General features: G+C 58.8%; 51 protein-coding genes (2 of these 51 only partly in view). 24 read left to right on the forward strand and 27 right to left on the reverse strand.

What is annotated here, in order from left to right:
- Together KQP88_RS18420 and KQP88_RS18425 are read right to left on the reverse strand one after the other, a co-directional pair.
- Positions 1-146, reverse strand: partial view of an FMN-dependent NADH-azoreductase gene (locus tag KQP88_RS18420; protein ID WP_200992698.1) — the 5' portion only. 454 nt of this gene lie to the left of the window's left edge; only the first 146 of its 600 coding nucleotides appear in the window; its start codon is at positions 144-146; its stop codon lies beyond the left edge, outside the window.
- A 139-nt stretch (positions 147-285) separates the two neighbouring features.
- The gene (locus tag KQP88_RS18425) at positions 286-600 is read right to left on the reverse strand and encodes a 3-phosphoglycerate kinase (RefSeq protein WP_198727433.1); all 315 of its coding nucleotides are present in this window, start codon (positions 598-600) and stop codon (positions 286-288) included.
- 64 nt (positions 601-664) lie between these two features.
- On the opposite strand from KQP88_RS18425, the gene KQP88_RS18430 reads away from it, so the two are divergent.
- From KQP88_RS18430 to KQP88_RS18445, 4 genes are all read left to right on the forward strand, one after another.
- The gene (locus KQP88_RS18430; protein ID WP_200992699.1) at positions 665-1,588 is read left to right on the forward strand and encodes a LysR family transcriptional regulator; all 924 of its coding nucleotides are present in this window, start codon (positions 665-667) and stop codon (positions 1,586-1,588) included.
- Between the two features lie 15 nt (positions 1,589-1,603).
- On the forward strand, positions 1,604-2,392 hold the full coding sequence (locus KQP88_RS18435) for an alpha/beta fold hydrolase (protein ID WP_216703845.1): 789 nt from the start codon (positions 1,604-1,606) through the stop codon (positions 2,390-2,392).
- 117 nt (positions 2,393-2,509) lie between these two features.
- Positions 2,510-3,079, forward strand: coding sequence for a peptidylprolyl isomerase (locus KQP88_RS18440; RefSeq protein ID WP_025261430.1), 570 nt, complete (start codon positions 2,510-2,512; stop codon positions 3,077-3,079).
- A 108-nt stretch (positions 3,080-3,187) separates the two neighbouring features.
- Positions 3,188-5,020 (forward strand): ABC transporter ATP-binding protein, encoded by a 1,833-nt coding sequence (locus tag KQP88_RS18445; RefSeq protein WP_216703846.1) that lies wholly within the window; start codon positions 3,188-3,190, stop codon positions 5,018-5,020.
- Between the two features lie 142 nt (positions 5,021-5,162).
- On the opposite strand, the gene KQP88_RS18450 is transcribed toward KQP88_RS18445, so the two are convergent.
- Entirely contained in the window at positions 5,163-6,284 is a 1,122-nt protein-coding gene (locus KQP88_RS18450; RefSeq protein WP_216703847.1) for a GNAT family N-acetyltransferase, read from the reverse strand.
- A 271-nt stretch (positions 6,285-6,555) separates the two neighbouring features.
- On the opposite strand from KQP88_RS18450, the gene KQP88_RS18455 reads away from it, so the two are divergent.
- Positions 6,556-7,821, forward strand: a complete 1,266-nt coding sequence (locus KQP88_RS18455) for a putative porin (protein WP_216703848.1) — start codon at positions 6,556-6,558, stop codon at positions 7,819-7,821.
- A 119-nt stretch (positions 7,822-7,940) separates the two neighbouring features.
- On the opposite strand, the gene KQP88_RS18460 is transcribed toward KQP88_RS18455, so the two are convergent.
- The 3 genes from KQP88_RS18460 to fadD1 form a co-directional block, all read right to left on the reverse strand.
- Positions 7,941-9,062, reverse strand: coding sequence for a beta-ketoacyl-ACP synthase III (locus KQP88_RS18460; protein WP_216703849.1), 1,122 nt, complete (start codon positions 9,060-9,062; stop codon positions 7,941-7,943).
- A 320-nt stretch (positions 9,063-9,382) separates the two neighbouring features.
- Entirely contained in the window at positions 9,383-13,294 is a 3,912-nt protein-coding gene (gene hrpA / locus KQP88_RS18465; RefSeq protein ID WP_216703850.1) for an ATP-dependent RNA helicase HrpA, read from the reverse strand.
- A 295-nt stretch (positions 13,295-13,589) separates the two neighbouring features.
- Positions 13,590-15,281 (reverse strand): long-chain-fatty-acid--CoA ligase FadD1, encoded by a 1,692-nt coding sequence (gene fadD1 / locus KQP88_RS18470; protein WP_200992706.1) that lies wholly within the window; start codon positions 15,279-15,281, stop codon positions 13,590-13,592.
- A gap of 447 nt (positions 15,282-15,728) precedes the next feature.
- On the opposite strand from fadD1, the gene KQP88_RS18475 reads away from it, so the two are divergent.
- Entirely contained in the window at positions 15,729-16,673 is a 945-nt protein-coding gene (locus KQP88_RS18475; protein WP_216705994.1) for an alpha/beta hydrolase, read from the forward strand.
- Between the two features lie 40 nt (positions 16,674-16,713).
- Positions 16,714-17,184, forward strand: a complete 471-nt coding sequence (locus KQP88_RS18480; RefSeq protein ID WP_025261438.1) for a MaoC family dehydratase — start codon at positions 16,714-16,716, stop codon at positions 17,182-17,184.
- Between the two features lie 135 nt (positions 17,185-17,319).
- Here the strand turns inward: KQP88_RS18480 and ccoM are convergent, their stop codons facing one another.
- The 3 genes from ccoM to KQP88_RS18490 form a co-directional block, all read right to left on the reverse strand.
- The gene (gene ccoM / locus KQP88_RS25460; protein ID WP_025261439.1) at positions 17,320-17,430 is read right to left on the reverse strand and encodes a cytochrome c oxidase subunit CcoM; all 111 of its coding nucleotides are present in this window, start codon (positions 17,428-17,430) and stop codon (positions 17,320-17,322) included.
- Positions 17,431-17,577: 147 nt separating this feature from the next.
- Complete coding sequence (locus KQP88_RS18485; protein WP_198727444.1) at positions 17,578-17,736, reverse strand: hypothetical protein; 159 nt, start codon at positions 17,734-17,736, stop codon at positions 17,578-17,580.
- Between the two features lie 81 nt (positions 17,737-17,817).
- Positions 17,818-18,156 (reverse strand): aspartate-semialdehyde dehydrogenase, encoded by a 339-nt coding sequence (locus tag KQP88_RS18490; protein ID WP_200992708.1) that lies wholly within the window; start codon positions 18,154-18,156, stop codon positions 17,818-17,820.
- A 215-nt stretch (positions 18,157-18,371) separates the two neighbouring features.
- On the opposite strand from KQP88_RS18490, the gene rapA reads away from it, so the two are divergent.
- Positions 18,372-21,218 carry an RNA polymerase-associated protein RapA gene (gene rapA, locus KQP88_RS18495; protein ID WP_216703851.1) on the forward strand — a complete coding sequence of 949 codons (2,847 nt, stop codon included), beginning with the start codon at positions 18,372-18,374 and terminating at the stop codon, positions 21,216-21,218.
- Between the two features lie 133 nt (positions 21,219-21,351).
- Here the strand turns inward: rapA and KQP88_RS18500 are convergent, their stop codons facing one another.
- Entirely contained in the window at positions 21,352-22,281 is a 930-nt protein-coding gene (locus KQP88_RS18500; RefSeq protein WP_216703852.1) for an IS110 family transposase, read from the reverse strand.
- 387 nt (positions 22,282-22,668) lie between these two features.
- Complete coding sequence (locus KQP88_RS18505) at positions 22,669-24,006, reverse strand: spinster family MFS transporter (RefSeq protein ID WP_216703853.1); 1,338 nt, start codon at positions 24,004-24,006, stop codon at positions 22,669-22,671.
- Positions 24,007-24,327: 321 nt separating this feature from the next.
- Here KQP88_RS18505 and KQP88_RS18510 point away from each other — a divergent pair, with 321 nt between their 5' ends.
- Positions 24,328-26,640 carry a putative bifunctional diguanylate cyclase/phosphodiesterase gene (locus KQP88_RS18510; RefSeq protein WP_216703854.1) on the forward strand — a complete coding sequence of 771 codons (2,313 nt, stop codon included), beginning with the start codon at positions 24,328-24,330 and terminating at the stop codon, positions 26,638-26,640.
- Positions 26,641-26,696: 56 nt separating this feature from the next.
- On the opposite strand, the gene KQP88_RS18515 is transcribed toward KQP88_RS18510, so the two are convergent.
- Positions 26,697-27,002, reverse strand: coding sequence for a DUF2288 domain-containing protein (locus KQP88_RS18515; RefSeq protein WP_216703855.1), 306 nt, complete (start codon positions 27,000-27,002; stop codon positions 26,697-26,699).
- 332 nt (positions 27,003-27,334) lie between these two features.
- On the opposite strand from KQP88_RS18515, the gene KQP88_RS18520 reads away from it, so the two are divergent.
- The 7 genes from KQP88_RS18520 to KQP88_RS18550 all read left to right on the forward strand — a co-directional run bounded on the left by KQP88_RS18520 (position 27,335) and on the right by KQP88_RS18550 (position 34,977).
- The gene (locus tag KQP88_RS18520) at positions 27,335-28,462 is read left to right on the forward strand and encodes a branched-chain amino acid ABC transporter substrate-binding protein (protein WP_216703856.1); all 1,128 of its coding nucleotides are present in this window, start codon (positions 27,335-27,337) and stop codon (positions 28,460-28,462) included.
- 263 nt (positions 28,463-28,725) lie between these two features.
- Complete coding sequence (gene livH / locus KQP88_RS18525; protein ID WP_025261446.1) at positions 28,726-29,655, forward strand: high-affinity branched-chain amino acid ABC transporter permease LivH; 930 nt, start codon at positions 28,726-28,728, stop codon at positions 29,653-29,655.
- Entirely contained in the window at positions 29,652-30,908 is a 1,257-nt protein-coding gene (locus tag KQP88_RS18530; protein ID WP_198727452.1) for a high-affinity branched-chain amino acid ABC transporter permease LivM, read from the forward strand. Before livH ends, KQP88_RS18530 begins: the two co-directional genes overlap by 4 nt.
- Complete coding sequence (livG, locus tag KQP88_RS18535) at positions 30,905-31,672, forward strand: high-affinity branched-chain amino acid ABC transporter ATP-binding protein LivG (protein ID WP_025261448.1); 768 nt, start codon at positions 30,905-30,907, stop codon at positions 31,670-31,672. The genes KQP88_RS18530 and livG overlap by 4 nt, the downstream gene beginning before the upstream one ends.
- The gene (locus tag KQP88_RS18540; RefSeq protein ID WP_200992715.1) at positions 31,673-32,374 is read left to right on the forward strand and encodes an ABC transporter ATP-binding protein; all 702 of its coding nucleotides are present in this window, start codon (positions 31,673-31,675) and stop codon (positions 32,372-32,374) included.
- Positions 32,375-32,580: 206 nt separating this feature from the next.
- Positions 32,581-33,273, forward strand: a complete 693-nt coding sequence (locus KQP88_RS18545; protein WP_198727454.1) for a COG3650 family protein — start codon at positions 32,581-32,583, stop codon at positions 33,271-33,273.
- Positions 33,274-33,369: 96 nt separating this feature from the next.
- Positions 33,370-34,977: an NAD(P)/FAD-dependent oxidoreductase gene (locus KQP88_RS18550; protein ID WP_200992717.1), complete on the forward strand. Its 1,608-nt coding sequence runs from the start codon at positions 33,370-33,372 to the stop codon at positions 34,975-34,977.
- 146 nt (positions 34,978-35,123) lie between these two features.
- On the opposite strand, the gene KQP88_RS18555 is transcribed toward KQP88_RS18550, so the two are convergent.
- Positions 35,124-36,218, reverse strand: a complete 1,095-nt coding sequence (locus KQP88_RS18555) for a PLP-dependent cysteine synthase family protein (protein WP_216703857.1) — start codon at positions 36,216-36,218, stop codon at positions 35,124-35,126.
- 252 nt (positions 36,219-36,470) lie between these two features.
- Between KQP88_RS18555 and nhaA the strand changes: the two genes are divergently transcribed.
- Entirely contained in the window at positions 36,471-37,643 is a 1,173-nt protein-coding gene (gene nhaA / locus KQP88_RS18560; RefSeq protein WP_216703858.1) for a Na+/H+ antiporter NhaA, read from the forward strand.
- A gap of 55 nt (positions 37,644-37,698) precedes the next feature.
- Here nhaA and KQP88_RS18565 read toward each other — a convergent pair whose 3' ends face one another.
- From KQP88_RS18565 to dinG, 5 genes are all read right to left on the reverse strand, one after another.
- On the reverse strand, positions 37,699-38,163 hold the full coding sequence (locus tag KQP88_RS18565) for an outer membrane lipoprotein (protein WP_025261454.1): 465 nt from the start codon (positions 38,161-38,163) through the stop codon (positions 37,699-37,701).
- A gap of 328 nt (positions 38,164-38,491) precedes the next feature.
- Positions 38,492-39,139 carry a pyridoxamine 5'-phosphate oxidase gene (pdxH, locus tag KQP88_RS18570; protein WP_200992720.1) on the reverse strand — a complete coding sequence of 216 codons (648 nt, stop codon included), beginning with the start codon at positions 39,137-39,139 and terminating at the stop codon, positions 38,492-38,494.
- A gap of 78 nt (positions 39,140-39,217) precedes the next feature.
- Positions 39,218-40,291 carry an OmpA family protein gene (locus tag KQP88_RS18575; protein ID WP_216703859.1) on the reverse strand — a complete coding sequence of 358 codons (1,074 nt, stop codon included), beginning with the start codon at positions 40,289-40,291 and terminating at the stop codon, positions 39,218-39,220.
- 157 nt (positions 40,292-40,448) lie between these two features.
- On the reverse strand, positions 40,449-41,597 hold the full coding sequence (locus KQP88_RS18580) for a serine hydrolase domain-containing protein (RefSeq protein ID WP_216703860.1): 1,149 nt from the start codon (positions 41,595-41,597) through the stop codon (positions 40,449-40,451).
- 90 nt (positions 41,598-41,687) lie between these two features.
- Positions 41,688-43,832, reverse strand: coding sequence for an ATP-dependent DNA helicase DinG (dinG, locus tag KQP88_RS18585; protein ID WP_216703861.1), 2,145 nt, complete (start codon positions 43,830-43,832; stop codon positions 41,688-41,690).
- A gap of 107 nt (positions 43,833-43,939) precedes the next feature.
- On the opposite strand from dinG, the gene KQP88_RS18590 reads away from it, so the two are divergent.
- Positions 43,940-44,404 (forward strand): CopD family protein, encoded by a 465-nt coding sequence (locus KQP88_RS18590; protein WP_216703862.1) that lies wholly within the window; start codon positions 43,940-43,942, stop codon positions 44,402-44,404.
- Between the two features lie 68 nt (positions 44,405-44,472).
- Here KQP88_RS18590 and KQP88_RS18595 read toward each other — a convergent pair whose 3' ends face one another.
- The 8 genes from KQP88_RS18595 to KQP88_RS18630 all read right to left on the reverse strand — a co-directional run bounded on the left by KQP88_RS18595 (position 44,473) and on the right by KQP88_RS18630 (position 51,689).
- The gene (locus tag KQP88_RS18595) at positions 44,473-45,231 is read right to left on the reverse strand and encodes a collagen-like protein (RefSeq protein ID WP_216703863.1); all 759 of its coding nucleotides are present in this window, start codon (positions 45,229-45,231) and stop codon (positions 44,473-44,475) included.
- Positions 45,224-45,499, reverse strand: coding sequence for a DUF1145 domain-containing protein (locus tag KQP88_RS18600; RefSeq protein WP_216703864.1), 276 nt, complete (start codon positions 45,497-45,499; stop codon positions 45,224-45,226). The genes KQP88_RS18595 and KQP88_RS18600 overlap by 8 nt, the downstream gene beginning before the upstream one ends.
- Before the next feature lie 124 nt (positions 45,500-45,623).
- The gene (locus KQP88_RS18605) at positions 45,624-46,571 is read right to left on the reverse strand and encodes a DMT family transporter (protein ID WP_216703865.1); all 948 of its coding nucleotides are present in this window, start codon (positions 46,569-46,571) and stop codon (positions 45,624-45,626) included.
- A gap of 27 nt (positions 46,572-46,598) precedes the next feature.
- Positions 46,599-47,696: an arginine deiminase family protein gene (locus KQP88_RS18610; RefSeq protein WP_216703866.1), complete on the reverse strand. Its 1,098-nt coding sequence runs from the start codon at positions 47,694-47,696 to the stop codon at positions 46,599-46,601.
- Entirely contained in the window at positions 47,696-48,877 is a 1,182-nt protein-coding gene (locus tag KQP88_RS18615; protein ID WP_216703867.1) for an ATP-grasp domain-containing protein, read from the reverse strand. Before KQP88_RS18615 ends, KQP88_RS18610 begins: the two co-directional genes overlap by 1 nt.
- Positions 48,874-50,085, reverse strand: coding sequence for an ATP-grasp domain-containing protein (locus tag KQP88_RS18620; RefSeq protein ID WP_216703868.1), 1,212 nt, complete (start codon positions 50,083-50,085; stop codon positions 48,874-48,876). Before KQP88_RS18620 ends, KQP88_RS18615 begins: the two co-directional genes overlap by 4 nt.
- Before the next feature lie 14 nt (positions 50,086-50,099).
- Complete coding sequence (locus tag KQP88_RS18625) at positions 50,100-50,987, reverse strand: FAD-binding oxidoreductase (protein WP_216703869.1); 888 nt, start codon at positions 50,985-50,987, stop codon at positions 50,100-50,102.
- Between the two features lie 24 nt (positions 50,988-51,011).
- On the reverse strand, positions 51,012-51,689 hold the full coding sequence (locus KQP88_RS18630; protein ID WP_117166065.1) for a hypothetical protein: 678 nt from the start codon (positions 51,687-51,689) through the stop codon (positions 51,012-51,014).
- A 729-nt stretch (positions 51,690-52,418) separates the two neighbouring features.
- Between KQP88_RS18630 and KQP88_RS18635 the strand changes: the two genes are divergently transcribed.
- Together KQP88_RS18635 and KQP88_RS18640 are read left to right on the forward strand one after the other, a co-directional pair.
- Positions 52,419-52,916: a DUF6231 family protein gene (locus KQP88_RS18635; RefSeq protein WP_198727468.1), complete on the forward strand. Its 498-nt coding sequence runs from the start codon at positions 52,419-52,421 to the stop codon at positions 52,914-52,916.
- A gap of 3 nt (positions 52,917-52,919) precedes the next feature.
- Positions 52,920-53,393, forward strand: a complete 474-nt coding sequence (locus KQP88_RS18640) for a YchJ family protein (RefSeq protein WP_200992736.1) — start codon at positions 52,920-52,922, stop codon at positions 53,391-53,393.
- Positions 53,394-53,476: 83 nt separating this feature from the next.
- On the opposite strand, the gene KQP88_RS18645 is transcribed toward KQP88_RS18640, so the two are convergent.
- Positions 53,477-53,995, reverse strand: a complete 519-nt coding sequence (locus tag KQP88_RS18645) for a hypothetical protein (RefSeq protein WP_216703870.1) — start codon at positions 53,993-53,995, stop codon at positions 53,477-53,479.
- A 101-nt stretch (positions 53,996-54,096) separates the two neighbouring features.
- Between KQP88_RS18645 and KQP88_RS18650 the strand changes: the two genes are divergently transcribed.
- The 4 genes from KQP88_RS18650 to KQP88_RS18665 all read left to right on the forward strand — a co-directional run.
- Entirely contained in the window at positions 54,097-54,594 is a 498-nt protein-coding gene (locus KQP88_RS18650; RefSeq protein WP_216703871.1) for an LEA type 2 family protein, read from the forward strand.
- A gap of 204 nt (positions 54,595-54,798) precedes the next feature.
- Positions 54,799-54,999 carry an SEC-C metal-binding domain-containing protein gene (locus tag KQP88_RS18655; protein ID WP_122315559.1) on the forward strand — a complete coding sequence of 67 codons (201 nt, stop codon included), beginning with the start codon at positions 54,799-54,801 and terminating at the stop codon, positions 54,997-54,999.
- A 108-nt stretch (positions 55,000-55,107) separates the two neighbouring features.
- Entirely contained in the window at positions 55,108-55,752 is a 645-nt protein-coding gene (locus KQP88_RS18660; RefSeq protein ID WP_216703872.1) for a glutathione binding-like protein, read from the forward strand.
- A gap of 178 nt (positions 55,753-55,930) precedes the next feature.
- On the forward strand, positions 55,931-57,671 hold the 5' portion of the coding sequence (locus KQP88_RS18665) for a penicillin acylase family protein (protein WP_216703873.1). Its footprint extends 737 nt past the window's final position; 1,741 of the gene's 2,478 nt are visible here — the first part of the coding sequence; it begins with the start codon at positions 55,931-55,933; its stop codon lies beyond the right edge, outside the window.

Raw genomic sequence — 57,671 nt, forward strand, 5'->3', positions numbered from 1 at the left:
GGAACGGGCTCGCTGCTCAGGTCACGTACTTTGATTTCATCGCCTGGATGAGCGCTCTTCCACTGACTGATGAATTGCTGCGTCAGTTGACGTGAAACCGAATCCTGTTGGCGGGCGCTGCTTTCGATAACCAGTACACGGGACATGACCTGTGATCTCCATCCAAGAATGTGTTGAGTTGATGGAGAGAAGGCTAAACGTGAACCTATCGATGAAAAAGCGCAAAAACCTGCTCCTATATATCTAATTATTTGTCTTATCCGCAGGAGCGCTCTACCCTCATTGCTATTCAGGCTCACAAGTGAGCGTGATCCGCAGCTTGATAATGCTGCGATTGAACTTGGAAGTGACATCGACGCTTTTCCCGGCGGCGACCTGAACGCGACGAGTGCGTGGCGCTTCGGGGCCGTTGCGGAACACAACCGAACACTTGGCATCGACACTGCCGTAGTTGTTCACGGTGATGGAGCCGGTGTCGTGGTAGGTGTCGTGGCTGTTGTAGTCGATCTGTACGCCCTCGTACTTCTTTTCCACCTCGATGGGGTAGGCAAAAGCACTCAAGGGCAGCATCGCCAGCAGTACGCAGCACAATCTGTTCATCCGACAGTCTCCAGAGAAAGGACTGTCAGATTAGGACAATAGGGATGGAAAGAGGAATAACAGAATGAAAGCCCCTCGCGTGACCCTCGATCAATGGCGCACTTTGCAGGCCGTTGTCGATCACGGTGGTTTTGCCCAGGCCGCCGAAGCGCTGCACCGTTCACAGTCGTCGGTCAGCTACACCGTGGCGCGGATGCAGGATCAGCTCGGCGTGCCGCTGTTGCGTATCGATGGCCGCAAGGCTGTATTGACCGAGGCCGGTGGCGTGTTGCTGCGCCGTTCGCGGCAACTGGTCAAACAGGCCAGCCAACTGGAAGACCTGGCTCATCATATGGAGCAAGGCTGGGAAGCCGAGGTGCGTCTGGTCGTCGATGCGGCTTACCCCACGGCGCGACTGGTGCGGGCCTTGACCGCGTTCATGCCCCAGAGCCGTGGCTGTCGCGTGCGCTTGCGTGAGGAAGTGCTGTCCGGGGTCGAAGAAGTCCTGCTTGAAGGCACGGCCGATCTGGCCATCAGTGGCTTCAACATTCCCGGCTACCTGGGCACCGAGATGAGCACAGTGGAGTTCATTGCCGTGGCCCACCCCGAACATCCCTTGCATCAGGCCAAGCGCGAACTGACGTTCCAGGATCTGGAAAGCCAGTTGCAAGTGGTGATCCGCGACTCCGGCCGCCAGCAACCTCGTGACATAGGCTGGCTCGGCGCCGAACAGCGCTGGACCGTCGGCAGCCTCGGCACGGCAACCACTTTCGTCAGCAGCGGCCTGGGCTTTGCCTGGCTGCCCAGACACATGATCGAACGAGAGCTCAAGGAAGGCGTGCTCAAGATCCTGCCGCTGGACAAGGGTGGCAGTCGCAACCCGTCGTTCTATCTTTACTCCAGCAAAGACAAGCCGCTGGGGCCGGCCACGCAGATTCTGATCGACTTGATCAGCACCTTCGACACGGCTCCGCTGACAGCGGCATTCGCGGCGCCTCAACAAGCGTGACAGGGGAAGGACCCTATGAATTTTTTCGAACACGACGGCTGTTCGCTGCACTACGAGGAATACGGCCAGGGCGAACCGGTATTGCTGCTGCATGGCCTGGGCTCCAGTTGCCAGGACTGGGAATACCAGATTCCGGCGCTGGCCGAGCATTATCGGGTCATCGTCATGGATGCCCGGGGCCATGGTCGCTCGGACAAACCCCATGAGCGCTACAGCATCAAGGGCTTCAGCGCCGATGTCGAAGCCCTGATCGAACATCTGCATCTGGGGCCGGTGCATATCGTCGGCCTGTCCATGGGCGGCATGATCGGCTTTCAGATAGCGGTCGATCAGCCCGGCCTGCTCAAGAGCCTGTGCATCGTCAACAGTGCGCCGCAGGTCAAGGTCCACAGCTTCAGCGACTTGATGCAACTGATCAGGCGCTGGACGCTGTCACGGGTGGTGAGCATGAAGACGCTGGGTCATGCCTTGGGCAAGCTGCTGTTCCCCAAACCGGAACAGGCTGAACTGCGTCAGAAAATGGCCGAGCGCTGGAGCAGGAATGACAAGCGCGCCTACCTGGCCAGTTTCGATGCAATTGTCGGCTGGGGCGTGGAGAAAAAACTGTCACGGATCACCTGCCCCACGCTGATCATCAGTGCCGACCGCGACTACACGCCGGTGGCCCTCAAGGAAGCCTACGTCAAACAGCTACCCAACGCCCGGCTGGTGGTCATCAAGGACTCCCGCCACGCCACACCGCTGGACCAGCCCGAGCAATTCAATCGGACCGTTCTGGAATTCATCGCGTCAACGAAGGTCTGAAAACCGCATGCACTTCATATGCGGGGTTTCAGGCTTCGATCACGCTGGGCAAAAAAAGCCAAACGTGGTTACCTTGCCAGCCACAGTCGACATCATCACTGAAGGACTCTCTGCCCCATGCTGAAAAAAATCGCCCTCGCCGCCTGCTCCGTGTTGTTCGCAGCCAACCTGATGGCAGCCCAGCCTCCCGCCAAGCCCACTCACGTGGTGCTCGACACCAGCTTCGGCCAGATCGAACTTGAGCTCGCTGACGAAAAAGCGCCGATCAGCACCCAGAACTTCCTGGGCTATGTCGACAGCGGTTTCTACAACAACACCATTTTCCATCGCGTGATCCCGGGCTTCATGGTGCAGGGCGGCGGCTTCACCCAGTATCTGGTGCAGAAGAACACCAAGGACCCGATCAAGAACGAAGCGCAGAACGGTCTGCACAACGTACGCGGCACCATCGCCATGGCCCGCACGTCGAACGTGAACTCGGCCACCAGCCAGTTCTTCATCAACACCAATGACAACGCCATGCTCGACAACGGCGTGCGTGACTACGGTTACGCGGTGTTCGGCAAAGTGGTCAAGGGCATGGATGTGGTGGACCAGATCGTCAACGCCCAGACCAGCAACCAGAAAGGCATGCAGAACGTGCCTGTCGACCCGATCCTGATCAAGTCGGCCAAGCGCGTCGAGTAAAGGGAATTCGGACGCATGCAGCCCAGGCTCAAGGCCGGCTGCATGCGCTCTGTCAGGGAGAGCCTCCAATCATCGAGGAGAACCCACATCGCGTGGGGATCATAGCCAATGCTTTATCGTCGTTTTGAAAAGCTGATCGATACCTTCCGAGACGCACCTACCGCCTCCCCACCCAATACCGTTCTAGCGTTCTACGTCTATTACCTGCGTCAGGTATGGCCTGTTTTCACAGCGCTGCTGGTGGTCGGGCTGATCGGCGCGCTGATCGAGGTCGCGCTGTTCAGTTACCTGAGCCGCATCATCGACCTGGCCCAGACCACGCCCGCCAAGGATTTCTTCACGGTCCATGGCAGCGAACTGATCTGGATGGCGATCGTGACCCTGCTGCTGCGCCCGGTCTTCGTCGGCCTGCATGACCTGCTGGTGCATCAGACTATCAGCCCCGGCATGACCAACATGATTCGCTGGCAGAACCACAGTTATGTGCTCAGGCAGAGCATCAACTTCTTCCAGAACGACTTCGCCGGACGCATCGCCCAGCGCATCATGCAGACCGGCAACTCCTTGCGCGACTCGGCCGTACAGGCTGTGGATGCCCTGTGGCATGTGCTGATCTATGCCATCAGCTCGCTGGTGCTGTTCGCCGAAGCGGACTGGCGCCTGATGATCCCGCTGATGCTCTGGATCGCGGCTTACATCCTGTCGCTGGTCTACTTCGTGCCAAGGGTCAAGGAACGCTCGGTGGTGTCCTCCGATGCGCGCTCGAAACTCATGGGCCGGATCGTCGATGGCTATACCAACATCACCACGCTCAAGCTGTTCGCCCACACCAATTTCGAGGAGCGCTATGCCCGCGAAGCCATAAGCGAACACACCCACAAGACCCAACTGGCTGCCCGGGTCGTCACCGCCATGGATACGGTCATCACCACCATGAACGGCCTGCTGATCGTGTCGACTACCGGCCTGGCCCTGTGGCTCTGGAGCCAGTCGCTGATCTCCATGGGCGCCATCGCCCTGGCGACGGGGCTGGTGATCCGGATCGTCAACATGTCCGGCTGGATCATGTGGGTGGTCAACGGAATCTTCGAGAACATCGGCACCGTGCAGGACGGGCTGGAAAGCATCTCGCAACCGGTCACGGTCAACGACAAGCCTGATGCGCCGCAGTTGAAGATCGATAAGGGCGGCGTGAAGTTCGAGGGTGTGGATTTCCACTACGGGAATGGCAACGGCATCATTCACAACCTCAACCTGGATATCCGGCCCGGTGAGAAAATCGGCCTGATCGGCCCTTCCGGTGCAGGCAAGTCGACGCTGGTCAACCTGCTGCTGCGCATGTACGACGTACAGGCGGGACGGATTCTGATTGATGGCCAGGATATTGCCGAGGTCACCCAGGAAAGCCTGCGGGCACAGATCGGCATGATCACTCAGGACACGTCGCTGCTGCACCGTTCGATCCGCGACAATCTGTTGTATGGCAACCCTGGCGCGACCGACGAGCAACTGTGGGACGCGGTGCACAAGGCCAGCGCCGAAGAGTTCATCCCGCTGCTGTCCGACTCCGAAGGCCGCACCGGTTTCGATGCCCACGTGGGTGAGCGTGGCGTGAAGCTGTCCGGTGGTCAGCGCCAACGTATCGCGATCACCCGTGTTCTGCTCAAGGACGCGCCGATCCTGATCATGGACGAAGCCACATCAGCGCTGGACTCGGAAGTCGAGGCGGCGATTCAGGAAAGCCTGGAAACCCTGATGCAAGGCAAGACCGTCATCGCCATCGCCCACCGCCTGTCCACCATTGCCCGCATGGATCGTCTGGTGGTACTGGAAAAAGGCCAGATCGCCGAAACCGGCACCCACGCCGAACTGCTGGCCCATGGCGGGCTGTATGCACGATTGTGGCAGCACCAGACCGGCGGTTTTGTAGGGGTTGATTGAGGGTGGCTGGGGCCACAATCCGTGGGAGGGGCCTTGGCCGCGACAGCCAGTTTCAGGCGCTGAAAATCTGTTGCCTGTAAGCAAGTCGTCGCGGCCAAGGCCCCTCCCACAAGGGACAGCCATGCCGCGAACAGCCCATCAATCAAACCTGCCGATACGGCAAAGCCCCTCGCGCATCCTCGGCATACGCCAGGATGCCGGCCCGCTCCTGCTCCAGAAAATCACTCACGGCGTCCTTCAAGCCTGGGTGCAGCAGGTAATGCCAGGAGTGGGTGATCTGTGGTTCAAAACCCCGAATCAGTTTGTGCTCGCCCTGGGCACCGGCATCGAAGCGCTGTAGCCCTTTTTCGATGGCGTAATCCATGCCCTGATAGAAACAGGTCTCGAAATGCAGCCGGTCGAATTCGGCCAGGCATCCCCAATAGCGGCCATAGAAACTGTCGCCCCCTGTCAGGCTGAAGGCCATGGCCACCGGTCGCTGGCCCTGGCGCGCCAGCACTACGCGAATCGCTTCAGGCATGCGTTCGGCCAGCAGGCTGAAGAATGTTCGCGTCAGGTAAGGCGCCTGCCCACGCACCTCATAGGTATTGGAATAGCAGGCGTACACGAAGTCCCACAGCACTTCGCTCATCTGCGCGCCTTCGAGCCACTCGAACTCGATCCCCTGCCCCGCCACCTGTTCGCGTTCCTTGCGCATCTGCTTGCGTTTGCGCGAACTCAAGGCGTCGAGGAAATCCTGAAAGTCCCGATAACCGCGGTTATGCCAGTGAAACTGACAACCATAGCGCTGCAACCAGCCAGGCTGAGCGGTCAGCAAGGCATCGGCGGCAGGGTCGGTGAAATTTACATGAGCACTCGACAGCCCCTCACCGAATAGATAGTCCGGCAGACCCGCGAGCAATTGCACACCCGCCTCAGGTGTTCGTGCCAAGACACGCGCACCACTCACCGGACTGAACGGCACAGCCGCAAGCAGCTTGGGGTAATAGGCAATGCCAGCACGACGACAGGCATCGGCCCAACCATGATCGAACACGTACTCGCCGTAGGAATGCCATTTGCGATAGGCCGGCAAGGCTGCGATCAGTTCGCCGTTCTCGTAATGCAGCAAATGCTCGGCTTTCCAGCCCGAACGTGGGCCAAGGCTGCCGCTGTCTTCCAGGGCACTGAGAAAGGCGTGTCGCAGAAAGGGCTGACCATCGGGAACCAGCGCATCCCAGTGGGCGGGCACGACATCACTGAGGCTGGCGGTCGGGACGAACATGGGGACGTTCCAGGCTGATCGGAGAACGCAGCAGTATCCCCCATCGAAACGCAATGTTCACGAATTGTTAGCCCGAAGGCTCTAGCCCGCACGTTTCAGACTCTGAATCGTCACCAACATGCCATCGTATTGCCACCTTTCTGAAATAACCAGTCGCAATACTGGCGCCTGTTTTTAGAACAGAGGGTACTAACCCTCACCGCGCCCTGCCTGTTGGGTGGTTTTTACAAGGATGGTTTTCCCCATCCGCTATTCAGTTATGGAGATTGACATGCGTCTTGTTTCTACACGTACTGCGGCCGCCCTTTCCGGCAGCCTGGCACTGGCCATGAGTGTTGGCGCCAATGCCGCAGTCGACGCCAAACTGCTGGACATGCTCAGGGCCAACGGCTCGATCAACCAGGCTCAATACGCGGAACTGCAGACCGAACTGGCAAAAGACCAGCAGGCTCAGAAACAGGCTCTGGCCGATGTCCAGCAGAGCAAATCCGCCTCTCAGGCCGAGTTCGAGAAAAAGATCGCCTGGGCCACCAAGACCCAGTTCAAGGGCGATGTGCGGGTTCGTCAGGAAACCATCAACATCGACGGCCAGACCAACGCTCAGGATAAAGACCGCCAGCGTATCCGTGCCCGTCTGGGTGCCTACACCGAAATCAACCCGCAGGTGAGCACCGGCATTCGTATCGCCACCGGTGGCAGCAGCGATGCACGCTCCACCAACCAGGATCTGGATGGCTACTTCGTCAAGAAAGACCTGTGGCTGGACCTGGGCTACATCGACTACGCCCCGACTGCAGTCAAGGATCTGCACGTGATCGGCGGCAAGATGAACCAGCCGTGGGTCAGCATGGGCGACGTCATCTGGGATAACGACATCAATCCGGAAGGTCTGGCTGCCACCTACAAACTGCCGCTGGGCGGCAAGACCGAGCTGTTCGGCAGCGCCGGTCATTACACCCTCAAGGACAACATCGACGGCGACGGCACCCAGTTCCGTCACGACCTGACCATGTACGCCGGCCAGTTGGGTGCCCGTTTCGCACCGACCGACGACCTGAAAGTCACCCTCGGCGGCAGCGTCTACGGTTTCCGTAACGACAAGGACAGTGCTGCACTGCGCGTCAACGGCAACACCACCAACCAGTTCCGTCTGTATGAAGGTTTCGGCCAGATCGACATCAGCGGCCTGGGCTTGCCTCTGGCGCTGTATGGTCAGTACGTCGTCAACAATGACAGCACTGACGATCAGGACACTGCCTGGCTGACCGGTGTGAAAACCAAGGTGTTCGGCTTCAACCTCGACTACAACTACCGCGATACTCAGCGTAACGCAGTGGTCGGTGCCTTCACCGATTCGGACTTCGCCAACGGCACCACAGGCTCACGTGGCCACAAGCTAAAAGTTGGTTACGAAATCGACAAGAATTTCTCTGTCGGCGCGACCTACTTCCTGACACAAGCCGACTACGCTACTTCAACCAGCCCACGTGATTCGGATGTCAAGACACTGCAGCTGGATGTAGAAGCCAAGTTCTAAAGGCGCCGAGTTTTCATATAGCTGCACGCTCTCGTTTTTACAGGCTGGCCTTGGCATATCGATCCCCATCATCCGTCGATCTGCCAATGCCGGCCTGTCTTTATTTTCAGGCCCTGTAATCAGCGCTTGCGCAGGATCACGCTGCCAATCGAATACCCCGCCCCGAAAGAACTGAGCACACCCAGCGCGCCTTTGGGCAAGTCGTCCTGATAAGAGTGAAAGGCGATGACCGAGCCGGCCGAGCTGGTGTTGGCGTAGGTGTCGAGAATCACCGGTGCCTCTTCCACCGAGGCTTCGCGCCCCAGCAGCTTCTTGACGATCAAGTGGTTCATGCTCAGGTTGGCCTGATGCAGCCAGAAGCGCTGTACATCGCTGGCGTTCAACCCGTTTTCATTCAGGTGAGTACCCACCAGCTCCGCCACCATCGGGCAGACATCGCGGAATACCTTGCGGCCTTCCTGGACGAACAGTTTGTCCGGCGCGCCTTCACCTTCATCCGAGGTGCGATTGAGAAAGCCGAAGTTGTTGCGGATGTTGTTGGAGAACGTGGTCAGCAGTTTGGTGCTGACGATATCGAACTGGTACGGGGAAGTGGCCAGATCGGCGCGCTCCACCACCACGGCCGTGGCACCGTCGCCAAAGATGAAATGGCTGTCGCGGTCGCGGAAATTCAGGTGCGCGGTGCAGATTTCCGGGCTGATGACCAACAGCGCGCGGGCCTGGCCCAGTTGCACGCTGTTGCAGGCTGCCTGAATACCAAAGGTGGCCGAGGAACAGGCGACGTTCATGTCGAAGCCATAGCCCTGGATGCCAAGGGCCGACTGGATTTCGATGGAAATGGCCGGGTAAGCGCGTTGCAGATTGGAACAGGCGACGATCACGCCATCGATATCGGCAGCCGTCTTGCCTGCGCGCTGCAGGGCCTGTTCGGCTGCCGCCACGCCCATCTGACAGAGAATCGACCATTCGTCATTGGAGCGCTCCGGCAGGTTCGGCTTCATGCGCTGCGGATCGAGGATGCCTTGCTTGTCCATCACAAAACGACTTTTGATACCCGAGGCCTTTTCGATGAACGCAACGCTGGACTCGCTCAGCGCCTCGACTTCACCCCGCTCGATGGCGGCAGCGTTATCGCTGTTGAATTGGGCGACATAGGTATTGAAAGACTGCACCAGCTCTTCGTTCGAGATGCTGTTGGCCGGGGTGTACAGGCCTGTGCCGCTGATGACGACGTTGTGCACGGTCGTTCCTCTCTTATGAGTGTTGCGGGTGGTAGTACGGTAAGTGGCGACCAACAACTTATTGGAACCAGCGTACCAATACGCATGTAAAAACTGGCTGCTGGGGCAAGGCAACACCCCGCGGCACACTTAAAGGCAAGGCGCGAAGTGTGCCATAACGGCTGGGGTTTGGCGCTAGTCAGGCGACCGGGAACGGTACGCAATCTATGTAGGACCGGATTTATCCGGGAAGAGGCCTGTGCGGGCAGAGCCTCTTCATTGTCAGAGAGAATGTCTTCCCGGATAAATCCGGTCCCACAGCTTGTACAGGAATCGTGCTCTCAGCCTTCCACCTGACTCCACTGCTTGCTCAGGCGCTTGTCCGAAACGGGCATTCGGGTGCCCAGTTGCTGGGCGAACAGAGACACACGATATTCCTCCAGCCACCAGCGGTAGACCGCCAGTTCCGGGTCGCGCTTGCCTTCCTGGGCATGTTTGGAAGCGCGGGCCTGGTATTGCGCCCACAGGCCGGACAGTTCGATGCTCCAGACCCGGTCCTTCTGCACCTGCCCCGGCAGCTTCTCCAGACGCATTTCGATGGCCTTCAGATAACGCGGCAGTTCCTTGAGCCATTGAGCCGGGGTTTCACGCACGAAGCCCGGATAGACCAACTGCCCCAACTGGGACTTGATGTCGTTGAGCGCCACGGCCTGGGACAGATCGATCTTGCCCTTGAAGCGCTTTTGCAGGCCGTGCCAGAGCTTGAGAATTTCCAGCGTCAGCTTCGCCAGACGTTCGGCATGCTCGCTCCAGTTGCCGCGCTTGCGCTCGGCCAGCGACAGCAGGCCTGCACCGTCACGCGGCAGCTCCGTTTCGCCTTCCAGAATGCAGGTGTCGAGACTGGCCAGCAGGATGTCTTCCACCAGCGCATCGATACGCCCCAGCTCGCGATGCAACAGAGCCAGCTCGGTCTGCCCCGGCAATTTGCTGCGCAGGAACTTGGCCGGTTCTGCCAGTTGCTGCAGGAGCAGGCGCTGCAAGGCACGGCGATGTTGATATTCAGCCTCGGCCTGGGTCGAGAAGCGTCCTTCCTTGACCGTGCCAGCCTCTTCAACCAGCGCCGGGTACACCGTCATGGACAGGCCCGCAATGTTCTGTTGAGTCTTCTGGGCTACCGGGGCGAAGACCTTCGCCTCCACCGGCTGCTGACTTTTCGCACTTTGCGGCACGGCCAATGCAGCCTGACTGGCCTCGGCAAAACGCGCCGTCAGTTCAGCCAGGTCGCGACCTTCACCCAGGAACTTGCCGCTGCCGTCGAGGATTTCCAGGTTCATTTTCAAGTGGTTTTCAAGCTGCTGAGCCGCTTCGGCCCAGGCTTCGTCCGCCACTCTGGCGCCGGTCATGCGCAGCAGTTCACGCCCCAATGCCTGAGGCAACGAGCCTTCGCCAAAAGTGATGCGTTGCAGAGCAGCCTTCACAAAGTCAGGCACCGGCACGAAGTTCTTGCGGATGGCCTTGGGCAGATTGCGGACCAGTGCAATGCACTTGGTTTCCAGCAAGCCCGGCACCAGCCATTCCAGACGCTCTACCGGCAACGAAAGCAGCAATGGCGCAGGCACGCGCAGGGTCACGCCGTCACGGGGATGGTTCGGCTCGAAGTGGTAGGTCAGCGCCAGACTCAGTTCTCCCAGACGCAAGGTGTCAGGATACTGAGCGGCCGTCACTTCACTGGCTTCACGGGCCAGCACGTCTTCCTCGCGCATGATCAACAACTGCGGGTTTTTCTGGCTGTTGACCTTGTACCAGCTGTCGAAGGTGGCGGTCTGGTGAATCTCGGCGGGGATCCGCGCCTCATAGAAGCTGTAGAGCGTGTCTTCGTCAGCCAGAATGTCGCGACGCCGGGCCTTGGCTTCCAGCTCGTCCAGTTGCTCCAGCAGGCGCGTGTTGGCGCTCAGGCACTTGGCGCGGGACTGAATATCACCACGCACCAGCCCTTCGCGGATAAACAGCTCGCGGGAAACCACGGGATCCACAGGGCCGTAATGCACCGGACGACGAGCGACCACGATCAGGCCGAACAGGGTGATCTGCTCGAAAGCCACCACCTGCCCGCGCTTCTTCTCCCAGTGCGGCTCGAAGTGGTTTTTCTTGACCAGATGCCCGGCCAGCGGCTCGATCCAGTCGGAATCGATTTTGGCCACCATCCGCGCATAGAGCTTGGTGGTTTCCACCAGTTCGGCAGTCATCAGCCATTGCGGGCGTTTCTTGCCCAGCCCCGAAGACGGATGAATCCAGAAACGCCGCTGCCGCGCGCCCAGGTAATCGCCCTCTTCCGCCTTCTGGCCGATCTGGCTCAGCAGGCCGGAGAGAATCGCCTTGTGGAATTTGGGGTAATCGGCCGGCTCCTTGTTGATTGTCAGTTGCAGATCACGACAGATCAGGCTCAGTTGCCGGTGAGAATCGCGCCACTCCCGCAGGCGCAGATAATTGAGGAAGTTGCGACGACACCAATTGCGCAACGGGCTGGCCGTCAGCGCCTGACGCTGTTCCTCGAAACCGCGCCACAGATTGACCAGCCCGGCAAAGTCCGAATCAGCGTCCTTCCACTGGGCATGGGCCTGATCCGCAGCCTGCTGACGCTCGGGCGGACGTTCGCGCACATCCTGCACCGACATGGCGCTGGCCACGATCAGGACTTCCTGAAGGCTGCCCTGCTTCGCCGCTTCAAGCAGCATGCGGCCCATGCGCGGGTCAACCGGCAGCCGCGCCAACTGGCGACCCAGCGGCGTGAGCTGGTTTTCGCGGTTGACGGCGGACAGTTCCTGCAACAGGTTGAAGCCGTCGCTGATGGCCTTGCCGTCTGGTGGCTCGATAAACGGAAACGCCGTGATTTCACCCAGGCGCAGGTGCAGCATCTGCAGGATGACCGCCGCCAGGTTGGTGCGCAGAATCTCGGGGTCCGTGAATTCAGGACGCCCGTTGAAATCCTCTTCGCTGTACAGGCGCACACACAGGCCAGGCTCGACCCGGCCACAACGACCCTTGCGCTGATTGGCGCTGGCCTGGGAAATGGCTTCGATGGGCAGCCGCTGGACCTTGGCCCGATAGCTGTAGCGGCTGATACGCGCCGTACCGGTGTCGATCACATAACGGATGCCCGGCACCGTGAGTGACGTCTCGGCGACGTTGGTCGCCAGCACCACACGCCGCCCCGGATGCGACTGGAAGATGCGTTGCTGTTCGGCAGGCGACAGGCGCGCATACAGCGGCAGGATTTCCGTGTGCTTGAGCTGGGCCTTGCGCAGCACTTCCGCCGCATCACGGATTTCCCGCTCGCCGGGCAGGAACACCAACACATCACCAGGACTCTTGCGCTCGCTGCGCTCGAAAGCCGCCAGTTCATCCAGCGTGGCCAGAATCGCCTGATCCACGGTCAGGTCGTCTTCGACGCTGTTGCCTTCCTCGTCCTGCTCGCTGGTCAGCGGGCGATACCAGGTGTCCACCGGGAAGGTACGCCCGGAGACTTCGACGATGGGCGCCTTGTCGAAATGCTCGGAGAAACGCTGCAGGTCGATGGTGGCCGAGGTGATGATCACCTTGAGGTCCGGGCGACGCGGCAGCAGGGTTTTCAGGTAGCCGAGCAGGAAGTCGATGTTCAGGCTTCGTTCGTGAGCCTCGTCGACGATGATGGTGTCGTAGCGTTCCAGAAAGCGGTCATGCTGGGTTTCAGCCAGCAGGATACCGTCGGTCATCAGCTTGATGAGGGTATTGCTGTCGCTTTGATCCTCGAAGCGCACCTGATAACCGACCAGTGCGCCCAGAGGTGTGGACAACTCTTCCGCGACCCGGCTGGCCACGCTGCGCGCCGCGATCCGGCGTGGCTGGGTATGACCGATCAGACCGTGCTGGCCGCGACCGATCTCCAGGCAGATCTTGGGCAACTGGGTGGTTTTGCCCGAACCGGTTTCACCGGCAATGATCAGCACCTGATGCTTGAGCAGCGCAGCCTTGATTTCATCGCGCTTGGCGGCAATCGGCAGATTTTCGTCATAGCGAATCGGCGGCACGCTGTCGCGCCGGGAGGTCACCTGGGCAAAGGACGCCTGAACCTTCTCTACCCACTGGGCCAGCTTCGCGTCGTCAGGCTTCTTGCGCAGCTCGTGCAACTGACGACGAAAACGATGGCGATCGCTGATCATCGCGTGATCGAGGTTTTTCAGCAGTTGGTCGATGGAGAGGCTTTCTTCGGTCATCAGGCGCGCAGGGTCTTTTTGAAGATGCGGGGCGCGGATTGTCGCAGATTTGCAGGGGGGATGCTTTTAGCGAATGAAGTGGGAGATCAACCGCTGCCTCGACGCTGTCACGCAATCACAAGGAGTAATGCCGATCAGTCAAGGCACAGTGAATACGTGTGGGAGGCAGCTTGCTGGCGAAAAAGGCCTGAATCTGGCAGATATTCTGCGTCGTACGCTGAAGTCGCCAGCAAGCTGCCTCCCACAAAGTGATGTATTGACCTTACCTGACTGATCGGCATTACAAGGAGCGGGCTTACTTCTTGACGCCCAGCTTTTTCAGTTCTTCGTCACGCAGTTCACGGCGCAGGATCTTGCCGACGTTGGTGGTCGGCAGAACATCGCGGAACTCGACGCTGCGCGGCACCTTGTAGCCTGTAAGGTTGGCGCGCATGTGCTCCATGACCTGCTCTTTGGTGAGGGTAACGCCCGGTTTGGCGACCACGAAGACCTTGATCGACTCACCGGATTTCTCGTCCGGTATGCCGATGGCTGCGCACTGCAGAACACCCGGCAAACCTACCAGCACGTCTTCCAGCTCATTGGGGTAGACGTTGAAACCCGAGATCAGAATCATGTCCTTCTTGCGGTCCACGATACGCATGTAGCCATCGGGCTGGATGATGGCGATGTCACCGGTCTTGAGCCAGCCTTCGGCATCGAGCATTTCGTCAGTGGCTTCCTGGCGCTGCCAGTAGCCCTTCATGACCTGAGGACCCTTGACGCACAGTTCGCCCACTTCACCCAGTGGCAATTCGTTGCCCGCATCGTCGATGACTTTGCACAGGGTCGATGGCACTGGAATACCGATGGTGCCTACCTGGATGTTGCTGATGGGGTTGACCGTCGCCACCGGGCTGGTTTCGGTCATGCCGTAACCTTCACAGATCGAGCAATTGGTGACTTCCTTCCAGCGCTCGGCCACTGCCAGTTGCAACGCCATGCCGCCAGACAGAGTGACCTTGAGGCTGGAGAAATCCAGATTGCGGAATTCCTGGTTGTTGCACAGCGCGACGAACAGGGTGTTGAGCCCCACGAAACCGCTGAACTTCCACTTCGACAACTCCTTGACCATCGCTGGCAGATCGCGAGGGTTGCTGATCAGGATGTTGTGGTTGCCGATGAGCATCATCGACATGCAGTGAAAGGTGAAGGCGTAGATGTGATACAGCGGCAGCGGCGTGATGAGGATTTCGCAACCTTCGTGCAGGTTGGAACCCATCAGGGCCTTGCATTGCAGCATGTTGGCGATCAGGTTGCGGTGGGTGAGCATCGCGCCCTTGGCCACACCTGTGGTGCCGCCGGTGTATTGCAGCACCGCGACATCGGAGTTCGCAGGCGAGGCTTCCTTGACAGGCTGGCCACGGCCCTTGCTCAGCACGTCATTGAACTTGATGGCGTGGGGCAGGTGATAAGCCGGCACCATCTTTTTCACGTATTTGATGACGCTGTTGATCAGCAGTCGCTTGAGCGGCGGCAGCAGGTCGGCCACTTCGGTGACAATGACATGCTTGACCTGGGTCTTGGGCACGACCTTCTCGGCCAGATGCGCCATGTTCGCCAGACAGACCAGCGCCTTGGCACCGGAGTCATTGAACTGGTGTTCCATTTCCCGCACGGTGTAAAGCGGGTTGGTGTTGACCACGATCAGACCGGCACGCATGGCGCCAAATACTGCTACAGGATATTGCAGGACGTTGGGCAACTGGACCGCGATGCGATCGCCCGGCTGCAGGTCGGTATGCTGTTGAAGCCAGGCAGCGAAAGCACCCGAGAGTTCGTACAGCTCACCGTAGGTGATGGTCTTGCCCAGATTGCTGAAAGCCGGTTTATTGGCGAAGCGCTCACAAGACTGCTTCAATACGGCCTGGATGTTGGGGTACTCATCAGGATCGATGTCGGTAGCGATACCGGACGGGTATTTATCCTTCCAGAAGTTCTCGATCATGCAAGCCAGCTCCGTAGCGATAGCGAATTCTTCACATCGCTGTACGCGATGATTTTTTTTGTGTTTTGGAATTATGCAGTTCCCGCTTTTTCCGCTGAATGACTGGCAGAAAGCGGGCCGAGATTAGCAGCTTTGCCAGAGGCCGCCTAGAGGCAAAAAAGCCCTCACCAGTCACATTCATGACTCTTGAATAGCAAAACGTCACTTTTAGAGCAATGATTCTATTTGTTACGAATGTAACTGAAAACACGGGACCAAACGCCCCGCCCCACATCCTTCAATGGCTTCTTCTAAACGCTCCGTCCATGCATGGGCAACCACTATTCCCCTCTCCAATACCCACTGCTGGCGACCATGAATCTTGCAGTCGGGCAACCTGAAGTCGTCATCGGCGATACACTCAATGAACACCTCATTCGGGCATCGATCCAGACTCGGGAAACAAACATGAACCACGAAGCCTTCTGGCTCGATGCCAGTGATAACACCCGCCTGCATGTCAATGCCTGGCTGCCGACCGATACGCCAAAAGCCGTCGTGATGCTCTCGCACGGCATGGCAGAACACGGTGGTCGTTATGAAAGGCTGGGCATGGCCCTGAATGCGGCTGGCATCGCGTTGTATGCCCATGATCAGCGCGGACACGGGCTGACGGCCGCCCACGGGGAGCTGGGTCACTTCGCAGACGAGGACGGCTGGAGCAAAGTGGTGGGCGACCTGGCAACCCTGAGCCAGACCATCGGCCAGAAACATCCCGGCCTGCCGCTGTTCCTGCTGGGCCACAGCATGGGCAGCTACATTGCCCAGGCGTATCTGATGCACCACGGCGCCAGCCTGCAAGGCGCGATTCTCAGTGGTTCGAATTTCCAGCCGGTTTCGCTCTATCGCAGCGCTCGCCAGATTGCACGCCTGGAGCGCTGGCGCCAGGGTCCCAGAGGGCGTAGCGCCCTGATCGAATGGCTGTCGTTCGGCTCGTTCAACAAGGCATTCAAACCGGCACGCACACGCTTCGACTGGCTCAGCCGCGACCAGGAGGAAGTCGACAAGTACCTCTTCGATCCTCTTTGCGGTTTTCGTTGCACCAATCAGTTATGGTTCGATCTGCTCGGCGGGCTGCAGAAAATCAGCAAGCCGTCCAACCTGAAACAGATCGACCCGGGCCTGCCGTTGCTGATAATTGGCGGCGAATGTGATCCGGTGAGCGATGGGAAGCGTCTGAAAGATCTTGCTCATGCATTGGGAAAGGCAGGTCATCAAGTCGTGCAACTTGAGATCTACCCCGAGGCGCGACATGAACTGCTCAATGAAACCAATCGCGATGACGTTACCCGTGATTTGATCGACTGGCTGCTGCGCTCACTCGAACAACCACGTCCGCACCGGGCCGAATGATTCCTCCCGGTTTAAAAATATCCATTTTCAGGACAGCCACATGACCCAGGTCACCAACACACCTTACGAAGCACTTGAAGTCGGCCAGACCGCCAGTTACAGCAAAACGGTGGAAGAACGTGATATTCAGCTGTTCGCCGCGATGTCGGGCGATCACAACCCGGTCCATCTGGACGCCGAATATGCTTCAAAGACCATGTTCAAGGAGCGTATCGCTCATGGCATGTTCAGTGGTGCGTTGATCAGTGCGGCAGTGGCCTGCGAGCTGCCTGGGCCGGGCACTATCTATATCGGTCAGCAGATGAGCTTCCAGAAGCCGGTGAAACTGGGCGACACCCTGACCGTACGCCTGGAGATCCTGGAAAAACTGCCGAAATTCCGCGTGCGCATCGCGACCCGCGTATTCAACCAGAACGATGAGCTGGTGGTGGATGGCGAAGCGGAAATCCTTGCACCTCGCAAGCAGCAGACCGTTGACCTGACCGTGCTGCCGGAAATCACTTTCGGTTGATTTGAGTGAATGGGGGCCTTTCGCGAATGAATTCGCTCCCACTTGGCCAGTGAGATTGCATAGGGCAGGCAAAAAAATGGGCGACCGAAGTCGCCCTAAATGCCTTGCGTGCTCTTGTGATGGAAGGCCTGAGCCTCACTTGCGCTTTTGCGAGTCCTTCCAGATGAAAAGTCCGAAGCCTGCGAAGAAAACAAGCATCAGGCCGACGGTGACGACACCTGCGACAACCACATTGTCCAGAAACATAACTTCGCCTCCTGCTCTGCCCGTTCGATGGAGCTAGATTAACCACAACGGCGCGCAAAAAAATTGACCCAGATCAGTTGTCCCGAAGAGCGTGGGAACAACCGATCCGGGTCAACGGATCTGAAACGGGGTGTGGAACAGCAGGTATCAGCGCTTTTTCGGTTTCTTGCCGGACTTTTTCTTGCCACTGAGTGGCATCGCCTGTTCAAAGGCATTGCGTACTTCATTAAGGCGCTTGTCGTTCAGATCGTGAACACGCCTGGCGCGCTCGGCGCCCAGATCGATCAGCTTTTCATCTTCGCTCATGACTGCAGCTCTCGGACACTCGATATCAGGAGCAATAATGCTCAATCGCAGCGGCGATGACCAGCGAGGATGCATCGCACATCACACCTCGACATCTACCCACAGGCCTTGACGCGGCTCATTGTCGATCAGCGGAACCACAGGCACGGTGTTGTCGGCATTCAGAGAAGTGCCGGGAACGGCAAACTGCTCGATGTGCTCGCCTTCTTCTTCATGATGCTGACGCTGTTGTTGCTGGCGCTGTTGCTCTTCACGCAGCATCAAGGCGCTTCGCTCGGTATCTTCATGGCGAAGATCGATATTGGTTTCACTGGAGCTCGGTTGCACCGGTGCGACAGGTGGTATGTCCGGCATGCGCTTGGCCGGGTCCAGTTGCGACGTCACGGGTACCACACTCAGCGGAAGCGTCGGTTGCAGCATGATTTTTGTCTCCTGTTATTGGGCTTTCGGCTGCCATTCCGTCGACTTGAACGCCTTTCGGGAAAACTTTTCGACTATGTTTGGCGTAATAAGTGCCCGAAAGGGCGTATTTGTCATGATTGATGCCGATAACAGGTGTTTTTTCACTACCGCCTTTGGCTTCAGGGCGTGTTCCGTTAACATAGTCGGCTTTTTCAAAGCGGGAGTCAGGCAGCATGGCGCAGCAGTATCAACCGGGGCAACGCTGGATTAGCGACAGCGAAGCCGAGCTGGGTTTGGGCACCGTTCTGGCACAGGATGGCCGCTTATTGACCGTGCTCTATCCGGCCACTGGCGACACGCGTCAATACGCACTGCGTAATGCCCCATTGACCCGGGTACGTTTTTCGCCGGGCGATGTGATCACGCACTTCGAGAACTGGAAGATGACCGTGCGCGAAGTCGAGGATGTCGACGGGCTGCTGGTCTACCACGGCCTCAACGCACAGAACGAAGCCGTCACCCTTCCGGAAACCCAGCTATCGAACTTCATTCAGTTCCGTCTGGCCACCGACCGCCTGTTCGCCGGTCAGATCGACCCGCTGGCGTGGTTCTCCCTGCGTTACAACACCCTTGAGCACACCAGCCGTCAGTTGCAGTCGTCTCTTTGGGGTCTGGGCGGCGTGCGTGCCCAGCCTATCGCTCACCAGTTGCACATTGCCCGTGAAGTCGCTGACCGCATCGCGCCACGGGTTCTGCTGGCAGACGAAGTAGGCCTGGGTAAAACCATCGAAGCAGGTCTGGTGATCCATCGCCAGCTGCTTTCCGGCCGCGCCAGCCGCATCCTGATCCTGGTCCCGGAAAACCTTCAGCACCAGTGGCTGGTTGAAATGCGTCGTCGCTTCAACCTGCAGGTCGCCCTGTTCGACTCCGAGCGTTTCATCGAGAGCGATGCCGGTAACCCGTTCGAGGACACTCAGCTGGCGCTGGTCGCCCTGGAGTGGCTGGTCGAGGACGAAAAAGCCCAGGATGCCCTGTTTGCCGCAGGCTGGGACCTGATGGTGGTCGACGAAGCCCACCACCTGGTCTGGCACGAAGAAAAGGTCAGCCCCGAATACTCGCTGGTCGAGCAACTGGCCGAAGTCATTCCCGGCGTCCTGCTGCTGACCGCAACCCCTGAGCAACTGGGCCAGGACAGCCACTTTGCCCGCCTGCGCCTGCTGGACCCGAACCGCTTCCACGATCTGCAGGCCTTCCGCGCCGAAAGCGAAAACTATCGTCCGGTCGCCGAAGCCGTTCAGGAACTGCTGGACAAGGGCAAGCTGTCGGACAAGGCACACCAGACCATTCATGGTTTCCTGGGCGCCGAAGGTGAAAGCCTGCTGAGCGCCGTGAACGCTGGCGATGAAGAAGCCAAGGCGCGCCTGATCCGCGAGCTGCTGGATCGCCATGGCACCGGCCGCGTGCTTTTCCGTAATACCCGCGCTGCCGTTCAGGGCTTCCCTGAGCGTAAGCTGCATCAGTATCCGCTGCCCTGCCCTGCCGAATACCTGGAACTGCCACTGGGCGAGCATGCCGACCTGTACCCGGAAGTCAGCTTCCAGTCGCAGCCGGAGATCACCGAAGAAGAACGCTGGTGGCGCTTCGATCCACGGGTCGACTGGCTGATCGACACCCTCAAGATGCTCAAGCGCGTCAAGGTGCTGGTCATCTGCGCCCATGCCGAAACCGCCATGGACCTGGAAGACGCGCTGCGCGTGCGTTCCGGTATCCCGGCCACCGTGTTCCACGAAGGCATGAACATTCTGGAGCGCGACCGCGCAGCGGCCTATTTTGCCGATGAAGAATTCGGCGCACAGGTTCTGATCTGTTCGGAAATCGGCAGTGAAGGCCGCAACTTCCAGTTCTCCCACCATCTGGTGCTGTTCGATCTGCCAGCGCACCCGGACCTGCTGGAGCAGCGTATCGGTCGTCTGGACCGTATCGGCCAGAAGCACACCATCGAACTGCACGTGCCGTTCCTGGAAACCAGCCCGCAAGCGCGTCTGTTCCAGTGGTATCACGAGGCGCTCAATGCGTTCCTCAATACCTGCCCGACCGGCAACGCCCTGCAACACCAGTTCGGCCCGCGCCTGCTACCGCTGCTGGAAAGCGGTGACGACGATGAATGGCAGAGCCTGATCGACGAAGCCCGCACCGAGCGCGAGCGTCTGGAAAGCGAACTGCATACCGGCCGTGACCGCCTGCTGGAACTCAACTCCGGCGGCGCTGGCGAAGGTGAAGCGCTGGTGGAAGCGATTCTGGAGCAGGACGATCAGTTCACCCTGCCGATCTACATGGAAACCCTGTTCGACGCCTTTGGCATCGACAGCGAAGACCATTCGGAAAACGCTCTGATCCTCAAGCCGAGCGAAAAAATGCTCGACGCCAGCTTCCCGCTGGGTGACGACGAAGGCGTGACCATCACTTACGACCGCAACCAGGCGCTGTCTCGCGAAGACATGCAGTTCATTACCTGGGAACACCCGATGGTTCAGGGCGGCATGGATCTGGTGCTGTCCGGCTCCATGGGCAACACCTCGGTGGCGCTGATCAAGAACAAGGCGCTCAAGCCGGGCACCGTGCTGCTGGAGCTGATCTACGTCAGCGAAGTGGTCGCGCCGCGCTCCCTGCAACTGGGCCGCTACCTGCCGCCTGCTGCACTGCGCTGCCTGCTGGATGCAAACGGCAATGATCTGGCCAGCCGGGTTTCGTTCAGCACCCTGAACGATCAACTGGAAAGCGTGCCACGCGCCAGCGCCAACAAGTTCATCCAGGCACAGCGCGATGTGCTGACGCCCAAGATCAATGCCGGTGAAGAACGAATTGCCCCGAAACACGCCGAGCGCGTGGCCGAGGCACAACGTCGTCTGGCAGCCGATACCGAAGAGGAACTTGCACGCCTGACTGCCCTGCAAGCCGTCAACCCGACCGTTCGCGACAGCGAACTGGTCGCCCTGCGCACCCAACGCGAACAAGGCCTGGCCATGCTCGAAAAAGCAGCGCTGCGCCTGGAAGCGATCCGGGTGCTGGTGGCTGGCTGATAACCTGTTCGCGAATAAATTCGCTCCCACCCCCGTGGGAGCCAACTGTCTTTCATCGCTCCCCGATGAACGGGCATTTTCATGATGTCATCGCGGATAGATTCCGCGATGGCGGGCAACGCCCGCCCCCCATTCAAACCACCTGATCACGCCATGGTGTTCCGTCGCGCGCCATGGCGTTCAGGCGAATCAGCAACACCCGCATGCAGGCCACCAGGGCCACTTTCGCGCACTTGCCTTTGGCACGCAGCCTCGCATAACGCTCCTTGAAATCGGAGTTGTAGCGCACCATCCCCAGCGCACACATGTAGGCCGCACGGCGTAGTTTCGACCGCCCACCGTAGATCTGCCGCTTACCGGTCTTGGTACCGCTGTCGTTGTTGTACGGCGCCACGCCGGCCAAGGCAGCGATTTGTCCACGGCTCAGGTCGCCCAGCTCGGGCAGGTAGCAGAAGAGGCTGGCGATTGTCACGGCCCCCACGCCCTTTACAGCCTCTAGCCGTTGCAGCAGTTCTGAGTCGACCCGGCGGGTTTGTGCAGCGACAAGCTGATCCACCGACTTGATCTGCACTTTAAGGCTGGCCTCCAACGCGAGGTAGATTTCCACCACGCAGGGCAGTACGGCCTGTTTGATACGGCGCCGGTTGTCATCGCGTTGTTGAAGCAGGTTGCTACGCAAGTTGACCAGTTCAAGCAGGACTTCGCGTTCCTCGTCAGGCTTGGCGAAACCCTTTTCCTCCAGGCTGGAGGCGAACATGGCCAGCATTTGCGCGTCGATCGGGTCCGTCTTGGCGCGCTTGCCCATGGCCAGCGCGAACTGGCGTGAGCGGACAGGGTTGATACGCTGGACCTTGAACCCGGCATTAGCCAGCAGCTTTACCGACAGTCTCTCGTAACCCCCGGTGGCCTCAACAAGAACACGTTCAACCTGATGGGCGCTGAGGTACTCAGCGATGCTGGCGAGACCTTCTTCGGTGTTAGGCACGCAGAGATCATCTGCTTTGGGAAACAGTGCAACCTGCAGCGTGGCCTTGGAAACATCAATTCCGGCATAGGCGGACATGAGTAAAACCTCTAGGATAAAGAGTGAGAGGCGCTTTGGCCTGGCTCACGCTTGTTGTTCGAGGTCGGACTCAGTCAACTGTTCGAGCTTTGAGCCAAAGCGGGAAGAGTGGATGGCAGCTTGGCTCCCACACGTGCTCTGGGCACCGCGAATGGTCAGCTTGCCATCCACCCCTCTCACCCCAGACATTACCCTGATCAAAGACACAAGCGAATTCATTCGCGAAGGTCACGGCCAATCAGTTAAGGCATGCCTGTCTCTTGTGGGAGGGGCCTTGGCCGCGACAGCCAGTTGAAAGTGCTGAAAAATGTGTAGCCTGTCAGCAGGTCGTCGCGGCCAAGGCCCCTCCCACGGATTGAGGCCCGACAACCTTCCTCGACGTTACACCTACCCAGGATTCAGCATCCTGTCCGTCATCCGCTTGGCATCTCTCGTGAAGCAACGCGAGGCCAGCAGCAGAAACGCCAGGGTCATGCCCAGAGTCACCGGGATCAGGTACATCGCATCATGCAAACCTGTAGCCTTGAAGCTTTCATCCATCTGCACCGCCCCCGCCAGCGTCATCGCTTCATGGGCATAGTGATCGGATAACCAGCCGACCACCACCGGCCCAAGCCCGCCGCCCAGCAGATACAACCCGGCAAAGAACAACGCCATGGCCGTCGCCCGCAGACGCGGCTCCACCACGTCCTGAATGGCGGTGTAGACGCAGGTATAAAAGTTATAGGCAAACAGCCAGCCGACGCTGAACACTGCCACAAACACCCCGATCTCCACCCTTCCCGCGTGCAAGGCATAACCCGTCGCCAGGGTGGCGACCAGCATGCTGAACGCCGCAAACCACAGCCGCCCATTGGGTGAGCGCTGGTGCAGCTTGTCCGCGATCAGGCCGCCCAGGGTCAGGCCGATCAGCCCGGTGAGCCCGACGATGACCCCGGTCGCCACAGCCGCTTCCTGCAGAGACACCTGAAAATAGCGTTGCAGCATCGGCACCATGAACGAGTTGCAGGCATAGGTTGCAAAGTTGAAGGTCAGCCCCGCCAGCACCAGCCAGCAAAAGGTCGGGATCGACAGCACCCGGCGAACCGGCTTTTCGATCTTCTCTTCGGACATCTGCACACTTTCGGCAGCGCCACGCTTGGGCTCACGGATAAAGAAGATGAACACCGCCAGAATCAGGCCGGGAACCGCCGCGATAAAGAACGGTGCCCGCCAGCTGTCGAACGCCTTGACCATCGCACCGATGGTGAAGAACGCCAGCAAAAGCCCCAGCGGCAGGCCCAGCATGAAAATGCCGATGGCTCGCGAGCGACGATGGGCCGGGAACAGATCACCGATCAATGAGTTGGCCGCCGGTGCATAACTGGCCTCACCGATCCCGACACCCATGCGCACCAGCAGGAATGTCCAGAAGCTGTTGGCCATGCCGTTGACCGCCGTCAGCCCGCTCCAGACGGCAAGCCCCCAGCCCATCAGTTTCTTGCGTGAGCCGGTATCGGCCATACGCCCGAGAGGCAAGCCTGCAATCGCATAGACAAGAGTAAATGCCGTGCCCAGAAGCCCGAGCTGAAAGTCGCTCAGGTGCCATTCCTTGCGAATGGGCTCGGTGATGATCGCCGGAATCGCTCGATCAAAGAAGTTGAACAGGTTGGCCAGAAACAGCAGAAACAAAACGCGCCAGGCATTGGAAGCCTGGACAGAGCTGTCGGTCGGGGGGTTGTTCATGAGGCATCCATCCCTTTTTTCTTCCTACTCTAGAGCCCTGCTGACAAACCGACTGTAAACATTCGTAAAAGACCTCAAATGCTGGAGCACAGGTTTTTATAACCATTGGTTATTGAGGCAATTCCATTTTTTTGAGTGTTGACCCTGGCAGGATTTTTTCAGCTTCTATACTCATGTCTATTCGCCAGGCTGAGACGTTGTGCGAAAAGTCGGAGAGCAATGCTCAGGCAAGGTGAAAACGCAGCATGAGCGATGCGCAGCCACTTTACGTACATAGCCTGAAGCCTTGGTGAACCCTGGCAGTGAACAATAGGGCTCGCTATGGAATGGCTCGGTTTGAATATGTTTGTCGGTTTTCCGGCAAACGGGCAATTACTGATCAACTGTAGTCATAACTTGTTTCTGGTAGCGCTGGCCTACGGGGTCGCCTGCGCAGCCTGTTTTGCAACGCTGGACATCACGGATAGGGTCATTCAGGTCGAGGCGAGCAAAAGCCGCCGCGTCTGGAAGGCCTTGGCCGCGCTATGTCTGGCGGGCGGCATCTGGGCCATGCATTTCATCAGCATGCTGGCTTTTCAGGCACCACTGAAAATCAGCTATGACCTGACCATTACCATCTCGTCCCTGCTGATCGTGCTGGCTGCCGGGCTGCTCGCCGTCAAGGCGCTGAGCATGGAAACCCTGACCATCAAGCGTTGCCTGATCACGTCCGTGATCATGGGGCTGGCCATCAGCATCATGCATTACGTCGGCATGGCGGCCATGCGCTCCGATGCCATCCAGTATTACGAGCCGAACATGTTTGCCCTGTCGATTCTGGTTGCCATCCTGGCCAGCGTGGCATTGCTGACCCTTTCCAGGCATTTGCGTCATCACAGCGGAATGTTTCACCAGATGTTCAAGTACGGCCTCAGCCTGCTGCTGGGCGCAGGCCTGCTGACCATGCACCTGATGGGAATGGAGGCCCTGCAACTGCTTCTGCCTCTGGAAGCGCAACTACAGATCCCCAACACCGAAAACAGCCAGCAACTGGGGCTGACCATCGCCATCATCACCTTGCTGATCATCGCCGGGAGCATCAGCGCGGCGATGGCCGACAAGAAGCTGCAAAGCAAGGAGCACGACCTGCAACGGGTCAACGCCTTGCTCAGCCAACTGGATCAGGCCCGTGTGTCCCTGCAGCAGGTTGCGCACTACGACCCGCTGACCAACCTGATCAACCGACGCGGTTTCAACCAGATATTCGGGGAGAAACTGCTGGAGCACAGCGTCAGCAAAGGCATGCTGGCGGTGATGTTTCTGGACATCGACCACTTCAAGCGCATCAACGACAGCCTGGGCCACGACGCCGGGGACGAGCTGCTCAAGGTGATTGCCGAACGAATCCGCAGCGCAACGCGGATTCAGGATGTGGTGGCCCGTTTCGGTGGCGACGAGTTCTGCATCCTGCTCAGCATTCCCGACTACGAAGAGGCGCGGCACCTGGCTTATCGGGTCATGCAGAAAATGAAGGAAACCATCGCCCTCGCGGGCCGGCGCATGGTGATGACCACCAGTATCGGCATCGCGGTCTTTCCCCGTGACGGTGCAACCTGCGACGAACTGCTCAAGCACGCGGATCTGGCGCTGTACCAATCCAAGGGCAACGGCCGCAACCGGGTCAACTTCTTCAGCCCGGCCCTCAAGACCAAGGCCAGCCTGGAGCTGCATCTGGAAGAAGAGCTGCGCAACGCCCTGCGCGAAGAAACGGGCCTGCAGGTCTACTACCAGCCCATCGTCGACCTGCGGACCGGTCATGTCGCCAAGCTAGAGGCACTGGTGCGCTGGCATCACCCGCAACATGGCCTGCTGATACCCGACCGTTTCATCGGCATCGCCGAAGCCAACGGGCTGATCGCCGAACTGGACAACTGGGTATTGCGCCGCGCCTGCAAGGATCTGGGCGCCCTGCGCCTGGACGGGTTCGACAAGATGATCATTGCGGTGAACTGCTCGGCGCTCAATCTGGCCAGGGATGAACTGGTCCATGAGGTCGAGCATGCATTGAGCGAGGCCAATGTGGCCCCGGGGCGTCTGGAACTGGAGGTGACCGAGAACGCCCTGATGGGGAATATCAGCAACACCATCGTGATGCTCAAGCAAATTCGCAGCCTGGGTGTCTCGCTTTCCATCGACGACTTCGGCACCGGCTATTCATCACTGGCCTATCTCAAGCGACTGCCGCTGGATACCCTGAAGATCGACCGTTCCTTCATCATCGACATTCCCAAGTCGCCACAGGACATGGAGATTGTTCAGGCGATTATCGTCATGGCTCACACCTTGCGCCTGAAGGTCGTGACAGAAGGCGTGGAAACGCCAGCGCAACTGGAGTTCCTCAGCCAGTACAGCTGCGATTATGTGCAAGGCTATCTGTTCAGCAAGCCGCAACCTCTGGAACGCCTGCTGCCATTGCTCAAACAGATGAACGAGCGCGACCCCGTCAGCCTGTTACCAAACTCCGGGATGCTTGACGGCAAGGATCTGGACACCGAAACCCCACGTTCACTCGATCTTTTCAGTGAACTCCCGGGCAGTGAACACCAGGCCATTCGCAGCGCCAGCCGCACCAAACGCTCCAGATGGTCGGATTGAAAGACAGGATGCCGGTGAAGACGCGCCCTTCGGGGCGCGCCATTACAGTGCAAATGTCAGGCTCGCGCCCTGTTCTGGATCAGGACCCAGGGCGAGACCACCACTGCCCACAGCAGCGGATCGCTTTCAACCAGCTCCATCGCCTTTGACTCAGACACCTTGCCGACCTGTCCGCTGGCCAGCCAGGCGGAAACCTTGCTGGCGTCATTTTCGGCCATGGCCTCGGCAACTTCGATCAGATCCAGCGGTTCCTCGACCCACAACAGGGCACCCTTGGCAAAGAATGGTTGCAATTCTTTCCAGGTAATCGAAGCGGTTTCGCCAAGCAGTTTGGCATAGAGGGTGCTAGGTTCTTGCGTCATGGGTTTCACCAAAAGAAAAATCGGCGCAATGATAACGCCGCCTTTTCCGCAGACAAACCCGAATGCGCCTCAATCGATCATCGGAAAGTTATTCAGGAGTCCATGAAATGGGGGTCGTATTCATGGGCTTAATTGGTTGAATTATGTAACTTTCTTTCGATTAAGCGACATCAATCGATTTCCCTCCCTGCGCCCAGCTTTTCAAGCCATCAACCAGCACTCTAAACTGTTCCGGTACAGTTGGCAGAGTGGGGAGGCGATCGGTTATCACATCCGATCCTGCAGCTTTAGCCATCAGGATTATAAAAACTACAACGCAAGAGTGGAGCATCATGACTAAGGGTACCAAGAAGCTTTCGAAGCTGTTTGCCGCATTGGTTATGGCGGGAGTTGCCAGCCATTCGTTCGCAGCAGATACCATCAAGATCGGCATCGCGGGTCCAAAGACCGGCGCAGTCGCCCAGTACGGCGACATGCAGTTCAGCGGTGCGAAAATGGCCATCGAACAGCTCAACGCCAAGGGCGGCGTTGATGGCAAGAAGCTCGAAGCTGTCGAATACGACGACGCCTGCGACCCGAAACAAGCCGTTGCCGTGGCCAACAAGATCGTCAACGACGGCGTGAAGTTCGTCATCGGCCACCTGTGCTCCAGCTCGGCTCAACCGGCTTCGGACGTCTACGAAGACGAAGGCATCATCATGGTGACCCCGGCAGCTACCAGCCCGGACATCACTTCCCGTGGCTACAAGCTGGTGTTCCGCACCATCGGCCTGGACAGCGCCCAGGGCCCGGCCGCAGGCGACTACATTGCCAAGCAGGTCAAACCAAAAGTCGTTGCCGTCATCCACGACAAGCAGCAGTACGGTGAAGGCATCGCCACTGCCGTCAAGCAGACCCTAGAAAAGGACGGCGTCAAGGTTGCCCTGTTCGAAGGTATCAATGCTGGCGACAAGGACTTCTCCTCGCTGATCGCCAAGATGAAGCAAGCCAACGTCGACTTCGTCTACTACGGCGGCTACCACCCTGAACTGGGCCTGATCCTGCGTCAGTCTCAGGAAAAAGGCCTGAAAGCCGGCTTCATGGGTCCAGAAGGCGTGGGTAACGCTTCGATCTCGCAGATTGCCCAGGATGCGTCCGAAGGCCTGCTGGTCACCCTGCCAGCTTCCTTCGACCAGGATCCGGCCAACAAGGCGCTGGTTGAAGCCTTCAAGGCGAAGAAAGAAGACCCGAGCGGTCCGTTCGTGTTCCCGTCCTACTCGGCCGTGACCGTGATTGCCGACGCAATCAAGATCGCCAAGAGCGAAGACACCGACAAGGTCGCTGCCGCCCTGCGTGCCAACACCTTCAAGACGCCGACCGGCGACCTGGCATTCGATGCCAAGGGCGACCTGAAGGACTTCAAGTTCGTGGTTTACACCTGGCACAAAGACGGCACCAAGACCGAGGCGCCCGTGAAGTAATCACGCGCCCTTGATCGACACCAGAGCCCACTGCTACCTCAGTGGGCTTTGTTTTGCGAGGCGCATGGACCCCACAGGATCCTGACGTCCCTGAATATCTTGAAACCGTTACCCGTGATTCACGAGGGTCTGCTGTCGCTTGCGCACGGCTCGTGCTGAAACGGCAACAGACCCAGCTGCATCAAACGAGGCCTCAGAGCACGACGAGCAGCCGGTAAAGACTCAACCAGTGAAACACAGAGCAGGTTTTTAGGAGCGCTGTAATGCCCGAGATAGACATCTATCACTTTTTCCAACAGCTGGTTAATGGCATGACCATTGGCAGCACCTATGCCTTGATTGCCATCGGTTACACCATGGTCTACGGCATCATCGGCATGATCAACTTCGCCCATGGCGAGGTATACATGATCGGTTCCTATGTGGCGTTCATCGCCATCGCGGGCCTGACGATGATGGGCCTTGGCAGCTTGCCACTGCTGATTACCGCAGCCTTCGCCGCCAGTATCGTCGTGACCAGTGCCTATGGTTATGCGATCGAACGTGTGGCCTACCGGCCATTGCGCGGCAGCAACCGACTGATCCCTCTGATTTCTGCCATCGGCATGTCTCTATTCCTGCAGAACACCGTGCTGCTTTCCCAGGATTCCAAGGACAAGTCGATCCCCAACCTGATTCCCGGCAACTTCGTGTTCGGCTCTGCCAGCACCCATGAAGTCGTGATCTCGTACATGCAGGTGCTGATCTTCATCGTGACCGTGGTTGCGATGCTCGGCCTGACCTGGTTCATCTCCCGCTCTCGCCTGGGCCGTGCGTGCCGCGCCTGTGCCGAAGACATCAAGATGGCCAACCTGCTGGGTATCAACACCAACAACATCATTGCCCTGACGTTCGTCATCGGTGCAGCCCTGGCCGCCATTGCTGCCGTGCTGCTGAGCATGCAATACGGCGTGATCAACCCCAACGCGGGCTTCCTGGTCGGTATCAAGGCGTTTACCGCGGCGGTACTTGGCGGTATCGGCAGTATCCCCGGCGCCATGCTGGGTGGTCTGGTACTGGGTATAGCCGAGGCATTCGGTGCCGACGTATTCGGCGACCAGTACAAGGATGTCGTTGCGTTCAGTCTTCTCGTATTGGTGCTGTTGTTCCGGCCGACCGGCCTGCTTGGCCGTCCGGAGGTTGAAAAAGTATGACCAAGAATCTCAAGTCGGCGTTTTTCAGCGCCTTGCTGGTGCTGGCTGTCGCCTATCCGGTGCTGGGCCTCAAGCTGGAAATCGTCGGGGTAAACCTGACGGTCATTGGCGCCAGCAGCACCACCGTTGCAATCATCCTGAGCTGCGCCGCACTGATGTTCGTGCGCGTACTGTTCCATGAGCAGATATCCGCTGCCTGGCGCGCGTCGCCGAGCCTGCCGAGCGTACCGTCCAGGGCCAGCAACTTCCTGACCCTGCCGAGCACCCAGCGCTGGTTCATCCTGGCACTGGTCATGGTTGCTCTGGTCTGGCCGTTCTTCGGCTCCCGTGGCGCGGTGGACATCGCGACACTGATCCTGATCTACGTGATGCTGGGCCTGGGCCTGAACATCGTGGTCGGTCTGGCCGGCCTGCTGGACCTGGGTTATGTCGGTTTCTATGCCGTCGGCGCCTACAGCTACGCCATGCTCTCCCACTACTTCGGCCTGGGTTTCTGGATCTGCCTGCCGATTGCCGGGTTGATGGCTGCGCTGTTCGGTTTCCTGCTGGGGTTCCCGGTATTGCGCCTGCGCGGTGACTATCTGGCCATCGTGACCCTGGGCTTCGGTGAAATCATTCGTCTGCTGCTGCGCAACATGACCGAGTTCACCGGTGGCCCGAACGGCATCAGCAACATCGAAAAACCGACGTTTTTCGGCCTGACGTTCGAGCGCAAGGCCGCTGAAGGCATGCAGACCTTCCACGAGTTCTTCGGCCTGACCTACAACTCGATCAACAAGGTGATCTTCCTCTATCTGGTCGCCCTGCTGCTGGCTCTGGCCGCGTTGTTCGTCATCAACCGCCTGCTGCGCATGCCTATCGGGCGTGCCTGGGAAGCGCTGCGTGAAGACGAAATCGCCTGTCGTGCACTGGGTCTGAATCCGACCATCATCAAGTTGTCGGCTTTCACCCTGGGCGCTGCGTTCGCAGGTTTCGCCGGTAGCTTCTTCGCCGCCCGCCAGGGTCTGGTGACGCCGGAGTCCTTCACCTTCATCGAGTCGGCAATCATCCTGGCCATCGTCGTCCTGGGCGGCATGGGCTCGCAGCTTGGTGTCATCCTCGCTGCCATCGTGATGATCCTGCTGCCCGAGTTGATGCGTGAATTCAGCGAATACCGCATGTTGATGTTCGGCGCCATGATGGTGCTGATGATGATCTGGCGTCCTCAAGGTTTCCTGCCTATGCAGCGCCCTCACATGGAGCTGCGTAAATGAGCCGTCCATTACTGCAAGCATCGGGTCTGAGCATGCGCTTTGGTGGCCTGCTGGCCGTCAACGGCGTTGGCCTGACCGTCAATGAGAAACAAGTCGTGTCGATGATCGGCCCCAACGGCGCCGGCAAGACCACGGTCTTCAACTGCCTGACCGGTTTCTACAAACCGACGGCGGGCACTATCCTGCTCGATGGCGAGCCGATCCAGGGCCTTGCCGGCCACGAGATCGCCCGCAAAGGCGTGGTCCGGACCTTCCAGAACGTGCGTCTGTTCAAGGAAATGACCGCCGTGGAAAACCTGCTGGTCGCCCAGCATCGGCACCTGAACACCAACTTCCTGTCCGGCCTGTTCAAGACCCCGGCGTTCCGCAGAAGCGAGCGCGAGGCCATGGACTATGCCGAGCACTGGCTGGAAGCCGTGAATCTCAAGGAGTTCGCCAACCGGGCGGCCGGCACCCTGGCCTACGGTCAGCAACGCCGCCTGGAAATCGCCCGCTGCATGATGACCCGTCCGCGCATCCTGATGCTCGACGAACCGGCAGCCGGCCTGAACCCCAAGGAAACAGAAGACCTCAAGGCGCTGATCGGCGTGCTGCGCAACGATCACAACGCCACGGTCCTGCTGATCGAGCACGACATGAAACTGGTCATGAGCATTTCCGACCATATCGTGGTGATCAACCAGGGCACGCCTCTGGCCGACGGCACACCGCAAGAGATCCGCGACAATCCTGAAGTGATCAAAGCCTACCTGGGGGAAGCGTAAATGCTGCAGTTTGAAAACGTTTCCACCTTCTACGGCAAGATCCAGGCGCTGCACGACGTCAACGTCGAAGTCCGCAAGGGCGAGATCGTCACCCTGATCGGTGCCAACGGCGCGGGCAAGTCCACGCTGTTGATGACGTTGTGCGGATCACCTCGCGCCCATAGCGGCAGCATTCGCTACATGGGCGAGGAACTGGTGGGTCTGGAGTCGTCGGTCATCATGCGCAAGAGCATCGCGGTCGTGCCGGAAGGCCGCCGCGTGTTCGCCCGCCTGACAGTCGAAGAGAACCTGGCCATGGGCGGCTTCTTCACTGAGAAAGGCGACTATCAGGAGCAGATGGACAAGGTCCTGCACCTGTTCCCTCGCCTCAAGGAACGCTTCACTCAGCGCGGCGGCACCATGTCCGGCGGCGAACAGCAGATGCTCGCCATCGGCCGTGCGCTGATGAGCAAGCCCAAGCTGCTGTTGCTGGATGAGCCTTCGCTGGGTCTGGCACCGATCATCATTCAGCAGATTTTCGAGATCGTCGAACAACTGCGTCGTGATGGCGTAACCGTGTTCCTGGTGGAGCAGAACGCCAACCAGGCCCTGAAAATCGCCGACCGCGCTTATGTACTGGAGAACGGTCGCGTGGTGATGCAGGGCTCGGGTGAAGAACTGCTGGTGGACCCGAAAGTACGGGATGCCTATCTGGGCGGTTGACCGCTGGGCATGGGTCATGAACAAACCTGTGGGAGGCAGCTTGCTGGCGAAAAGGGCCTGAAAAACGGCAGATATTCTGCGTCTGTACGCAGAAGTCGCCAGCAAGCTGCCTCCCACAAAATGATTTATGACCTTCGCCTGCTAACGCCCCTTGTGATGAAGCGGCAGGCTGAGTAACGTGGCGGCACTTATCTGGAGGCCTCCTCATGTCCGCTGTTCGTTCCGCCTTTGTATTCGCTCTCTTGCCACTGTTCGCCGGGTGCCAGATGCTCGGTCTTCCGCTGGGCAAATCGCAGGATGCGACCAAGGTGTCTACCGCCGGCATGATCCGCATGCAAGGCGACCTGATCGGGGAAAACGGACAACTGCTGTTCAAGCCCTGCCATGAGCAACGCCGCTACCTGGTCAAGGATCGCGGTAATACCGGCATCCTTCAGGAAGCCGCTTCGCTGGCCGACAGCAAGGGCCAGGTGTTTGCCGATCTGCGAGGCAACTTCGTTGCCAGCAAGGCCGTCAACAGTGACGGGCAAGTGGACCTGTATCAGTTCTATCGCGTCGAACGTCCCGACCAGTCCTGCGAAGACCTCAACTTCAAGCGCCTGACCCTGCACGCCAGCGGCAACAAGCCTGCATGGAACGTCAATGTCGGTGGCAAGGGCATGGTTCTGGAGCGTGAAGGTCAGGAAGCGCTGGCTTTCCCTTATCTTGAAGAACAACTGCCCGACGGCAGCTTCAGCGTCAGCACCGAAGCCAACAATCAACGTATCGAACTGTGGGTCACCCCGCAGCGTTGCGTCGACAGTGTCAATGGATCGGTACAGCACCTGACCGCCGAGTTGCGCGTCAACGGCCAGACCCAGCGTGGCTGCGGCTATTACGGTGGTTCGCGCAACGATTGATGCGTCGACTCGCCGTGACAGGGGTTCAGGGCTTATAATCGCCGGTTCTTGTAGTGCTGTCGGGCTGAACCTGCGGCCCGAAAACTGGACCCCTTAATGTTACGAATCACCGAACTCAAGCTGCCGATCGATCACCCGGACGAAGACCTGCGCGCTGCCCTGTTGCAGCACCTGGGTATCGACAGCAGCGAACTGCTGGACTTCACCCTGTTCAAGCGCAGCTACGATGCGCGCAAGAAGTCCTCCGAGCTGTTCTTCATCTACACCATCGACTTCCAGGTTCGCGACGAAGAAGCCCTGCTGCGCAAACTGGCCAATGACCGCCATGTCGGCCCGGCGCCGGATGTCAGCTACAAAGTCGTGGGCCATGCTCCTGCGGATCTCAAAGAGCGCCCGATCGTGGTCGGCTTCGGCCCCTGCGGGATTTTCGCAGGGTTGCTGCTGGCCCAGATGGGTTTCAAGCCGATCATTCTCGAACGCGGCAAGGAAGTTCGCCAGCGCACCAAGGACACCTGGGGCCTGTGGCGCAAGAATATCCTCAACCCCGAATCCAACGTGCAGTTTGGCGAGGGCGGTGCCGGGACCTTTTCCGACGGCAAGCTCTACAGCCAGATCAAGGACCCGAAATTCCATGGTCGCAAGGTTTTGCACGAGTTCGTGAAAGCCGGTGCCCCGGAAGAAATCCTCTACGTCAGCAAACCGCACATCGGCACCTTCCGTCTGACGGGCGTCGTTGAAAACATGCGTCAGCAGATCGAAGCGCTGGGCGGTGAAGTGCGCTTCCAGCAGCGTGTCACCGATCTGTTGATCGAAGATGGCCAGTTGCACGGTGTAGAACTGGACGGCGGCGAGCGTATCGAGTCGCGCCATGTGATCCTGGCTCTGGGCCACAGCGCCCGCGACACGTTCCGCATGCTGCACAGCCGGGGCGTGTACATGGAAGCCAAGCCGTTCTCGGTAGGTTTCCGTATCGAGCACCCGCAATCGCTGATCGACCGGGCTCGCCTGGGCAAATACGCCGGTCACCCGAAACTGGGCGCTGCCGACTACAAGCTGGTGCACCACGCCAGCAACGGTCGTTCGGTCTACAGCTTCTGCATGTGCCCGGGTGGCACCGTGGTTGCTGCGACTTCCGAGCCAAACCGCGTGGTCACCAACGGCATGAGCCAGTACTCGCGCAACGAGCGCAACGCCAACTCGGGCATCGTGGTCGGCATTACGCCTGAAGATTATCCGGGCAGCCCGCTGGCCGGGATCGAGCTGCAGGAACGCCTGGAATCCCATGCTTTCGTGATGGGAGGCGGCACCTACGAAGCACCTGCGCAACTGGTCGGCGACTTCATCGCCGGCAAGGCTTCCACTGAGCTGGGCAGCGTCGAGCCGTCCTACAAGCCGGGCGTGAAGCTGATGGACCTGGCCGACGCCCTGCCCGCTTATGCCATCGAAGCCATTCGCGAAGCATTGCCTGCGTTCGACAAGCAGATCAAAGGCTTTGCCCAGCATGACGCGATCCTGACAGGCATCGAAACCCGCACCTCCGCCCCACTGCGCATCACACGTGGCGCGGACATGCAGAGCCTCAACGTTAAAGGTCTGTACCCGGCAGGCGAAGGCGCCGGTTATGCCGGTGGCATCCTGTCGGCAGGCGTGGACGGCATCCGGATCGCCGAAGGGCTGGCGCGCAGCATGCTGGGAATCGAATAACCCCCGCCTGTTGTTGGGTCACAATCTGTGGGAGGGGCCTTGGCCGCGACAGCCAGTTCAGGCGCTGAAAAATGGGTTGCCTGTAAGCAAGTCGTCGCGGCCAAGGCCCCTCCCACAAGTGACAGGCATGTCTTAATTGATCGCTCCTACAGGCCTGCTCGCAACACGCCGTCGGGCAGGGCCTTGCCTTGTTCGGCGCAGGCCGCAATGCCTTCGATCAGTCCGCCCAGCTCATACCCCTGAGCCTTGAGCCAGGCCTCATCGTAATAGGTGCTGGCATAGCGCTCCCCGCCATCGCACAGAATCGCCACGATCGAGCCCTCCTCTCCCGCATCGACCATCTGCCGGGCAGCCAGCAGTGCGCCAATGAGGTTGGTGCCGCTTGACCCACCGACCTTGCGCCCCAACCGTCCGGCCAGGTAATGCATGGCCGCCAGCGACAGCGCATCCGGCACCTTGACCATGGCGTCGATCACATTGGGCAGGAACGAAGCCTCGACACGCGGCCTGCCAATGCCTTCGATGCGCGACCCGCACTCCAGGCGCAGGCTGGCATCGCCGCTGCGGTAATAATCGAAGAACACCGAACGTTCGGCGTCGGCGCACAATACTCGCGTGGCGTGCTGGCGATAACGAACATAACGCCCTAGCGTCGCCGTTGTGCCGCCCGTGCCGGGGCTGGAAATCAGCCAGGTCGGCTCCGGGTGCTTTTCAAAGCGCAACTGCTGATAGATCGACTCGGCGATGTTGTTGTTCGCCCGCCAGTCGGTGGCCCGCTCGGCATAGGTGAACTGGTCCATGAAATGCCCGCCGGTTTCCCGTGCCAGCCTTTCGGACTCGGCATAGATCTGCGTCGGGTCCTGAACCAGATGGCTCTTGCCCCCATAGAAAGCAATCTGCTCGATCTTCGCCCGTGAAGTGCTCGCCGGCATCACCGCCACGAACGGCAGGCCCAGCAAGCGGGCGAAGTAAGCCTCGGAAATCGCCGTGGAACCGCTGGACGCCTCGATCACCGGTGCTCCGGCCTTGAGCCAGCCATTGCACAGCGCATACAGAAACAGCGAACGCGCCAGACGATGCTTGAGGCTGCCGGTGGGATGACTGGACTCGTCCTTGAAGTACAGCTCCACACCGGGCAACCCTGGCAGAGGCAAGGGAATCAAGTGAGTGTCGGCGCTGCGCTGGAAGTCTGCTTCGATGATACGAATGGCTTCGCGGGACCAGGGACGGTTATCGATCATGGACTGACTGCTCTTCTATTCCGAATGACCGGAAGTTACACAAAGTTATTGAGAGCAGGATTTTAGGAAATAACCTACAGCCAAAACAGGCACAGTTAAGACTTAATAAGTTACACAATTGTTAGACTTCAGAAACTGCAACAGGGCCGTTACCTTTAGAACCAAAACGAATATAACTTTTGTTTTAACCCCGGCAGGTAAACGGTAGGGTAGCGGGCTTTTTCCTTGAAACCATGGAGCATAACCGCACCGATGCGAAATACGATCATACGTTTCTTTCAACTTGAAGCAGCAGGCGGCCTGCTGCTGATCGCTGCTGCTGCCCTGGCACTGATTATCAATAACTCGCCGTTGTCATGGTTGTACAACGAATTCCTCAATATCCCGGTAGTGGCCCAGATTGGCGCAATCAAGATCGCCAAGCCTCTGTTGTTGTGGATCAACGATGGTTTGATGGCGCTGTTCTTTCTGGTCATCGGGCTTGAGGTGAAACGCGAACTGCTTGAAGGCCATCTGTCCCGCCCCTCGCAAGTGGTATTGCCCGGCGCTGCGGCCATTGGCGGCATGGTTGTTCCGGCGCTCATCTATTACGCGCTCAACAAGGACAACCCTGCCGCCCTGGGTGGCTGGGCAATTCCCATGGCGACCGATATCGCCTTTGCTCTGGGCGTGCTCGCACTGCTCGGCAAGCGCGTGCCGGTGTCGCTCAAGCTGTTCCTGATGACACTCGCCATCATCGACGACCTCGGTGCAATCGTCGTCATTGCGCTGTTCTACTCGGGCGAACTGTCGAGCCTGTCGCTGATCCTCGCGGCTGTATCGACTGGGGCCCTGATCGTGATGAACCGGCTCGGCGTGGCCAAGCTCGGTCCTTACTTGCTGATCGGCCTCGTGCTGTGGGTCTGTGTACTCAAAAGTGGCGTCCATGCGACGCTGGCCGGCGTGGTCCTGGCCTTCTGCATACCGCTGCGCACCAAAACCGAAAAAGCGTCCCCTCTGCTGAGCCTGGAGCATGGGCTGCACCCGTGGGTCGCCTATGGAATCCTGCCGCTCTTCGCCTTTGCCAATGCCGGTGTTTCACTGACTGGCATTACGCTGGACAGCTTTACCCATCCGGTGCCCATGGGGATTGCGGCAGGCCTGTTGATCGGCAAGACACTGGGGGTCTTCGGGCTGACCTGGCTGGCGATCCAGACGGGTCTGGCGAAGCTGCCGAACGAAGCCAACTGGGGACAGGTGCTGGGCGTTTCGATCCTCTGCGGGATCGGTTTCACCATGAGCCTGTTCGTAGGCTCGCTGGCCTTCGAGGCTGGCGTCAGTGACTACGCGGGAGAAGACCGCATGGGCATTCTCACCGGCTCCATTCTCTCGGCACTGATGGGCTATGCCGTCATGCTCATGTGCAGCAGAAAGAACCGGCTCTAATTACCCCATAAAGAAAAAACCCGAGCCAAGGCTCGGGTTTTTCATATCAGACAGATCAGTGCGATACACGGCTCGTGCCATTGACGGTCATGATGCGTACGCGCTCGCCGACACGGAAAATCTCGTTTTCCTGAACCTGCTGCACATAGGCACGCATGCTGCCGTCGTCTTCACGCACGGTGATTTCAACACCTTGAGTACGGGTCAGGCCTTCTTCGGTCATGGAGCCGAGCAGACCACCGGCAACGGCACCGATCACCGCTGCAACGACACTACCGCGCCCACCACCGATGGCGCTACCGCCTACACCACCGACCACGGCACCGGCACCTGCGCCGATTGGTGTCTTGGTGCCTTCGATTTTGACAGGTCGCAGAGATTCGACAGTACCCAGGCGAACGGTCTGTACAGTCCTGGCTTCGTCACGGGAGTAGGAATCACCGGTGAGATTCGAGGTACAGCCGCCCAGTGTCAGCGCCATCGCGGTGAACGAGGCGGCCAGAAAAGCAGACTTGCGCATAAAGGCATCTCCAAAGGAACCAGTGGCCATTAGACTCCGCCCTGTCGACGCTGTCACGGCCCTGTTCCTGCAATTTAAGTTCATTCAGGTGTCATACAGCGACGTCACGTGTAGCGCTATGACGACCTGGTAACAGAATAATTCACACGCATGGTGGCTGCGTGTCAGTTAAGGTCAACGAATCACTTTGTGGGAGGCAGCTTGCTGGCGACTTCAGTACAGACACAAAATATCTGTCAGTTTCACGCCTTTTTCGCCAGCAAGCTGCCTCCCACACGTTTTGTTTGTGCCTTGATTGATCAGCATTACTGCATCGTTTAATTAAAGCTCAGGGTGCCAGACGTTCCCGTGTCCATTGATCGTCTATCAAACGATAGTTCAAACGATCATGCAAACGGCTTGGACGCCCCTGCCAGAACTCGATCCGCTCAGGCAAAAGACGATAGCCGCCCCAATGATCCGGGCAATGAGGCTGTGTATCGAGAAAGCGCTGTTCGGTCTGTTTGATCATGCCTTCAAGTTCTGCACGATCGGCTATGACGCGACTTTGCGGTGATGCCCAGGCGCCCAGGCGGCTGCCCAGTGGACGAACCTGAAAATACGCATCGGATTCCTGCGCACTGACCTTGACCACGCGCCCCTCGATCCGTACCTGACGCTCAAGCGTCGGCCAGAAAAAGGTCATGGCCGCAAACGGGCGTGCAGCCAGATGCTGCCCCTTGGCACTGTCATAGTTGGTGAAAAAGGTGAAGCCCAGTGCATCCAGGCCCTTGAGCAGCAGAACCCGGCAATGCGGACGCCCCTCTTCATCGACCGTCGCCAGGGTCATGGCATTGGCTTCTACGGGAGGCTGTTCTGTCTTGACCGCTTCGTCGAACCATTTGTGGAACAGGGCGAAGGGTTCATCGGGTGCCTGCGCTTCGGTCAAACCATCGCGAGCATAATCACGGCGCATATCGGCCAGGGCTTGGGTCATGACGGGTTCCTTCACCGAAATAATGCGAAGTCTGACCCGTACACTCCCCTGCGGGAATGATACGGGTCAGTCAGACGATCAGTTGCTGGCCTGATCGCCGGTTTTCTTGGCTGCATCCTTGGCTGGCGCAGCTTTGGCTGGAGCGTCCTTGGCTGCAGTGGTTTTCTTGGCTGGCGTCGTGGATTTGGCTGGCGCAGCTTTCTTGGCGGTAGTGGCCTTGGCAGCTGTAGCCTTCTTGGCCGTGGTGGCCTTGGCTGTGTCCTTCTTGGTCGCAGCCGCTTTCTTGGCCGGAGCAGGCGCTGGCGGGACGACAGGCTTGACGTCCTGAGTCGCAACCATGGTCGGTGCGGTCGGTGGCAAGGCGTATTTGCTCATCAGTGCAACCATGGTGTCTTGAGGCGTCAGCAGGATTTCGACACGACGGTTGAGCGAGCGGCCCTGGGCGCTGTCGTTGGCAGCACGTGGCATCACGGCCCCCATGCCGCGCAGGCTCAGACGATTACGTTCCAGACCACTGAGGCGGAAGATCGCAGCAACGGATTGGGCGCGCTCCTGGCTGATTTTCTGGTTGGCAGCCGCGACACCCGAAGTGTCGGCGTGGCCAAGCACCAGTATGGCAGCCTTGGAATCACCTTCGACAGCCTTGGCCAGACGGGTGATCGGACCCAGGGTCACGGGCAGCAACATGGCGGGGCGGTCAGGGTTGAACGAAGTGTCGACCGGCGCGGTGATGGCCAGCAGGTCTTCACGCCGCTCCAGCTCGAACGGACTGTCCTTGATCGCCGCACGCACGCGCGGTTCGTACTCGTCGAGCCAGGCCTGGGTGATTTTCGGGTCGGGCATCGGAGCGGCCTTGGGCTCGTCCTTCTTGGTGTCGTCACTGCTGCCGAACGGCCAATACCACGGGTTGCTCTTTTCAGTCTTGGCGAGGGAATCGGCAACCGCAGGCGCCTTTTGAGGAGCAGGGGCCGGAGCCGGAGCCGACGCCGGAGCAGGAGCTTTTGCTACATCCGCTGGAGCATCCTTGCCAAAACCAAACTGCCACCAATGACTGCCCGTATCGGCAACATCGGCAGAATCGGTTTTAGGGGTTTGGGCACAGCCGGTGACGGCAATACACAGGGCGAGAACGAGACTTTTATTGGATAACATGGATGACCCACAGCAGTATTGATAACAAGGGACGCAGGACTTGGCTACGTCCGTATAACACGCATAAAGACTCAGTTGGAAAAAGAAACCGTCGTACGGTTCCTGTTATACCTCACTAACTGACAGTCGGTATGAAACAAGCACTTATGAGCGATAGTTACCGCAAACACTCACGCAGCGTCCTGACCAGCTTCTGGGCACGCGGGTCCATCAGCACGTAAGGCCCCAGCGTGTGTGTGACAAAGCCGAAAGCGACCTCGTAATCGGGGTCGGCAAAGCCCACCGAACCGCCTGCTCCCGGATGCCCGAAGGCCTTTGGCCCCAGGCCGTAAGTGGCGTTGGGCACGTCTGGCTGGTCGAGCATGCAGCCCAGGCCAAAGCGCGTGGAAGTTCTCAGGGTCTTGTCCTCACCGACGCTGTGTTCACGGGTCATTTCATTGAGCAGTTCGGCTTCGAGCAGGCTGCCATCGAGCAGACCGCTGTAGAACCCGGCAAGGCTGCGCGCATTGCCATGGCCGTTGGCCGCGGGCTGCTGCATGCGCCGCCATTCAGGCTTGTTGGTGCTGGTCATGATCGAAGGCGGATTGGTAAAGGCCTTGGTGGCGATTGAGTCTGGCTCGCGCATCAGCGCCTGCAACAGGCGCTGGGCAGCTTCGTCCCCCATATTGCCCTTGCTGCGGGCGATATGAGCCACGCGGTCGAACTCTTCATCGGCCAGCCCGACATGGAAGTCGAGCCCCAGAGGTTTTGCAACCCGCGCCACAATGGAGTCACCCGGGCCACGCCCGTCGGCGCGGCGCAGCATCTCGCCAATCAGCCAGCCATAGGTGATCGCCGCATAGCCATGACCCTGACCTGGCGTCCACCAGGGCTGCTCGGCCGCCAGGGCCGTGGTCATGGTGTCCCATTCATAAAGGGCGGTGGCGGGCAGTTGTTCGCGCAAGGCAGGCAAACCGGCTTGGTGGCACAGCAACTGGCGCAAGGTGATCGAACCCTTGCCTGCTGCCGCAAATTCGGGCCAGAGCCGGGCAACGGGCTCGTCCAGTTTCAGCTTGCCTTCATCCACCAGTTGCAGGGCAGCAACCGCTGCGAAGGTCTTGGTGCAGGAAAACAGGTTGGCAATGGTATCGCTGTGCCAGGCCTGCGTACCGTCCTTGTCGGCGGTACCGGCCCAGAGGTCTATGACGGTTTCGCCACCGACCTGAATGCACAACGCCGCGCCACGTTCCTGAGGGTCGTCGAAAAGCGCAGCGAACGCTTCACGCACTGCTTCAAATTTAAGCTCGAAATAGCCCTGAATCTGCACCCGCTGGCTCCCGCAAGACTGTTGCCTGAAAAGGCGTGCATTGTTTCAGCGATTGGCGGCTTTGTGAACTGCCGCCATCCTGCAGATGCTTCAGGAAATCTCTCGATGGAAGGGTGGCAGCGCATTGAGGATCGCCTTGCCATAGCGTTGCGTCACCACACGCCGGTCCAGCAAGGTAATGGTGCCGCGATCCTCTTCGGTACGCAGCAACCGGCCACAGGCCTGAATCAGGCGCAGCGAAGCATCGGGCACGGCGATTTCCATGAACGGATTGCCGCCACGGGCTTCGATCCACTCCGCCAGCGCGGCTTCCACAGGATCATCCGGCACAGCGAATGGGATCTTGGCGATGACCACGTGCTCACAGTAGGCACCGGGCAAGTCCACGCCTTCGGCAAAACTGGCCAGCCCGAACAGCACGCTGGAATCGCCGCCATCGACCCGCGCCTTGTGCTTGTTGAGGGTTTCCTGTTTGGACAGGTTGCCCTGAATGAAGACCTGCTTGCGCCAGTCGCGGTCCAGACCGTCGAAGACGTCCTGCATCTGTTTGCGGGATGAAAACAGCACCAGCGTGCCGCGAGAGCCCTCCACCAGATCCGGCAATTCACGAATGATGGCTGCCGTGTGCGCGACTGCATCGCGAGGGTCGGCCTTGAGGTCGGGCACCCGCAGCAGGCCGGCATCGGCATGGTGGAACGGGCTGGGAACAATCGCCGTTACCGCACCTTTTGGTAACCCGGCACGCATCCGATAGCGATCGAACTTGCCCAATGCCGTCAGGGTCGCGGAAGTGACCAAGGCGCCATAGGCAATGTTCCAGAGATTGCGCCGCAACATTTCGGCCGCCAGGATCGGGCTGGCATTGACCTCGATATCGAACAACGCGCCGCTGTCCGCCAGGGTCAACCAGCGCGCCATCGGCGGGCTGTCTTCCGGGTCTTCGGCGGTAAAGGCAGTCCACAATTCCCAGTTGCCATGGGCGCGGGCCAACAGACTGCCGAACAGTGGGTACCATTCTTCGGCCTGATGGCTGGCGATGCCGATATTGACCTCGCCATCCATGCCCTCCTTGAGCAGTTCGGTGAGCCGGGTGAACAGATCGTCCAGGCGCGCAAAGCCTTTCTTCAACTCGATGCCCATCTCGCGGATGTGCTCGGGAATGACGCCGCCCACGAAACGATGGCGTGGACGCTCGCGGCCCTGCATGTCTTCACCGGCGCGGAAGTCGGCCAGCTGTTCGCAGGCACCGAACATGAACTGCTGATGCCCCTTGATCTCCCGTGCCAGTTCCGGCACCTGTTCGATCAGCTTGCCCAGATCGCCGGGCAGCGGGTGCTGGGCCAGGAGCTTGGCCAGGTTCTTGGCCGTCTGCTCCAGCCAGTCGGCCGTGGAGCGCAGCCGGGTGTAGTGGGCAAAGTGGCCGATGGCTTTGTCCGGCAGGTGGTGAGCCTCGTCGAACACATACATGGTGTCGCGGGGATCGGGCAGCACCGCGCCGCCGCCCAGCGCCAGGTCTGCCAGCACCATGTCGTGGTTGGTGACGATCACATCCACCTTGCCCATGCCTTCGCGGGCCTTGTAGAACGCGCACTGCTGAAAGTTCGGGCAATGACGATTGGTGCACTGGCTGTGGTCGGTGGTCAGGCGCGCCCAGTCCTGATCGGCCAGTTCCTGAGGCCAGCTGTCGCGATCACCATCCCACTTATTGCCAGCCAGCTTCTGGAGCATGCTGGTGAAGAGTTTCTGGCTGGCTTCGTCGACCTCGATCTTGAAGCCCTCTTCCTCGAACAGTTGCGCAGTGGCATTGGCGGTATCGCCTTCCTGCAACAGCATGTCGAGCTTGGAGAGGCACATGTAGCGACCGCGCCCCTTGGCCAGGGAAAAACTGAAGTTCAGGCCGCTGTTGCGCATGAGATCGGGCAGATCCTTGTAGACGATCTGCTCCTGCAGGGCGACAGTGGCCGTGGCGATGACCAGCCGCTTGCCCGCTGCCTTGGCCGCCGGTATGGAAGCGATGGCATAGGCCACGGTTTTTCCGGTACCGGTGCCCGCTTCCACCGCAACCACAGCCGGGTCGCCCGAACGTCGTCCTTCTTCATCGGTATCGATATCGCCCAGCACCTTGGCGACCTCGGCGATCATCAAACGCTGGCCATAGCGAGGCTTGAGGCTCTTGGCTTCGAGGAAACGCGAGTAGGCGCCCTGTATCTGGGATTTCAATTCGGTACTGATCATTGTCTCGGGTTCGGCGGCACGGCAAAAAAGGCTGGATAAATTTTCAGTGGTTCTGAGTGGGCGCTATCATACCGCGCTAAATCCATCCGCGCAGAACGGAGTACCTGATGACCGCTTTCGCCCCTGTCTACACACTGCATGCTCTGGCCGCCATGGTCTGGGTTGGCGGGATGTTTTTCGCCTGGATGGTCCTGCGACCGGCCGTCGGTTCGGCACTGGAAGGCCCGTTGCGCCTGAAATTGTGGCTCCAGGTGTTTCCACGATTTTTCGTCTGGGTCTGGGCCGCCATCGTAGTATTACCCATCACCGGCGTCGGCATGATCCAGCTGAACTTCACCAGTTTCGAGACAGCCCCACGCTACGTACAGGTCATGATGGGATTGTATGTGGTGATGGTCGCCCTGTTTCTGCGTATCCAGTCGTTACAGCTACCGGAGTTGCAGCGCGCCGTAGAGGCCGGGCAATGGGCCGAGGGTGCTGCGGCACTGGGCAGGATCAGGCGTCTGGTGGGCATCAACCTGATCGTGGGCCTGACCGTGGTTGCGATTGCAGCGGCAAGGCCGACGTTCTAGAGGGAAAAATCTGTCTGGAATATCAGCCAGGCCCGACACACACTTGCTCCGGGCCTGACGAAGTTGCGTTACAAACGTTGCAGGTTCAGTGTTCCGGCAGGCCCAGCAGCACCTGGCTGACCCGTTTGACCGGGTTTGCCCGGCTTGCCGCCATCGGCTCGATAAACGATGCAGCCCTTGGATTCTCCGCCCTTGCCCGGCTTGCCACCCTCGCCGCCCGGCCCAGGGGCTCCGCCTTCGACATTGACCTTGATCCGCTCGGCAGCAAAGCTTTGTGGCAATTCCAGACGAACCTGCGCCCCGGCTGCGCCGTCACGGCCACTGCCGCCATTGTCACCGTCATAACCGCGGCTTGCCTGTCCCCAGACGCAACCCGGCGCCTGACCATTGCCACCATCAAGTCCGGCATAACCTCGCGCACCGGCGCCGCCACGAGCATCGACGGTCAGTTGCTCGGCGTTCAGGCTTTGCAGGCGCAGGATCAGATTGCGCCCCGGCAAAGCAGTTTTTTCAAAAGTGCCCGGCGCACCACGGGCCATGATCTCGCTGCCGGCACCCAGCTCGCCATGGTTCACCACAAGGCTGAACGTCTGCGAGCCTGGCACGATCGCGATACGCGCTTCATGCCCAAGCACCAGCTCACCCACCTTGACCTCGGTAATATTCGAGGGAATCAGCAAGGTGCCGTAATCCGCCACTTCCAGGCGCTCGACCTGCAAGACATTGTTGTTACCCGGCAGGCGCATCAGGGAGTGCGACTCGACACTGATGGTCTGCGCCAGAGCCAGCGGGCTGAACAGGGCTGTCAGCAGAAGAAGGTTACGCATGAGAGGACTCCGCTGGACGACGACCGATGGCCTGGACATGAAAGATACCGAAAATGAGGATTTTCCCTCGATCACGCCAGGGGTGCTTGCGACCGCGCAGGCGACCATTGAACAGGACCAACTCCAGCAAATGGGCCAACAGCACCAGCGCACCTGCGATGCTGATCATGGTGCCGAACGGACTGGGGGCCTCGATGACCGAATTGGCTATCACCACCAGCCAGAACCCCAGCGTCAACAACTTGCCCAGCCCCCAAAACAGCTTCATCGTCTGCTCCCATGCTCATGATGCTTTTTAGCTGCCGCACAGTAGACGTCCTGCACACCAAATATGCCAGCGGTGTGTTGAAAAAAGACCGGGCACAACTGCATCGGGGCCAGGACGTTCAGTTTCAGGCCTGGCTGCCGGCCTTGCCCTCGATGACAGGCTGAACCACCGGTGCCGGACGCTTGTACCACCAGACGCCCAGCAGCACAGCGGCAACGCCCACCCATTGCAGCGCTGCCAGCTTCTCATCGAAAAAGAAGAAGCCGATCAGAATCGCGACCACCGGACGAGCCAGCGCCGAAACCGAAGCCAGCACGACATCCACATGGCGCAAGGCATAGGCCATCAACCCGTGCCCCAGCAGTTGGCTGATCAGGGCCAGCAGCGCAATCACCAACCAGCCATAAAGGGTGTCCGGCAGAATCTGCTGACTGGTGAGCAGGGCCACCGGCAACAGCAGCAAGGCACAGGTGAAGCTGTTCCAGATGATGATCTTGCGGGACGAGAAGCAGTCGCGCAGGGATTTGATCAGGATCAGGTAGATCGCATAGAACAACGCCGAATTGAGGGCCAGCAGGTCGCCGGTGACGCCCTGGCTGGAGAACGTCAGGCTGGCGCTGCCATCAAACACCAGCAGGCAGGCTCCCGCGATACTCAGGGCCAGCGCCAGCACCTGAGAGGTGCCGATTCTTTCCTTGAGAAACAGGAAGGACAGGAGCGCCACGAAGACCGGCGACAGGTTCATCAGGATCGAGGTATTGGCCATGCTGGTCAGTTTCACGGCCCAGTGGTTGGACAGCAGATCAATGCACGACACCACGCCCGACAGCAGCAACAGCCCCAGCATGGTTCTGCGGCTGCGGCCCGGTGCGAGGTTTTCCACTTCCGGGCTCTTGCCGGGCGGCAAAGCGGTAAATGCATAGGCCATGCCGCCTGCGATAAACATGCGCAGCATCAGCGTCGAAGTAGCATCCACCTCGCTGAGTTTGACGAATGCAATCGCCGACGCCACACCGATGGTGCTGACGATCAGTGCCAGAACGGGCAGAACAGATTTATTACCCACCGTCATGACGGGTCCTCGAAGTAATACAAGCAGTTATATGAGTTGGGTGGCGCAATGAATGCCGCCAAATTGCTTCTGGTGTTCGGCGAAAGAGACCCGATGGATTTCATAGCCACGCGCCGACAACCGATCCAGCAGAACCGAGGGCGCGTTGTGATCGATCCAGACATGCTCGCCCAGAGAGAACGCATTGGCGCACCAGGCCGACATCATCGGCTCGTCCAGCAATACCGGCTCAAGATCCACAGCCTCTGCGGCCTGACGCAACGTCAGGTTTTCCTGCGCAAGCTGCCATCCCGAAGACGTGCGGCGATAGACGCTGACCCGTGAGCGATCGATGGCGTCCGCCCTTCTCTCGTCGATCAGCAAATCACCGGGCAACAGGGCTACATAGTGATCGAGGTGGAACTGTTCGGGGTTGTGCCAGCCATCCTCGACCGCCAGCACGACATCGCTCTTGAGCAGGCCGGATTCCAGCAAGAAGTGCAGCGTCTCGACCTGGGTCCGAAAGCCGGTGTTGATCACCGACACACGCTCGTTTTCCTGATAGTCACCGCCTTCGAGCACATGATCGAGTTCCACAAGGGAATAACCATGGGCAGCCACGACCTTTTTCACCACTTCGACTTCACGGGCTCGATCCTGGCGTTTCAGGCGACCGAAAACCGGCTGGCCGCCGACATTCATGAAGTGGTCACGGGGGAACAGCAGCCCGTACAACGGATGAATCTCATAGGTTTCGTAAGTGGCGTCCGGACTGATCCTTCCCAGATCATCGTCGTAATGCAGCCGGAGTTTCGGCTGGTTGATGATGATTTGCGCCAGCTCCTGGCGGCTGCTGCGTGTCAATTGCTGGCGGGCAATACGCTGGCGTTCCTGTGGAACGTCGTCGGCAAAACGCAGCGCATTACCGGCCAGTTGCCGCATCTCTTCCAGCGGGACCTGCGCGCCCTCTTCATTGAACAGCGCGTCGGACAGAAAAGCCGTCGAGATACCCGCCGCATTGAACGATGCAGCCAGAGCCAGCACGTCGGCATCGGCCTGATGCAGCGAGTAAGGCTGCTGCGCTTCCATGAACACCGACATGGCCACAGGCTGTGCGAGAGAAGGAAGCTGCAGGAGAACGCCCATCAACCCGCTTCCTGCAGTGAGCCGGCGCGGATGGAAGTCTGAAGAACGTCCATGCAATAGAGGATGGCCTCCTCCACCTCAGCCTGGCTTTTACCTTCAAAGTGCAGCCGGGCGGGGATTTCTTCGTAGCTGAACCCGCTGGACTCGCCTTGCCGCTGGATGCTGCTGTAGGTCAGCAACGGGTGTGACAGCTGCATTTTCGGGTCGAAGGCAAAACCACCGGTAAACGGGTTGGGCATCATCAGAAAGCCGGTGATACGGTTTTTGACAGGCGCAACCGGATCCTTGAGCGCGGCACGGGTCCACAGCTCAAACAGATCGATACCTTCGCTGCGTATGGCGACAAAAGGAATCTCGCCACCGCCGACCCGGCCACCGATCTCCAGAAACACCAACTCGCCGCGACGCTCGATGAGCTCCAGATGAATGGCCTGATCCTTGAGGTTCAGCCGCACACAGACTTCCCGGGTAAAAGCCTGCACCGCTTCGATGAACCGGGAATCATCCACGGCCACCGAGCCCAGCGGCTGGCCGTTGCGGAAATCCAGGCAGGTATTCAGGTATTTCGACACCTTGAAGTAAGGCGTACTGTCGCCAGCCAGAATGGCGTCGACATGATAGATATCGCCTTCTATGTACTCTTCAACTTCATAGCCGGTGAAATCCAGCAGGTCGGGGATATCGGTCAGACGATCGATCTTCACGACACCGTCAGAAGCTGCGCCAACCTGGGGTTTGAGGATGACCGGATAACCGTGCTCATGGCAGAACGCCTCGACATCCTGGCGCGACAACACATTCCGGTACTGCGGATAGCGAACCGCCGAGCCCTTCAATGCTTCTTTCATGCTGGCCTTGTTCCGGCACAGCAGGTTGTCAGCGATTTTCGCACCACTGATATTCAGCTCGGTACGCACCAGTGCAGCCGCATCCAGATCGTATTCCGAGAAGGCGATGACAAAATCGATGGCGTGCAGACGATGAATGGCCTGCGCTTCCTGCAGAATCACGTCGGCATCCAGTGCGCCGAGTTCAACCACTTTGAAACTGACCTTCGGATCGATCAGCCCCGCACGCCCCGCCAGGGAAATATAGGAAACATCGACCTGAGCGTGATCAATGTATTTGCGGTAATCGGAAAGCTCGTCATCGTAGCGGTTAATGATCAGAACATGCTTCATACGATTGCTACCTCGTTGTGTACCCGTCCGACCAGACTTCTGACCGCATCCTCATCCGCACCACCGAACATCACGTAGCCAACCCGAGAGGTCCAGTCCTGATGCGAGCCCAGCGCGTCGCCGGTACTGAAGTAGATCTGATGGGAGAGGTAATACGGACTGTCGATAAGCTCACCGAGGCCGTGCAGCCGGGTGAATTCGCTTTTCTCGCCGCGGGGAATGAAGGCGATGGCACTGACACCGCTCGTCTGTGGTACGACAGGTTTATCGATGCTCAGGTATTCACAGAGCGTTTCGAGGGCCAGATCGATTCCGCTGGCCCGCTTGATCAGTTCGACGATGCTGTCGCCCGGAAGACGAGCCGCCAGTTCGACCGCCACCGGCTGGCCTTCAGGCGTAACCCGCAGCTCAAGATGGAAAGGGCCGACGTTCAGGCTGATGGCATCCAGCACCGCCAGCGCATAGTCGGTCAGGGTGCTGCGAAACGCTTCATCGTAGCCCTGGCCGACAATGTGGCCGATCTCGACAAAATAAGGTTCCGAGCCGAGCAGCTTTTCGGTGATGGAGGCGATGGTGACACTTCCGTCCCTGCGCACCACACCTTCGATGCTGTATTCGTTGCCGGGAATGTACTCTTCGACGATCAGGCGCCCGCTGGCAGTAAAGCCTGTGTCGTTCGGCAGCGACTCACGAAAGGCATTGACGGCCTCGACCAGCTCTTGCTGGTTATAAAGCTTGCGTACGCCGATGCTCCCGGCCATGTCCACCGGCTTGACCACTGCCGGAAAACTGAAACCTGCGGGCACCGTCACCGGATCATCGGTGCTGAGCAGAAAAAAGCCGATATCGCTGAGCCCCTTTTCGGTCAGGCAGCTGCGAAAGTTGAACTTGTTGCGCACCTGCTGCACGGCGTTCTCGCTCAGATGCGTCTTGCTTTGCGCAGCGCCCAGGCTGGCAGCCATCGCGACGGCATATTCCACTCCGGGAAGGATGGCGCTGACGGTTCCCAGCTCATTGATTGCCGCCATCTGTGCTTCGAAATCGCCAGTATCGATCCGGATGATCTGGCGAATCTTGTCGCGCTGCTCGGAATCGAGCTCCTGCTCGCCCCCGTCGACGGAAAAGACATATACATCAACGCCCAGTTGCTGCGCTGCATTGAGATAGTTGATGCCGGATGAAACAGGATCGATGACAACTATGGACATTGTTCAGTCTCCGACTATCCAAAACTTTCGAGTTCACATAAGGGAAGGTTCTTGAGCTTGCCAATTACCAGATCCGACCCGACACCCACTGTCAGCGCATCCACTGCCAAGTGTTCGCCAATATCGAAATCCGCACAGGTCCAGTCAGGAAAAGGAATGTTGACGACATTGACCTTGCATTCGACGGAACTGCGAAACCTTTCAATACAGCCTGAGTGGTAGACGGAAAGACTGGTGCGATTGACGGCATACACTTCAACTTCACCGATATTGTGTTTCAGCACCAACTCCTGCGCACGACTCAACGCCGCTCCCATGCCGCTGCCACCGCTGACAATATTCAAGCGGCTCATGACATCTCCATAATCAGGCAAAGAAGGACTGACGATGGAGTATTCCAGCCGGTCGCCAACGGATAACGTTGCAAACAGACTTGAGAACAGTCCGCCGGGGCGCAACTTCACATGAAACGTGATGCTGTCATACGCTTTCTTGCCGAGTATGACGACGGAATAATTTCGCACCGCTGAAGTATCGGGATGCTTCAACGTCACGACGGATTTGGCGTTATAAAAAACCCGCTTGACCTCCAGGACGACTTCCATGACCTGTTCGGACAAATACGTTTTACTTTTGAGCCTGGCGGCATGAAAGCTGCTGATAGCGGGGACAATATCAATATCCGTTTCTGCCCTGCTTATACAGGGCAGAAACTCGCTTTGCATTGCAACTTCCACACCGTCTTCCAGAACGCGGCCTGATACCAATCGGCATCGACACACTCTGCACACACCTTTAAGGCAACCTTTTACGAGCGTTCCAGAGGGGATTGCATCAATAAGAGGCTGCCTGCTGTCGGCGGTGTAGGTCTGCTCTCCAACGCGGACACTATACGTTGCCATTACACCGGCCTTCAGTGATGTGTATTAAAGCGTTGAAGCACGCAGAGCCTGGAAGTATTCGCCCACCATCGGGATGAACGCCTTGATATGGACAACGGCCTTGTCCAGATCCTTTTCATCCTTGATGACCGAGGCCAGCATGTTGTTCATCATGCCGCTGTGGTCTTCCGCTTCGTCGAACGCGACGTGGGAAGCCGCGCCACTCACCGCTGGCTGGCCCATGTTGGCGCTGGCTTTCTGGGTGATGAACGAGCTGTATTTGTCGCCGTAGTACTCCAGGAACCAGTCCCAGGTGATCGCCGGCAGCGGGCCGAACTTGCTGACGCACAGGTTCAGGTAGCCCATCAGTTTCCAGGTTTCCGGAAAGGCGAACTCGGCCTGGACATCGGATTTGGAATAACCGTAGGTGGTGAGATCCTGACCGAACATTTCATCATGACCAAACTCATCGTACAGGTAGTAGGAGAGTTGTTTGGCAGCCGAGATATTATCGACGGCGGCCACCTGAACAGCCCGTGCGTCCAGTTCGTTGTTCATGTGAATGCGGATCACGCACTCCAGGATGTGGCGCTTGTAGTAATGCTCATTGAACCAGTCACCTTGGTGAAACTCGCCCATGATGTTGTCTTTCTTGAATTCTGCATCCAGGCAGGCATCAACGGTGGACTCAAGCTTTTTCAATATCACATCAGTGGAAATCATCGGTTATACCTCTCCATTATGGTCATCAGACAACAATGACTTTATTATTTCAGCGAGATGCTGATCCCTATCACGTGCTGCTACAGCGTAAGAAATAACCTCTATCAAGAATGACTGAAAAAAAATAGCCTGTGACTCATTCGACAAAAGAGCGGACAAGACTACTATTATAAAGCCATCACTTAATAAACCCCTTCCGAGGGAGCGGCAGTATTAGCGCAGTCGATTTCAAATTCAAGACCTGAACCGCATTAACTTTTTATTACCTGCGATCAAAATTTCTTGGGCACACCCAATAAACAACCCAGGGATCACCCTGAACTTATTTACTCTTCGGACAGAAGAAAGCATGACGACATCGCTGAAGCAGCGGTCATCTAAATGAATTCACGATTTCAGCGTCCGACGCACTGAACCTGCGTGTGTTCAGTCCAACGTTATTTGCACACTATTAGTGCACAAGAAGCGAAGACTATTGCAGGTAGTGCCGCACAGAAGTGCTCAGGGGCCATGTTTTCGATTTTCTGCTTCCATGCACAACATTCCATTGGATCCAATTTTCATCAGCATCCTAATCCCCCCAATAAACGTCTGCAAGCAACTTTCTGATCTATGCAACAAACAAAGGGTTTGGTTACCGACCGGCGTATTGCTCAAAAGCCGGGGCCGTGATCGCTTTCCAGAGTCCGCCCGGCAGGCTAGTCTTGCAGGTCAACCAGAGGACTTTCGATGACCGTCGGCTATTCCACCCGTACCCCGCAGCAAGCCCTGGCCGCCCTGCTCGACCGTTACGCTCCCGAGCGCCTGCTGCTGGTCGGAGCGCAGGAGTTTCCTGCGCTGCACGCCTTCCGCGAAGCACACCCCAAGACCGAGGTGGCACAAGCGGCTCCCGGCAACCTGCCGGCGGAACTGGCTGCACAACGTTTTGACCTGGCCCTGGTGGTCGATTGCCTGGAACACATTCCCAAGCGCACCGGCCTTGAGTTGCTGGGCGGCATCCGCAACCTCAATGCCAGCCGCATCGCGGTACTGGCCGACCTGCAGGCCTGTGACTGGCAGGAAACCGACTTCTTTTCACTGGCCCTGCAATCGAGCGAACGTTTCGTGCGTGACGAGCAGGTCCTGACCCTGTTCACCTATGACTTGCGCGAATACAAGCAGGTCCCCGACTGGCTGAACTCGAAATTCTGGGCCAACCCGGAAAACTTCGGCAAATACTGGTGGTGATTCATGATTAGCGCTATTTGTCCCTGCGGCAGCGGGGATCTGTTGTTGGCCTGCTGCGGTCATTTTCATGCGGGACAACCTGCACCTTGCGCCGAGAAGCTGATGCGCTCGCGCTATAGCGCTTATGTGCTGGGCCTGATCGATTATCTGGTCGACACCACGCTCCCCGCACAAAGAAGCGGGCTGGATCGTCAATCCATCGCTCAATGGAGTGCGCAAAGCACCTGGCTGGGCCTCGAGGTGGAAAGTTCGGAAGTGTTTGGCGGCAAGCCCGAGCACGCTTTCGTCACCTTCACGGCTCGCTGGCATGACGGCAGCGGCGAGCACAGTCACCGCGAGCGCTCTTCATTTGTGCAGCATCAGGGCCGCTGGTATTTCATCGACCCCACCGCCCCGCTCAAGGCCGGCCGCAATGACGCCTGCCCTTGCGGAAGTGAACAGAAATTCAAGAAGTGCTGTGCGAGTTATGTGGGGTGAGTCCGCGTGTTATGTCTTTCGCGAATGAATTCGCTCCCACGGCTGTAGGAGCGAATTCATTCGCGAAGAGGCAACCTACTTTTTCAGGGCACAAGCTTCAGATGTGAAATATCGGGATTGAGCGCTTTAACGGTCGGTTTTGCCTGCCCCATATCGCTGCCGGCCGGAGCCAGGCTCAAGGCGGAAAGGTCCAGCGCCGGTGCCGACTGTTCAGGCCTGGGGTCCTGCATGTCACTGCCGACTTCGGCCATCGACAAATCCGGAGCATCGACGTCCACGAAAGCCGCCATGTACAGATCCCGAGGCTTGACCTGCAAACGCCCGTTGCCCGACTCGACAGGCGGCGGTGCAAGCTCCACCTCTTCGACCGGCAGGTTCATGTCCAGCACTTCGACCAGCGCACCCGCACGCTCCAGCGTCGAGCGGTATTTCTCGGCGGCCTCGGCATCGAGGTTGCTTTTCAACACTAGCCGACGCCCGGAAAACAGCAGCGCCAGACGCTGCTCATCGGCCTGAAACAGTTTGCCCAGATTAGCCTGTACCCTTTCAGGCTGGGCACCGGGAACCAACTGGCCGCAAAAGACAATTTCATAGAAGTTCATGCACTGGCACTCATACTGCTTGTGACAGGAGTATGGCGCAGCCTCGGCAGCCCCAACAAGTTAGCCAGTTGCTAAACTCAGCGTACATACGGAGCACCACCATGTTCATCCGGGCAACTATTACAAGAACGATAAGCCTTGCGCTGCTGCTACTGGGGCTGAGCGGTTGCTCGACATGGAGCAGCCTCACCTCCTTTCAGGACCCCGACGTCCATCTGCTCAGAGTCCAGGTCGTCAAGGCAAGGCTGACGCAGCAGGATTTCAACCTGCACTTTGTCGTAGAGAACCCCAACGACTCACGCATCCTGGTCCGCAGCTTTCGCTACAAGGTCATGCTCAACGATGTGTTGCTGGCAGACGACAGGTCCAATGACTGGTTTTTCGTCCCCGCCAACAGCCGCAAGACATTCGTGGTGCCGGTCAGGACCAACCTCTGGCGACACGTGAAGTACATCGCCGAACTGATGAAAGATCCCGACGAAGAGGTTCGTTACCGGCTTGAAGGCAGGCTCAAGACAGGAATCTTCCTGCGCCACAGCACCACGATCGAGCGCAGCGAGACGGTAAAGCCCAGGGAACTGCTGCTCAAGAATCGCTAGGCTTTGTACGAAATGTATCTGCGCTCGATGATGCTGCGTTAAAAACAGGCTCGGAATGCTCATTTACACCAGTAAACTCCGCTTCCTCGCCTGTTTTTGCCTTGCCTCACCTTCGCTCGAAAACATTTCGTACAGAGCCTAAAGGTATTGCTACACGCGCATTTGCGAGATAATGCGCGCCGATTCGATTACGGAGTACCCCCGATGAACCAGCAAGCCCATGTCCATGGCCCTGATTGCAACCACGATCATGACCATCACGATCACCAGCATGGCCATGTCCACGGCCCGAACTGCGGCCACGCTCACCAGGAGCCGGTGCGCAATGCCCTGAAGGACGTTGGTCGCAACGATCCTTGCCCATGCGGCAGCGACAAGAAATTCAAGAAATGCCACGGCGCGTGAAGCCCTGAGCATTTTGCCAACGGCCTGCCTTGCAGGCCGTTTTCATTTGTATGAGGCCTTGAAGGGAGAGTAAAACAGTCGGTCTTGATCAAGCACATGGAGCCTTCAATGATCGACCTTCATTACTGGACCACTCCCAATGGTCACAAGATCACACTGTTTCTTGAGGAAACAGGCCTGCCTTACAAGATCTTCCCGGTCAACATTGGCAAGGACGAGCAGTTCCAGCCCGACTTCCTGAAAATAGCCCCCAACAATCGCATTCCGGCCATCGTCGATCACGAGCCCACCGATGGCGGCGAGCCTTTGAGCCTGTTCGAGTCCGGCGCGATCCTGTTGTATCTGGCGGACAAGACCGGCCAATTCATCCCGCAGGATTTCCGTGGCCGCCAGGAAACGCTGCAATGGCTGTTCTGGCAGATGGGCGGCCTGGGGCCAATGGCTGGCCAGAATCACCACTTCAACCGCTTCGCCAAGGAAAAGATTCCTTATGCGATCAAACGCTATGTGGATGAAACCGCCCGCTTGTACGGCGTGCTGAACAAGCGCCTGGCCGACCGCGATTTTGTGGCGGGCAACGAGTACAGCATTGCGGACATGGCGATCTATCCGTGGATCGTGCCGCACACCTTCCAACAGCAGAATCTGGACGACTTCCCGAACCTTGCGCGCTGGTTCAAGACCATTGCCGGACGTGAAGCGACCCAAAGGGCTTATGCGCTGGTTGAGCAGATCAATCCTCCCAAGGCTTGATGGTTTTCTTGTTCGCGAATAAATTCGCACCACACCAAGTCTGAGGAGCGGATTTATCCGCGAACAACCCCACCCCTTGTAAAATCCTGAAATAAACTCCCCTTCCCGTCTTGCGTGGCGCCTGTCTGCTCTCTAACGTAGCGACCTTTACATACGCCACCCCCGCGGGAGTTTCGCCATGGCCTCGCCAGCCCCTTCATTTTTCCTGAGCCGATTCAGTGCAGCCGCCATTGCGGCGAGTTTCCTGAGCCTTGCGGGCTGCCAGTTGGGCGGTGGTGACAACGAGACATTGCTGCCCGCCTCCGGAGTATTCCCGGTCAAGGGGTTGGCGCAGAACGTATCGGTACGCCGCAACAATCTGGGCATGCCCCTGATAGAAAGCAGCACGTACCACGACGCGCTGTTCACCCTGGGCTATGTGCATGCCGCTGACCGCATCACGCAAATGGTCGGCATGCGCCTGCTGGCGCAAGGGCGTCTGGCGGAAATGGCCGGTGCCGACGCTCTGGAAGTCGACCGCCTGATGCGCTCGGCCAGGCTCAAGCAACGCGCCAGCGAGCTTTACAACGCTTCATCGCCACGCCTGAAACGCTTCTTCGAGGTCTATGCACGGGGCGTCAACGCCTACCTGTTCCGCTATCGCGACAAGTTGCCAGAGGACCTGGCCAGCTCCGGCTATCGCCCGGAATACTGGCAGCCCGAAGACTCGGCGCTGATCTTCAGCCTGCTGAGCTTCAATCTGTCGGTGAACCTGCAGGAAGAACTCTCGGCGCTGGTGCTGGCACAGAAAGTCGGCAACGACAAACTGGCCTGGCTGCTGCCGACCTATCCCGACGAAGCCCTGCCCTTCTCCGAAGCCGACAAGCTCAAAGGCCTGAGCCTGAACAATCAGGTGCCTGAGTTGAACGACCTGACCAGGGTCGCATTGCAGCTCTCCGATCTGAACATGCTGGGCGCAGCCGCCGCCAGCAACTGGGCCATCGCGCCGCAGCGCAGCCGTAATGGTAAAAGCCTGCTGGCCAGCGAGATGCAACTGCCTGCCGGGATCACCTCGGCCTGGAGTTTCGTGCAGTTGCGCGCACCGAAGTATCAGGCGTCGGGCGCCTCGATTGCCGGCCTGCCGCTGGTGTTGAGCGGCTTCAACGGCAAGCTGGCCTGGAGCCTGAGCAACGTCAAGGGCGACAATCAGGACCTGTTCCTGGAAAAGCTCAAGCGCGAAAACAATCGCCTGTTCTATATGGCTGACGGCAAATGGCAGCCCGCTATCGCCTACGAAGAAACTTTCCTGGCCAAAGGCGGCCGTCCGATACGTGAAGCCGTGTATGCCACGCGCCACGGTGTTCTGCTCAACGCCAGCGCCACCCCGCTGGGCAACGGCCTGGGCCTGGCCTTGCAAACCCCGGACTTCAAGGACGACAAGAGCCTCGATGCCTTTTTCGACCTGTCCCGTGCGCCCAACGTAGAGAAAGCCTTCGACACCACCCGCGAGATTCGTGCGATCACGCTGAACATGGTGTTCGCCGATGCCTCGAATATCGGCTGGCAAGTCACCGGCCGCTACCCGAACCGTCGTGAAGGCCAGGGCCTGCTGCCTTCTCCGGGCTGGGACGGCAAGTTCGACTGGGACGGTTTTGCCGACTCGATGCTGCACCCTTACGATCAGGACCCGCGTCAGGGCTGGATAGCGACCGCCAATCAGCGCACCGTGCCCAAAGGCTACGGCATGCAACTGTCCAATTCCTGGGGTTACCCGGAGCGGGCCGAGCGCATTGCGGAGCTTGCCAACAGCGGCAAGCAGGACACCCGCAGCACCATCGCCATGCAGTACGACCAGACCACGACTTTTGCCGCCAAGCTCAAGAACATGTTTGAAGCGCCGGGCATGACCAAACCGCTCAAGCAGGCCATCGACGCCCTGC

Origin of the sequence: Pseudomonas lijiangensis, from assembly GCF_018968705.1 — a bacterium.
GTDB lineage: Bacteria > Pseudomonadota > Gammaproteobacteria > Pseudomonadales > Pseudomonadaceae > Aquipseudomonas > Aquipseudomonas lijiangensis.

Bases quoted from the DNA above. Each gene is read 5' to 3' on its own strand.
- KQP88_RS18425 (WP_198727433.1), bottom strand. From the start codon at position 600: ATGAACAGATTGTGCTGCGTACTGCTGGCGATGCTGCCCTTGAGTGCT.
- KQP88_RS18430 (WP_200992699.1), top strand. From the start codon at position 665: ATGAAAGCCCCTCGCGTGACCCTCGATCAATGGCGCACTTTGCAGGCC.
- KQP88_RS18435 (WP_216703845.1), top strand. From the start codon at position 1,604: ATGAATTTTTTCGAACACGACGGCTGTTCGCTGCACTACGAGGAATAC.
- KQP88_RS18440 (WP_025261430.1), top strand. From the start codon at position 2,510: ATGCTGAAAAAAATCGCCCTCGCCGCCTGCTCCGTGTTGTTCGCAGCC.
- KQP88_RS18445 (WP_216703846.1), top strand. From the start codon at position 3,188: ATGCTTTATCGTCGTTTTGAAAAGCTGATCGATACCTTCCGAGACGCA.
- KQP88_RS18450 (WP_216703847.1), bottom strand. From the start codon at position 6,284: ATGTTCGTCCCGACCGCCAGCCTCAGTGATGTCGTGCCCGCCCACTGG.
- KQP88_RS18455 (WP_216703848.1), top strand. From the start codon at position 6,556: ATGCGTCTTGTTTCTACACGTACTGCGGCCGCCCTTTCCGGCAGCCTG.
- hrpA (WP_216703850.1), bottom strand. From the start codon at position 13,294: ATGACCGAAGAAAGCCTCTCCATCGACCAACTGCTGAAAAACCTCGAT.
- fadD1 (WP_200992706.1), bottom strand. From the start codon at position 15,281: ATGATCGAGAACTTCTGGAAGGATAAATACCCGTCCGGTATCGCTACC.
- KQP88_RS18475 (WP_216705994.1), top strand. From the start codon at position 15,729: ATGAACCACGAAGCCTTCTGGCTCGATGCCAGTGATAACACCCGCCTG.
- KQP88_RS18480 (WP_025261438.1), top strand. From the start codon at position 16,714: ATGACCCAGGTCACCAACACACCTTACGAAGCACTTGAAGTCGGCCAG.
- ccoM (WP_025261439.1), bottom strand. From the start codon at position 17,430: ATGTTTCTGGACAATGTGGTTGTCGCAGGTGTCGTCACCGTCGGCCTG.
- KQP88_RS18485 (WP_198727444.1), bottom strand. From the start codon at position 17,736: ATGAGCGAAGATGAAAAGCTGATCGATCTGGGCGCCGAGCGCGCCAGG.
- KQP88_RS18490 (WP_200992708.1), bottom strand. From the start codon at position 18,156: ATGCTGCAACCGACGCTTCCGCTGAGTGTGGTACCCGTGACGTCGCAA.
- rapA (WP_216703851.1), top strand. From the start codon at position 18,372: ATGGCGCAGCAGTATCAACCGGGGCAACGCTGGATTAGCGACAGCGAA.
- KQP88_RS18500 (WP_216703852.1), bottom strand. From the start codon at position 22,281: ATGTCCGCCTATGCCGGAATTGATGTTTCCAAGGCCACGCTGCAGGTT.
- KQP88_RS18505 (WP_216703853.1), bottom strand. From the start codon at position 24,006: ATGAACAACCCCCCGACCGACAGCTCTGTCCAGGCTTCCAATGCCTGG.
- KQP88_RS18510 (WP_216703854.1), top strand. From the start codon at position 24,328: ATGGAATGGCTCGGTTTGAATATGTTTGTCGGTTTTCCGGCAAACGGG.
- KQP88_RS18515 (WP_216703855.1), bottom strand. From the start codon at position 27,002: ATGACGCAAGAACCTAGCACCCTCTATGCCAAACTGCTTGGCGAAACC.
- KQP88_RS18520 (WP_216703856.1), top strand. From the start codon at position 27,335: ATGACTAAGGGTACCAAGAAGCTTTCGAAGCTGTTTGCCGCATTGGTT.
- livH (WP_025261446.1), top strand. From the start codon at position 28,726: ATGCCCGAGATAGACATCTATCACTTTTTCCAACAGCTGGTTAATGGC.
- KQP88_RS18530 (WP_198727452.1), top strand. From the start codon at position 29,652: ATGACCAAGAATCTCAAGTCGGCGTTTTTCAGCGCCTTGCTGGTGCTG.
- livG (WP_025261448.1), top strand. From the start codon at position 30,905: ATGAGCCGTCCATTACTGCAAGCATCGGGTCTGAGCATGCGCTTTGGT.
- KQP88_RS18540 (WP_200992715.1), top strand. From the start codon at position 31,673: ATGCTGCAGTTTGAAAACGTTTCCACCTTCTACGGCAAGATCCAGGCG.
- KQP88_RS18545 (WP_198727454.1), top strand. From the start codon at position 32,581: ATGTCCGCTGTTCGTTCCGCCTTTGTATTCGCTCTCTTGCCACTGTTC.
- KQP88_RS18550 (WP_200992717.1), top strand. From the start codon at position 33,370: ATGTTACGAATCACCGAACTCAAGCTGCCGATCGATCACCCGGACGAA.
- KQP88_RS18555 (WP_216703857.1), bottom strand. From the start codon at position 36,218: ATGATCGATAACCGTCCCTGGTCCCGCGAAGCCATTCGTATCATCGAA.
- nhaA (WP_216703858.1), top strand. From the start codon at position 36,471: ATGCGAAATACGATCATACGTTTCTTTCAACTTGAAGCAGCAGGCGGC.
- KQP88_RS18565 (WP_025261454.1), bottom strand. From the start codon at position 38,163: ATGCGCAAGTCTGCTTTTCTGGCCGCCTCGTTCACCGCGATGGCGCTG.
- pdxH (WP_200992720.1), bottom strand. From the start codon at position 39,139: ATGACCCAAGCCCTGGCCGATATGCGCCGTGATTATGCTCGCGATGGT.
- KQP88_RS18575 (WP_216703859.1), bottom strand. From the start codon at position 40,291: ATGTTATCCAATAAAAGTCTCGTTCTCGCCCTGTGTATTGCCGTCACC.
- dinG (WP_216703861.1), bottom strand. From the start codon at position 43,832: ATGATCAGTACCGAATTGAAATCCCAGATACAGGGCGCCTACTCGCGT.
- KQP88_RS18590 (WP_216703862.1), top strand. From the start codon at position 43,940: ATGACCGCTTTCGCCCCTGTCTACACACTGCATGCTCTGGCCGCCATG.
- KQP88_RS18595 (WP_216703863.1), bottom strand. From the start codon at position 45,231: ATGCGTAACCTTCTTCTGCTGACAGCCCTGTTCAGCCCGCTGGCTCTG.
- KQP88_RS18600 (WP_216703864.1), bottom strand. From the start codon at position 45,499: ATGAAGCTGTTTTGGGGGCTGGGCAAGTTGTTGACGCTGGGGTTCTGG.
- KQP88_RS18605 (WP_216703865.1), bottom strand. From the start codon at position 46,571: ATGACGGTGGGTAATAAATCTGTTCTGCCCGTTCTGGCACTGATCGTC.
- KQP88_RS18610 (WP_216703866.1), bottom strand. From the start codon at position 47,696: ATGGGCGTTCTCCTGCAGCTTCCTTCTCTCGCACAGCCTGTGGCCATG.
- KQP88_RS18615 (WP_216703867.1), bottom strand. From the start codon at position 48,877: ATGAAGCATGTTCTGATCATTAACCGCTACGATGACGAGCTTTCCGAT.
- KQP88_RS18620 (WP_216703868.1), bottom strand. From the start codon at position 50,085: ATGTCCATAGTTGTCATCGATCCTGTTTCATCCGGCATCAACTATCTC.
- KQP88_RS18625 (WP_216703869.1), bottom strand. From the start codon at position 50,987: ATGGCAACGTATAGTGTCCGCGTTGGAGAGCAGACCTACACCGCCGAC.
- KQP88_RS18630 (WP_117166065.1), bottom strand. From the start codon at position 51,689: ATGATTTCCACTGATGTGATATTGAAAAAGCTTGAGTCCACCGTTGAT.
- KQP88_RS18635 (WP_198727468.1), top strand. From the start codon at position 52,419: ATGACCGTCGGCTATTCCACCCGTACCCCGCAGCAAGCCCTGGCCGCC.
- KQP88_RS18640 (WP_200992736.1), top strand. From the start codon at position 52,920: ATGATTAGCGCTATTTGTCCCTGCGGCAGCGGGGATCTGTTGTTGGCC.
- KQP88_RS18645 (WP_216703870.1), bottom strand. From the start codon at position 53,995: ATGAACTTCTATGAAATTGTCTTTTGCGGCCAGTTGGTTCCCGGTGCC.
- KQP88_RS18650 (WP_216703871.1), top strand. From the start codon at position 54,097: ATGTTCATCCGGGCAACTATTACAAGAACGATAAGCCTTGCGCTGCTG.
- KQP88_RS18655 (WP_122315559.1), top strand. From the start codon at position 54,799: ATGAACCAGCAAGCCCATGTCCATGGCCCTGATTGCAACCACGATCAT.
- KQP88_RS18660 (WP_216703872.1), top strand. From the start codon at position 55,108: ATGATCGACCTTCATTACTGGACCACTCCCAATGGTCACAAGATCACA.